General features: G+C 73.4%; 57 protein-coding genes (1 of these 57 only partly in view). 27 read left to right on the top strand and 30 right to left on the bottom strand.

Translation table 11 applies throughout. The features are described 5' to 3' along the window. Both ABFY07_RS15825 and ABFY07_RS15820 read right to left on the bottom strand, forming a co-directional pair. A protein-coding gene (locus tag ABFY07_RS15825) for a serine hydrolase domain-containing protein (protein WP_346175118.1) crosses the window boundary here: on the bottom strand, positions 1 to 1178 show its 5' portion. It extends 199 nt beyond the left edge of the window; only the first 1178 of its 1377 coding nucleotides appear in the window; it begins with the start codon at positions 1176 to 1178; the stop codon falls past the left edge of the window. Then, on the bottom strand, positions 1175 to 1435 hold the full coding sequence (locus ABFY07_RS15820) for a hypothetical protein (protein ID WP_346175117.1): 261 nt from the start codon (positions 1433 to 1435) through the stop codon (positions 1175 to 1177). The genes ABFY07_RS15825 and ABFY07_RS15820 overlap by 4 nt, the downstream gene beginning before the upstream one ends. Positions 1436 to 1615: 180 nt before the next feature. On the opposite strand from ABFY07_RS15820, the gene ABFY07_RS15815 reads away from it, so the two are divergent. From ABFY07_RS15815 to ABFY07_RS15805, 3 genes are all read left to right on the top strand, one after another. Next, entirely contained in the window at positions 1616 to 2545 is a 930-nt protein-coding gene (locus ABFY07_RS15815) for a GbsR/MarR family transcriptional regulator (RefSeq protein WP_346175116.1), read from the top strand. Between the two features lie 103 nt (positions 2546 to 2648). Next, a complete protein-coding gene (locus tag ABFY07_RS15810) occupies positions 2649 to 3308 on the top strand; it encodes a HEAT repeat domain-containing protein (protein ID WP_346175115.1) in 660 nt (219 codons plus the stop codon). Further along, entirely contained in the window at positions 3295 to 4305 is a 1011-nt protein-coding gene (locus tag ABFY07_RS15805; RefSeq protein WP_346175114.1) for a MerR family transcriptional regulator, read from the top strand. Before ABFY07_RS15810 ends, ABFY07_RS15805 begins: the two co-directional genes overlap by 14 nt. Positions 4306 to 4371: 66 nt before the next feature. On the opposite strand, the gene ABFY07_RS15800 is transcribed toward ABFY07_RS15805, so the two are convergent. Beyond that, entirely contained in the window at positions 4372 to 4791 is a 420-nt protein-coding gene (locus tag ABFY07_RS15800; protein WP_346175113.1) for an ATP-binding protein, read from the bottom strand. A gap of 171 nt (positions 4792 to 4962) precedes the next feature. On the opposite strand from ABFY07_RS15800, the gene ABFY07_RS15795 reads away from it, so the two are divergent. The 3 genes from ABFY07_RS15795 (at position 4963) to rox (ending at position 7614) form a co-directional block, all read left to right on the top strand. Then, positions 4963 to 5772 (top strand): helix-turn-helix domain-containing protein, encoded by an 810-nt coding sequence (locus ABFY07_RS15795; protein ID WP_346175112.1) that lies wholly within the window; start codon positions 4963 to 4965, stop codon positions 5770 to 5772. Further along, positions 5769 to 6020, top strand: a complete 252-nt coding sequence (locus ABFY07_RS15790; RefSeq protein WP_346175111.1) for a DUF397 domain-containing protein — start codon at positions 5769 to 5771, stop codon at positions 6018 to 6020. The genes ABFY07_RS15795 and ABFY07_RS15790 overlap by 4 nt, the downstream gene beginning before the upstream one ends. 166 nt (positions 6021 to 6186) lie before the next feature. Continuing rightward, a complete protein-coding gene (rox, locus tag ABFY07_RS15785; RefSeq protein WP_346175110.1) occupies positions 6187 to 7614 on the top strand; it encodes a rifampin monooxygenase in 1428 nt (475 codons plus the stop codon). A 33-nt stretch (positions 7615 to 7647) separates the two neighbouring features. On the opposite strand, the gene ABFY07_RS15780 is transcribed toward rox, so the two are convergent. From ABFY07_RS15780 to ABFY07_RS15770, 3 genes are read right to left on the bottom strand one after another with little or no spacing between them, the layout of a single operon-like run. Continuing rightward, complete coding sequence (locus ABFY07_RS15780; protein WP_346175109.1) at positions 7648 to 8031, bottom strand: hypothetical protein; 384 nt, start codon at positions 8029 to 8031, stop codon at positions 7648 to 7650. Between the two features lie 8 nt (positions 8032 to 8039). Continuing rightward, positions 8040 to 9047, bottom strand: coding sequence for an alpha/beta hydrolase family protein (locus ABFY07_RS15775; protein ID WP_346175108.1), 1008 nt, complete (start codon positions 9045 to 9047; stop codon positions 8040 to 8042). Next, on the bottom strand, positions 9044 to 9982 hold the full coding sequence (locus tag ABFY07_RS15770; protein WP_346175107.1) for a zinc-binding dehydrogenase: 939 nt from the start codon (positions 9980 to 9982) through the stop codon (positions 9044 to 9046). The genes ABFY07_RS15775 and ABFY07_RS15770 overlap by 4 nt, the downstream gene beginning before the upstream one ends. Positions 9983 to 10071: 89 nt before the next feature. On the opposite strand from ABFY07_RS15770, the gene ABFY07_RS15765 reads away from it, so the two are divergent. Continuing rightward, entirely contained in the window at positions 10072 to 11013 is a 942-nt protein-coding gene (locus tag ABFY07_RS15765; RefSeq protein WP_346175106.1) for a LysR family transcriptional regulator, read from the top strand. Between the two features lie 99 nt (positions 11014 to 11112). Here ABFY07_RS15765 and ABFY07_RS15760 read toward each other — a convergent pair whose 3' ends face one another. After that, positions 11113 to 11340: a hypothetical protein gene (locus tag ABFY07_RS15760; RefSeq protein ID WP_346175105.1), complete on the bottom strand. Its 228-nt coding sequence runs from the start codon at positions 11338 to 11340 to the stop codon at positions 11113 to 11115. A gap of 54 nt (positions 11341 to 11394) precedes the next feature. Next, positions 11395 to 12357, bottom strand: a complete 963-nt coding sequence (locus tag ABFY07_RS15755) for a MerR family transcriptional regulator (RefSeq protein WP_346175104.1) — start codon at positions 12355 to 12357, stop codon at positions 11395 to 11397. A gap of 169 nt (positions 12358 to 12526) precedes the next feature. Between ABFY07_RS15755 and ABFY07_RS15750 the strand changes: the two genes are divergently transcribed. Both ABFY07_RS15750 and ABFY07_RS15745 read left to right on the top strand, forming a co-directional pair. Further along, on the top strand, positions 12527 to 13744 hold the full coding sequence (locus tag ABFY07_RS15750) for a glycosyltransferase (protein ID WP_346175103.1): 1218 nt from the start codon (positions 12527 to 12529) through the stop codon (positions 13742 to 13744). A gap of 33 nt (positions 13745 to 13777) precedes the next feature. After that, on the top strand, positions 13778 to 14002 hold the full coding sequence (locus ABFY07_RS15745; protein WP_346175102.1) for a hypothetical protein: 225 nt from the start codon (positions 13778 to 13780) through the stop codon (positions 14000 to 14002). Between the two features lie 21 nt (positions 14003 to 14023). Here the strand turns inward: ABFY07_RS15745 and ABFY07_RS15740 are convergent, their stop codons facing one another. Then, positions 14024 to 14266: a hypothetical protein gene (locus tag ABFY07_RS15740; RefSeq protein ID WP_346175101.1), complete on the bottom strand. Its 243-nt coding sequence runs from the start codon at positions 14264 to 14266 to the stop codon at positions 14024 to 14026. Between the two features lie 50 nt (positions 14267 to 14316). Next, positions 14317 to 15141, bottom strand: a complete 825-nt coding sequence (locus ABFY07_RS15735) for an NAD-dependent epimerase/dehydratase family protein (RefSeq protein ID WP_346175100.1) — start codon at positions 15139 to 15141, stop codon at positions 14317 to 14319. A 268-nt stretch (positions 15142 to 15409) separates the two neighbouring features. Here ABFY07_RS15735 and ABFY07_RS15730 point away from each other — a divergent pair, with 268 nt between their 5' ends. From ABFY07_RS15730 to ABFY07_RS15675, 12 genes are all read left to right on the top strand, one after another. Beyond that, positions 15410 to 16348: a 5-dehydro-4-deoxyglucarate dehydratase gene (locus ABFY07_RS15730; protein WP_346175099.1), complete on the top strand. Its 939-nt coding sequence runs from the start codon at positions 15410 to 15412 to the stop codon at positions 16346 to 16348. 22 nt (positions 16349 to 16370) lie between these two features. Next, positions 16371 to 17690 carry a hypothetical protein gene (locus ABFY07_RS15725; protein WP_346175098.1) on the top strand — a complete coding sequence of 440 codons (1320 nt, stop codon included), beginning with the start codon at positions 16371 to 16373 and terminating at the stop codon, positions 17688 to 17690. A 153-nt stretch (positions 17691 to 17843) separates the two neighbouring features. Continuing rightward, entirely contained in the window at positions 17844 to 18539 is a 696-nt protein-coding gene (locus ABFY07_RS15720) for a GntR family transcriptional regulator (protein WP_346175236.1), read from the top strand. A 213-nt stretch (positions 18540 to 18752) separates the two neighbouring features. Further along, a complete protein-coding gene (locus ABFY07_RS15715) occupies positions 18753 to 19655 on the top strand; it encodes a dihydrodipicolinate synthase family protein (RefSeq protein WP_346175097.1) in 903 nt (300 codons plus the stop codon). Beyond that, complete coding sequence (gene araD / locus ABFY07_RS15710) at positions 19652 to 21448, top strand: L-arabinonate dehydratase (protein WP_346175096.1); 1797 nt, start codon at positions 19652 to 19654, stop codon at positions 21446 to 21448. The genes ABFY07_RS15715 and araD overlap by 4 nt, the downstream gene beginning before the upstream one ends. Before the next feature lie 196 nt (positions 21449 to 21644). Then, positions 21645 to 22571 (top strand): carbohydrate ABC transporter permease, encoded by a 927-nt coding sequence (locus ABFY07_RS15705; RefSeq protein ID WP_346175095.1) that lies wholly within the window; start codon positions 21645 to 21647, stop codon positions 22569 to 22571. Further along, positions 22568 to 23467, top strand: a complete 900-nt coding sequence (locus ABFY07_RS15700; RefSeq protein ID WP_346175094.1) for a carbohydrate ABC transporter permease — start codon at positions 22568 to 22570, stop codon at positions 23465 to 23467. The genes ABFY07_RS15705 and ABFY07_RS15700 overlap by 4 nt, the downstream gene beginning before the upstream one ends. Before the next feature lie 2 nt (positions 23468 to 23469). Further along, positions 23470 to 24645, top strand: a complete 1176-nt coding sequence (locus ABFY07_RS15695; protein ID WP_346175093.1) for a Gfo/Idh/MocA family protein — start codon at positions 23470 to 23472, stop codon at positions 24643 to 24645. Beyond that, on the top strand, positions 24642 to 25523 hold the full coding sequence (locus tag ABFY07_RS15690) for a DUF6807 domain-containing protein (RefSeq protein WP_346175092.1): 882 nt from the start codon (positions 24642 to 24644) through the stop codon (positions 25521 to 25523). Before ABFY07_RS15695 ends, ABFY07_RS15690 begins: the two co-directional genes overlap by 4 nt. Next, on the top strand, positions 25520 to 27058 hold the full coding sequence (locus ABFY07_RS15685) for a glycoside hydrolase family 43 protein (RefSeq protein WP_346175091.1): 1539 nt from the start codon (positions 25520 to 25522) through the stop codon (positions 27056 to 27058). The genes ABFY07_RS15690 and ABFY07_RS15685 overlap by 4 nt, the downstream gene beginning before the upstream one ends. A 36-nt stretch (positions 27059 to 27094) precedes the next feature. Then, the gene (locus tag ABFY07_RS15680; protein ID WP_346175090.1) at positions 27095 to 28432 is read left to right on the top strand and encodes an ABC transporter substrate-binding protein; all 1338 of its coding nucleotides are present in this window, start codon (positions 27095 to 27097) and stop codon (positions 28430 to 28432) included. A gap of 92 nt (positions 28433 to 28524) precedes the next feature. Then, positions 28525 to 29832, top strand: coding sequence for a pectate lyase family protein (locus ABFY07_RS15675; protein ID WP_346175089.1), 1308 nt, complete (start codon positions 28525 to 28527; stop codon positions 29830 to 29832). A gap of 128 nt (positions 29833 to 29960) precedes the next feature. Here ABFY07_RS15675 and ABFY07_RS15670 read toward each other — a convergent pair whose 3' ends face one another. Continuing rightward, a complete protein-coding gene (locus ABFY07_RS15670; RefSeq protein WP_346175088.1) occupies positions 29961 to 30851 on the bottom strand; it encodes a class I SAM-dependent methyltransferase in 891 nt (296 codons plus the stop codon). A 342-nt stretch (positions 30852 to 31193) separates the two neighbouring features. Here ABFY07_RS15670 and ABFY07_RS15665 point away from each other — a divergent pair, with 342 nt between their 5' ends. Continuing rightward, the gene (locus ABFY07_RS15665; RefSeq protein WP_346175087.1) at positions 31194 to 32432 is read left to right on the top strand and encodes a right-handed parallel beta-helix repeat-containing protein; all 1239 of its coding nucleotides are present in this window, start codon (positions 31194 to 31196) and stop codon (positions 32430 to 32432) included. A 46-nt stretch (positions 32433 to 32478) separates the two neighbouring features. Here ABFY07_RS15665 and ABFY07_RS15660 read toward each other — a convergent pair whose 3' ends face one another. The 4 genes from ABFY07_RS15660 to ABFY07_RS15645 all read right to left on the bottom strand — a co-directional run bounded on the left by ABFY07_RS15660 (position 32479) and on the right by ABFY07_RS15645 (position 36405). Then, complete coding sequence (locus tag ABFY07_RS15660) at positions 32479 to 33459, bottom strand: aldo/keto reductase (protein WP_346175086.1); 981 nt, start codon at positions 33457 to 33459, stop codon at positions 32479 to 32481. Positions 33460 to 33512: 53 nt separating this feature from the next. Further along, a complete protein-coding gene (locus ABFY07_RS15655; protein WP_346175085.1) occupies positions 33513 to 34202 on the bottom strand; it encodes a response regulator transcription factor in 690 nt (229 codons plus the stop codon). After that, entirely contained in the window at positions 34199 to 35386 is a 1188-nt protein-coding gene (locus ABFY07_RS15650; protein ID WP_346175235.1) for a sensor histidine kinase, read from the bottom strand. Before ABFY07_RS15650 ends, ABFY07_RS15655 begins: the two co-directional genes overlap by 4 nt. Before the next feature lie 248 nt (positions 35387 to 35634). Then, positions 35635 to 36405, bottom strand: coding sequence for an IclR family transcriptional regulator (locus tag ABFY07_RS15645; RefSeq protein ID WP_065958349.1), 771 nt, complete (start codon positions 36403 to 36405; stop codon positions 35635 to 35637). Positions 36406 to 36536: 131 nt separating this feature from the next. Between ABFY07_RS15645 and ABFY07_RS15640 the strand changes: the two genes are divergently transcribed. Further along, on the top strand, positions 36537 to 38066 hold the full coding sequence (locus ABFY07_RS15640) for an aldehyde dehydrogenase (NADP(+)) (protein WP_346175084.1): 1530 nt from the start codon (positions 36537 to 36539) through the stop codon (positions 38064 to 38066). A gap of 153 nt (positions 38067 to 38219) precedes the next feature. On the opposite strand, the gene ABFY07_RS15635 is transcribed toward ABFY07_RS15640, so the two are convergent. Continuing rightward, complete coding sequence (locus ABFY07_RS15635) at positions 38220 to 38672, bottom strand: fic family toxin-antitoxin system, toxin component (RefSeq protein ID WP_346175083.1); 453 nt, start codon at positions 38670 to 38672, stop codon at positions 38220 to 38222. After that, positions 38669 to 38944, bottom strand: a complete 276-nt coding sequence (locus ABFY07_RS15630; protein ID WP_065958345.1) for a plasmid mobilization protein — start codon at positions 38942 to 38944, stop codon at positions 38669 to 38671. Before ABFY07_RS15630 ends, ABFY07_RS15635 begins: the two co-directional genes overlap by 4 nt. Before the next feature lie 82 nt (positions 38945 to 39026). Between ABFY07_RS15630 and ABFY07_RS15625 the strand changes: the two genes are divergently transcribed. Further along, on the top strand, positions 39027 to 39683 hold the full coding sequence (locus ABFY07_RS15625; protein WP_346175082.1) for a DsbA family oxidoreductase: 657 nt from the start codon (positions 39027 to 39029) through the stop codon (positions 39681 to 39683). Positions 39684 to 39825: 142 nt separating this feature from the next. Next, the gene (locus ABFY07_RS15620; RefSeq protein WP_346175081.1) at positions 39826 to 40896 is read left to right on the top strand and encodes an aminotransferase class V-fold PLP-dependent enzyme; all 1071 of its coding nucleotides are present in this window, start codon (positions 39826 to 39828) and stop codon (positions 40894 to 40896) included. Between the two features lie 96 nt (positions 40897 to 40992). Here the strand turns inward: ABFY07_RS15620 and thpD are convergent, their stop codons facing one another. The 6 genes from thpD to ABFY07_RS15590 form a co-directional block, all read right to left on the bottom strand. After that, positions 40993 to 41883 (bottom strand): ectoine hydroxylase, encoded by an 891-nt coding sequence (gene thpD / locus ABFY07_RS15615; protein WP_346175080.1) that lies wholly within the window; start codon positions 41881 to 41883, stop codon positions 40993 to 40995. Between the two features lie 5 nt (positions 41884 to 41888). Next, positions 41889 to 42293, bottom strand: coding sequence for an ectoine synthase (locus tag ABFY07_RS15610; protein ID WP_065958339.1), 405 nt, complete (start codon positions 42291 to 42293; stop codon positions 41889 to 41891). Between the two features lie 116 nt (positions 42294 to 42409). Beyond that, positions 42410 to 43678: a diaminobutyrate--2-oxoglutarate transaminase gene (ectB, locus tag ABFY07_RS15605; protein WP_065958337.1), complete on the bottom strand. Its 1269-nt coding sequence runs from the start codon at positions 43676 to 43678 to the stop codon at positions 42410 to 42412. Positions 43679 to 43750: 72 nt separating this feature from the next. Beyond that, entirely contained in the window at positions 43751 to 44296 is a 546-nt protein-coding gene (gene ectA / locus ABFY07_RS15600; RefSeq protein WP_346175079.1) for a diaminobutyrate acetyltransferase, read from the bottom strand. A gap of 352 nt (positions 44297 to 44648) precedes the next feature. Then, positions 44649 to 45431 carry a hypothetical protein gene (locus ABFY07_RS15595; RefSeq protein WP_346175078.1) on the bottom strand — a complete coding sequence of 261 codons (783 nt, stop codon included), beginning with the start codon at positions 45429 to 45431 and terminating at the stop codon, positions 44649 to 44651. Beyond that, positions 45428 to 45946, bottom strand: a complete 519-nt coding sequence (locus tag ABFY07_RS15590) for a SigE family RNA polymerase sigma factor (protein ID WP_346175234.1) — start codon at positions 45944 to 45946, stop codon at positions 45428 to 45430. The genes ABFY07_RS15595 and ABFY07_RS15590 overlap by 4 nt, the downstream gene beginning before the upstream one ends. Positions 45947 to 46367: 421 nt before the next feature. Here ABFY07_RS15590 and ABFY07_RS15585 point away from each other — a divergent pair, with 421 nt between their 5' ends. Both ABFY07_RS15585 and ABFY07_RS15580 read left to right on the top strand, forming a co-directional pair. Next, positions 46368 to 47477 carry an amidohydrolase family protein gene (locus ABFY07_RS15585; RefSeq protein ID WP_346175077.1) on the top strand — a complete coding sequence of 370 codons (1110 nt, stop codon included), beginning with the start codon at positions 46368 to 46370 and terminating at the stop codon, positions 47475 to 47477. A 295-nt stretch (positions 47478 to 47772) separates the two neighbouring features. After that, positions 47773 to 48696 (top strand): SCO1860 family LAETG-anchored protein, encoded by a 924-nt coding sequence (locus ABFY07_RS15580; RefSeq protein ID WP_346175233.1) that lies wholly within the window; start codon positions 47773 to 47775, stop codon positions 48694 to 48696. 88 nt (positions 48697 to 48784) lie between these two features. Here the strand turns inward: ABFY07_RS15580 and cobC are convergent, their stop codons facing one another. The 7 genes from cobC to ABFY07_RS15545 all read right to left on the bottom strand — a co-directional run. Beyond that, a complete protein-coding gene (gene cobC / locus ABFY07_RS15575) occupies positions 48785 to 49912 on the bottom strand; it encodes an Rv2231c family histidinol phosphate aminotransferase CobC (RefSeq protein WP_346175076.1) in 1128 nt (375 codons plus the stop codon). After that, complete coding sequence (locus tag ABFY07_RS15570; protein ID WP_346175075.1) at positions 49902 to 50795, bottom strand: sirohydrochlorin chelatase; 894 nt, start codon at positions 50793 to 50795, stop codon at positions 49902 to 49904. The genes cobC and ABFY07_RS15570 overlap by 11 nt, the downstream gene beginning before the upstream one ends. A gap of 100 nt (positions 50796 to 50895) precedes the next feature. After that, complete coding sequence (locus ABFY07_RS15565) at positions 50896 to 51357, bottom strand: cobalamin biosynthesis protein (protein WP_428836934.1); 462 nt, start codon at positions 51355 to 51357, stop codon at positions 50896 to 50898. A gap of 157 nt (positions 51358 to 51514) precedes the next feature. Continuing rightward, complete coding sequence (locus ABFY07_RS15560; RefSeq protein WP_346175074.1) at positions 51515 to 51736, bottom strand: hypothetical protein; 222 nt, start codon at positions 51734 to 51736, stop codon at positions 51515 to 51517. A 43-nt stretch (positions 51737 to 51779) separates the two neighbouring features. Continuing rightward, entirely contained in the window at positions 51780 to 53243 is a 1464-nt protein-coding gene (locus ABFY07_RS15555; protein ID WP_346175073.1) for a cobyrinic acid a,c-diamide synthase CobB, read from the bottom strand. Between the two features lie 7 nt (positions 53244 to 53250). Further along, positions 53251 to 53856 carry a cob(I)yrinic acid a,c-diamide adenosyltransferase gene (gene cobO, locus ABFY07_RS15550; RefSeq protein ID WP_346175072.1) on the bottom strand — a complete coding sequence of 202 codons (606 nt, stop codon included), beginning with the start codon at positions 53854 to 53856 and terminating at the stop codon, positions 53251 to 53253. Further along, on the bottom strand, positions 53856 to 54765 hold a 910-nt coding region (locus tag ABFY07_RS15545), incomplete at its 5' end, for a vWA domain-containing protein (protein ID WP_346175071.1). The genes ABFY07_RS15545 and cobO, both read right to left, overlap by 1 nt.

Raw genomic sequence — 54765 nt, 5'->3', positions numbered from 1 at the left:
ACCAGGGTCAGGTACAGCCTTCCGCCGTCGGCTGACACCTCGTACCGTGCGCCAGGGCGCCCGTAGACGCCTTGGTACCTGGTCGGGTCGAGGTTCAGCGCCGGGTCCGGTGCGGGCAGGTCCGGGACGGTGACCGTGCCGAGGTCGGTCAGGATCTCGTTGAACACCTCCCGGTAGAAGCTGTCCCTCGGCCCGCCGTTGGTCAGCATCGTGATGGCGGTGTTCGAGTCGGGCAGGAGCCGTAGCCGGGCGTTCTGGCCGATCGTGCTGCCGTCGGTCGCGTAGACGGTCTCGCCGTGCCAGTCGCACACGATGAGGCCGAGTGCCCAGGCCGGCCCGAACATATGGGGATCCGGCACGGGCACCCGCGACCGCAGCATTTCCCGCACACTCTCGGCCGAGACGATGCGCTTTCCGCTGGGCGCCGTGCCGTCGTTGAGGAGGAGGTGCGCCATGGCGAGCACTTCCCGGGTGGTCGAGGTGATGTTTCCGCCGGGGCCGAACGCACGGGGCAGGTGACGCACCGGTGTGACGATGGGGCCCTCGTCCAGGGAGCGGAGCAGGTGCCCGGTCGCGGCGCGGGCCTCGTCCACCTGCTCGTGCCAACTGTTCGTGCTGGTCAGGTCCATGGGTTCGAAGAGGCGGCGTCGCATGACGTCGTTCCAGCACGCGCCGTCGCGCACCTCCAGGATCCGCGCGAGAATCGCGTACCCCAGCGCCGCGCTGTACCCGTGGGTGCGGCCCAGCGGAAAGACCTGGGGCGCGTCGGCGATGTTCTCGACCATGCGCGCGTAGACGTCGTCGCCTTCGCCGGGGTCGCCGTAGGCTTCCTCGATGCCGCTGGTGTGGTTCAGCAGGTGGCGAGGGGTGACTTTGGCGCTTGCCTCGGGATCGGCCACCGCGAAGCCGGGCAGATAGGTGCGCACCGGCTCGTCGAGGTCGACTTTCCCCTCGTCGACGAGTTGCATGAAGGCCAGTGCGGTCCATGTCTTGGTCATGGAGCCGCATTGGTAGACGGTGTCCGTCGTCGCGGGTTCCCGCGTCTCCACGTCCTTGACGCCGACCGCGAGTTCGGTCAGCTCTCCGTCGTGGAGCACACCGATCGCGGCGCTCGGGATGGCGTACTCCGCCAGGAGTTCCGCGACCCGGGCCCGGATGCGCGGTACGTCGAGCGTCATCGCGGGAGCCCGACCGCGTTCGCGGCGTCCGCCTCGCGGTACTCCGTCGTGGCGTAGGGGCCGGCGTATGCCTCGAAGAAGTCCCGGACACCGTCGAGGGAGTCGTGGGTGATGACGTTCACCGCCGTGGCCCCGTCCTTGCTCGCGATCGCGAGCTTCCATGTGGCGCCTTTGGGGAGGTTGGCGTGTGCCTTCTTCAGCCCGCTCCAGAACTTGCCGTCGTCCGAGACCGTCGACACGGCCATCACGTAGATCATGGGTCCCTCACTTTCCAGGTGACGAAAAGCTACGTTGCGTTTCAGGTTGCGTCAACAAAATTGAGGACCGAAATCCCCTGTAGAGCAGGATCGTTGCAACAGGCATGCGAACGAATGCAACTACCTCAATCAAGTCGTTGCAATGTACTGTTGTTGAACGCAAGGAGAGGAGCCGCATCGGTGCCCGGAGGCAGGCTGACCCACGAGGACCGTCGGAGAATCGCGGCGTGGCTGGCCGAAGGGCTCGGATACGCCGAGATCGGCCGACGGCTCGGCCGGCCGACCTCCACGATCAGTCGCGAGGTCGCACGCAACAGCGCCTCCGGCGACTATGTCGCCGACCACGCGCAGCGGGTCTCCGACCACCGTGCCCGCAGGCACAAGCCGGCCCGGGCCGCCGGGCCGGTAACCGACGAGCAGCCCCCCGAGGTGGTGCGCGGCTTCCTCGACCAGTTCGCGACGCTGCTGGCCGCGACCGGCCTGCCCCGGATGACCTCCCGGGTGTTCGTCTGCCTGCTCACCGCTGACGCCGACGGCCTGACGGCGGCCGACCTGGTGCGCCGGCTACAGGTCAGCCCCGCGTCGGTGTCCAAGTCCATCGGCACCCTCGAAACCATGGAACTGGTGGTGCGCCGACCGGACCCCGGCGGGCGCCGCGAGCGGTACATCGTCGACAACGACGCCTGGCTTCGGGCATGGGAGGCCGACACCGGCGCACACTCCGAGATCGCGACCGCCGCACAGCGTGGCATCGAGATCTTCGGCGCCGACACGACCGCCGGCACCCGGCTCGGCGCGATGGGCCGGTTCTTCGGCTGGCTCAGCGAGCAGATGAGCGGCAGCACCCTCACCGCGACCGCCGTGTACGACGCGCTGACCGTGCTGGCCGCCCTCATTCACGCCGATCGGCCGCTCACCCTCGCCACGCTGGCCACCGCGCTCGGCTGGCCCGAGGGCCGGGCCACCGCCGCCCTGGACGCCATCCGACGGCAACCGGCCATCGCCGATCCCCTCGCCCTGAGGAGCGTCGGCCCCCGGACGTACACCCTCGTCACGCGACGGGACCGCCTCAGCCCGGCGCAACGCGAAGCCCTCCACCGGGCTCTGTGATCCCGTGGCGCCGCTTGACCTTGACACAGTGGCAAGGGGTTCACTGCGACCAAGGAAGCGGTCCCGGGACCCGAGGACCATGCCGAAAGGGGACAGGAACACGATGCGCGCTCTCCAAGGGCTGGAGAACAGCAGCCCGTCGGTGCGGCTGCAGGCGGCGCTGGCGGTCGGCACGAACCCGGATCCGCAGGCCATCGACAAGCTCATCGAACGATGCGCGATCGAGCCCGAGTTCTACGTGCGCGAAATGCTGACCTGGGCCCTCACCCGCCACGCGCCATCGCTGACGGTCCCCAAGCTCATCGACGAACTCCGCTCGGAGCGTGCGCAGGCACGAAGCCAGGCGCTGCACACCCTGTCCAAGATCGCGGACCGGCAGGCGTGGCCGGCGATCACCCGGACGCTCATGACCGACCCCGACGACGAGGTGGCGCGGGCCGCCTGGCGGGCAGCGGTCGTGCTCGTGCCCGAAGGGGAAGAGGCCGAGCTGGCCGGGGTGTTGGCGACACAGCTCGGGCGCGGCGAGAGGGAAACGCAGTTGAGCCTCAGCCGGGCGCTGATCGCGCTCGGCGAGGTGATCATGCCGACCCTGCGCGCCGCGATGACGGCTCCCGACCCTCGTGTGCGTCAGCATGCGATGGCCACGGAACGGCTGTTGCGCGACCCGGACGCCGGATTCGAGTTCGCGATCGAGGAGGCGAAGCGCGTCGTGGCCCTCGGCGTGAGCGGCCAGGGGGGTGCTGGGCAGGGTGCGGATCGGTGAGGTGGCACAGCGGTCCGGAGTCAGCGCCCGGATGCTCAGACATTACGAGTCGCTCGGCCTGCTGCGGCCGACGGACCGTACCGAGGTCGGCTATCGGGAGTATTCCAGCGACGACATCCGGCGGATCTTCCACATCGAGAGCCTGCGGTCCTTGGGGCTTTCGCTGCGTGAAGTCGGGCGCGCGCTGGAGGACCCCCATTTCACGCCCTCGGAGCTAGTCAACGACCTCATCCGCCAGACCCGGGAGCGCATCGCGGATGAGATGGAGCTGCTCACGCGCCTCGGTCGCATCGATGCCGCCGAACCCGCCGACTGGGAGGGCGTCCTCCGGATCGTCGCACTCCTCCAGGCCTTGCGTTCGGAGAGCGCCGGGACGCGCCAGCGCGCGGCCCTGGCCTCGGCCGGAGAGGTTCCGATGCCGGTGGAAGCCCTGGTCGAGGCGGCGCTGAACGAGGCGGACCCGCATGTCGCCGGAGCCCTTCGATGGGCCCTGGCGCAAGCGGGCGAGGGCGGATTGGCGCTGCTGGCGGAGGGTCTTGGTTCACCGGTGGCCGAGGTGCGGAAGCGTGCCGTCCAGTGCATCGCCGAGATTCCGAACGACGAGGCGACGGCGCTTTTGCGGGCCGCACTCACGCACCCCGACATCGCGGTCCGCAGGTACGCCGCCCTTACGCTGGGGCCGCGCGGAGCGTCCGACGCGGTCCCGACGCTCCTCGACATGATCGTCGAGGAGGCCAACGACGCCGACGCGGCCGACGCGCTGAGCGCGCTGGCGAGCGATCCCGCGCTGGCGGATCGCATCGCCGCCAGGCTCCTCGACTGCCTCGCCTCCAACACGGTCGGAGCGTCCGCACGGCGACGGCTGACCCAGGCGCTCGGGGACATCCCGGGGGCGGTGGCGTCATGTGCGCTCGCGGATCTGTCCCATGACGAGGACCGTGTCGTCGCGCTGACCGCGACATCCATTCTCAAGCGGCGTCAGGCGGATTTGCGGTGAGTATGAGACAGCGACACGCCATGGCGTCGGCGTGTCGTTGTCTCATACTCACCGCAAACCGGACTGTCAGCAGGAGTCCGACGGTTTGGAGCCGGTCGAGACCTCGGCCCACACGGTCTTCCCGGGCGCGCCACCGGGGCGGGGCCCGACGGCCCAGCGCTCGGCGAGCAGGGAGACGAGGTACAGGCCACGGCCGGTTTCGGCGTCCGGCCCCGCCGTGGTGAGGGTGGGCAGCTTCTCGGCGCGAGTGTCCGACACCTCGATGCGGATCACGGCGCCGGAGGCGGCGGGGGGTGCGATCAGGCGTACGTGGAAGTCCCGCCCGGGCACGCGGCCGTGGCGTACGGCGTTGGCGGCCAGCTCGCTCGCGATGAGCGTGGTGGTCTCGTTGGGGCCGGAATCGTACGGGTAGCCCCACGCGGCCAGCCGGTGCGACACGAGCCGCCGAGCGAGGCGCGCGCCGCGCGGGGTGGAGGTGAAACGCATGGCGAACTCACGGGGCGATGGAGGGAACTCTTCCGGGCGTGTCGCTCGTGAGGGGGCATTTTCGGTCGTCATGGGCGTCAGCCTGGCGGGACCTGCCTAGCCTGGCCACGAAGCGTGCGTGTACGGACAGTGCCTGTACGAACACGCGAAGTGCGATGGGAGGGGCGTGACATGGCAGGTACGGAGCGGTCCGCGTTTCTGAGGGGGTTCGGCAAGCAGCTCAAGCTGTTCCGGGAACGGGCCGGGCTCACGCGGGCGGAATTGGGCGCGCTGGTCGGTTACAGCGTGGACCAGGTGGCGTCGGTCGAGTGCGGGCGGCGCATTCCCAAGCCGGAGTTGGTCGACAAGGCGGACGAGGTGCTGGACGCCGGTGGCGTCCTGTCAGCGATGAAGGAGGAGTTGGCGCAGGCGCGGTATCCGGCGTTCTTCCGCGATGCGGCGCGGTTGGAGGCGGTGGCTGCTGAGGTGCAGGCGTACGACACGCATGTGATCAAGGGGCTGCTGCAGACGGAGGACTACGCACGGGCCGTACTCGGGATGCGGCGTCCACTGCTGGATGAAGAGATCGTCGAACAGCGGGTGGCCGCGCGGATGGAGCGTCAGGCGATTTTCGGCGCGCGCCCCGCGCCCCTCTTGGGCTTCGTCATCGAGGAGTGGGTGCTGCGGCGGCCGATTGGCGGGGTGCAGGTACAGCGTGGGCAGTTGGAGCACCTGCTCCTGGTCGGAGAGAAGCGCAATGTGGAGATCCAGGTGATGCCCATGGGGCGGGAGGACAGTGCTGGCCTGGACGGGCCGTTCACCCTGATGACTCCCAAAGGGGGCGAGCAACTCGCGTATCTCGAAGGTCAGGGGCGCAGCGCCCTGCTCACTGACCGGGAAGAAGTCCACATCATTGCCGCCCGCTATGGGATCATCCGGGCCCAGGCTCTCAATCCACGAGAGTCGTCCATCTTCATCGAGAAGTTGCTGGGGGAGCTATGAGCAGGGACATACGCGAGCTGGTGTGGTTCAAGAGCAGCTACAGCGGCAGTGAAGGCGGCGATTGCGTCGAGGTCGCGCTGGACTGGCGTAAGAGCAGCTACAGCGGCGGGGAGGGCGGCCAGTGCGTCGAGGTCGCCACCCGTCCCGACACCGTCCACGTCCGGGACAGCAAGAACACCACCGGCCCGATCCTCACCGTCGCCCCCGACGCATGGGCCGAGTTCGTCGTGTTCGCCGCGCGCCGCTGAAAACCGGCCATACAGAAGGCGCTGAGCGCCGGGACGACAAAGGCGGGGAGAACACTCTCCCCGCCACTATCAACCTATAGCGCAACGGGGGCCTTGCGGCAAGGCCCCCGTCGTGGCGCAGAATCCTCGGCCGAGACCAGAACTTGGGTGACATGGGGGGATTCTCGTGATTGACGTGATCATCGCCGGTGGCGGGCCGACCGGCTTGATGTTGGCCTGTGAGCTGCGGCTGCACGGCGTGCGCGTGCTCGTGCTGGAGAAGGAGGCGGAGCCGGTCACGTATGTCCGTTCGCTCGGACTGCACGTGCGCAGCATCGAGGTGATGGACCAGCGTGGGCTGCTGGAGCGGTTCCTGGCGCACGGCAAGCAGCACCCGCTCGGGGGTTTCTTCGCCGGTATCACCAAGCCGTCGCCCAGCCGACTGGACACCACGCATCCGTACGTCCTCGGCATCCGGCAGCCCGTGACCGAGCGCCTGCTGGCCGAGCGTGCCACCGAGCTGGGGGCCGAGATCCGGCGGGGATGTGAGGTGGTGGGGCTGAGCCAGGACGAGCAGGGGGTGACGGTCGAACTGGCCGATGGCGCGTCGCTGAGTTCGCGCTATCTCGTCGGGTGTGACGGTGGCCGCAGCGCGGTGCGGAGGCTGCTTGGCGTCGGCTTTCCCGGGGAGCCCTCCAGGGCGGACACGCTGGTGGGTGAGATGCAGGTGGCAGTGCCGCAGGAGACGGTGGCCGCCGTGGTGGCCGAAGTCCGCAAGACCCATCTGAGGTTCGGGGTCGGGCCGTTCGGGGACGATGTGTACCGCGTCGTCGTGCCCGCCGAGAAGGTGGCCGAGGACCGCTCGGTCCCGCCGACGCTTGAGGAGTTCAAGCGACAGTTGCGGGCGTACGCGGGCACCGATTTCGGTGTGCACTCACCGCGCTGGCTGTCCCGTTTCGGCGATGGCACCCGGCTGGCCGAGCGCTACCGGACCGGCCGGGTGCTGCTGGCCGGGGACGCGGCGCACATCCATCCGCCGATGGGCGGGCAGGGGCTCAATGTCGGCATTCAGGACGCGTTCAACCTCGGCTGGAAGCTGGCCGCCGAGGTGGGCGGCTGGGCGCCGGAGGGGCTGCTGGACAGCTACCACAGCGAGCGGCACCCGGTGGCCGCCGAGGTGCTGGACAACACCCGTGCGCAGGCGGAGCTGATGTCCACGGAGCCGGGGGCGCAGGCGGTACGGCGGCTGCTGGCCGAGCTGATGGACTTCGAGGAGGTGAACCGCCACCTGATCGAGAAGATCATCGCGATCGGGGTCCGCTACGACTTCGGTGAAGGGCATGAGCTGCTCGGCCGCCGGATGCGGGACGTGGCGCTGAAAGGCGGTCGCCTCTACGAGCTGATGCACGGCGGCCGTGGACTGCTGCTCGACCAGACCGGCAGGCTGTCGGTGGCGGGCTGGGCGGACCGGGTCGACCACGTCGTGGATGTCAGCGAGGAACTGGACGTGCCCGCCGTCCTGCTGCGGCCGGACGGCCACGTGGCGTGGGCGGGCGACGACCAGAAGGATCTGCTCGGCCACCTGCCCACGTGGTTCGGCGCCGCCGCCGGCTGAGCCACCGGCTCACCGCGAAGGCGCCCCGGGGCGCTATGTCTCCGTGGGTTCCTGCGGCTTCGACGTCTCGGACGGCAGGGTCCACACGGCGGCCCAGCAGCAGGCCCGCACCACGAACGCCCCGGCCACCGCCCACCACAGGCTGTCCACGCGGACGTCGGACAGCCAGGCGATCAGATACCACACCAGCGTGTCCTGGATCAGGCCGATGATCGCCAGGATGGGCAGCAGGATGCCCTGGTGCGGGTCCTTGGGGGTGGCCCAGATCGCGGTGCTGATGCCCGCGAAGAGGACGAACGCGAACATGTAGCCGAACAGCGAGGAGGTGCCGGTCTCGTCGAGGGTGATCCCGGGCAGCGTGGCGGCCAGCGCGACTCCGGGAAGCAGCCCCACCTGCTGTCTTCGTATGTCTTTCATGATCCGGACTATGACAGACGGCGTCCCGCCTGGGAATCGGCCAGCGCGGCCGAAAGCCAGTCGGCGGTCGCGGGCAGCCAGTCCGCGAGGGCGTTGCCGAGAAGGTGTTCGCCGTGCGGGACGAACAGGCAGTCGCCGCGCGGGGCCAGGCGGGCCAGCGGCTCGCCGTTGGTGACTCCCGGGATGACGTCCCGGCCGCCGTCGACCACCAGGAGCGGGCAGGCGATACGGGGTGCCAGGTCGGTCAGGTCGACGCGGGCGGTGAAGTCGCGGGCCGCTTCGGTCCCTCCGGCGCGCCGGGCGAGGAGGTCCTGGAGCGGGGGCGGGAAGGCCTGCCAGTCGAGGCGGAAGGGGCCGCTCACGGTGGCGACGGCGGCCACGCGGGGGTCGTGGGCGGCGCTTTCCGCGACGTAATAACCGCCCAGGCTCAGGCCGATCAGCCCGACCCGGTCGGCCCCGAGGGCGTCCACGACCTGGCCGATCACCTCGTGGTAGTCGGGCCGGATCGTGGTGGTGGCCGCGAGGGTGCCCTGGCCGGGGCCGTCCATGGTGAAGACGGCCAGGCCCCGGCGCAGCAGCGCCGAGGTGACCAGATGGAACTCCTCCTTGCTGGAGTCCAGGCCCGGCACGACGAGGACGGTGGCCGGGGCGTCGGCGGGCCCACGGAGCCAGCCGGCGAAGGCGGGCCCCTCCAGCCGGCGGGCGTCGGGCTCCAGGAGTTCCAAGGCACGGCCCATGGCGGCGTCGGCCTCGGCGGCGGCCGAGGCCTGGTCCGGGTGCGGGGCCAAGGTGGCGAAGTGGAACCAGCGCGCCGCCGTTTCGTAGTGCTCGCCCGCCGAGACCGGGGAGGCGGCCTGTTCCGCGCGGGCGAGGTGCTGCCGGGCGGCCCGCGTGAACGCCGGTCCCCAGTCGTCCACCGAGGTCAATCCGTCGGTGACCCGCTGGTATTCGTGGAGGTCGAGACCGGCGCCGGCGGCGCGGGTCAGGTTCTCCGCAGAGAAGGCGGCGATGGTCATGACAGCACCCCCGTGGTGACAGCCCCCGTGGTGAGGACGGCCTTGCCCCGGATCCGGCGCTCCCGCAGGTCGACCAGGGTCTCGGCGGTCTTCGCCCAGTCCTCCGTACGGTCGATCTCGGGATGGAGCCGCCCGTCGCGCACCAGCCGCACCAGGGTGGCCAGGTCGCGGTCGTACGGCGCCCCGGCGTAGTGGAAGTGGCGGATCGAGGCGCCTTCCGGGCCGCTGAAGAAGTCGAAGAAGTCGAGCGTCGCCGGGGTGCGGCTGGCCTGGCCGAACCAGATCAGCGTCCCGCCGGCGGTCAGGTGGGACAGCGCGGCCAGCAGCCCGGCGCCGCCGGTGGACTCCAGCACCACGTCGAACGGGCCTTCCGCCTTCGCCACGTCGTGCACGGCCGCCGCCGCGCCCAGGGCGAGCAGCCGCTCGGCGCGCTGCGGGGTCGCGGTCACGACGGTGACCTCCGCGCCCGCGCCGGCGGCCAGCTCGGTGAGGTAGTGGCCGACGCCGCCGGAGGCGCCGGTCAGCAGCACGCGTCTGCCCGCGACGCCGCCCGCGGTGCGCAGCAGCCGGAGGGCGGTGATGCCGGCCAGGGGCAGGGCCGCGGCGACGACGGAGCTGACGGCGTCGGGCAGTTCGGCGAGCGAGTGGGTGGGCACGGCCGCGTATTCGGCCCAGCCGCCCTTGGGCGGGTGTCCCACGACGCGGGTGCCGGCCTGAGGGCCCGAGCCGTCGGCGGCCGCCTGCACCACCAGGCCGGCGATGTCCTTGCCGGGTATCAGGCCCGGCTTCGGCCGCTCCAGGAGGAACGTCTCGCCTCGGTTCGGCGCGAACGCCTCGACGCGGATCAGCGCCTCGTCGGGGGCCGGGACGGGCGGGGCGTCCTCGGTGAACTCGACCGGGCGCGCCGGATCTCCCGTGGGGATGAGTCTCTTCATGCGGCTCATGCAACCGGCGGGGGCGCGGGACGATCCAACAACCGACCGGCCGAGCCGACAACCGATGGTTGTCTCCTATGGTGAGGGGCATGGATCTCGATCTGGCGCAGGTCCGCGCCTTTGTGCTGGCCGCCGAGGAGTCGCACTTCGGGCGGGCGGCCGAGGCGCTGTCCATCTCGCAGCAGGCGCTGTCCAAGCGGATCGCGCGCCTGGAGGCCGGGCTGGGCACCGCGCTGTTCCGGCGCACCGGGCACGGGGTCGAGCCGACCGGTGCCGGGCGCCGCTTCCTGGAGCCGGCGCGGCGGGCGCTGGCCGCCGCGGACCGGGCGGTGGCCGCGGTCCTGGACGAGCGCCGGCCGCCGCGGGTCGATGTGTGGGGGCACCTCTACGCGCCGATGCGGACGCTGGCGCAGGTGGCGGCGGGCAGCGGGGCACCGCCGCTGGAGCTGGGACACGGGCGTGACCTGCCGTCGGTGGCGGCGGCGCTGCTGCGCGGCGACATCGATGCCGCGTTCGGCCGCGTCCATCCGCCCCTGCCCGCGGGGCTGACCCACCGGCTGGTGCGGCTGGAGCCGGTGGACGCCGTCCTGAGCGCGGGCCATCCGCTCGCGGACGAGCCCGCGCTGCGGCCCGAGCGGCTGCGGGACAGCGTGCTGTGGACCCCGGCGGCGCTGCACCGGCTGGACTTCCTGCACCGCTTCGCCGAGCGGTTCGGCATCCGTCAGCATGCCGAGGGCACCAACCTGGGGCTGGACGGTTTCCTCGCCGACCTTGCCGCCGACCCGCGCCGCTTCTCGCTGATGCCGGCCGATGTGCCGCTGCCCGACGACCCCGGGATCCGGTCCGTGCCGCTGGTCGAGCCCACGCCGCTGTACGCCTGGTCGCTGCTGTGGTGCGGCGGCAACCCCCGGGTGGACGCGCTGCTGGGCGCCCTCGCGGCGGAGGCGGGGCGTAGCCGCTGGCTGGAGTACGACCCGGCCGAGGACTGGCTGCCCGAGCCCGACGGCGAGCCTGGCGGTGAGCCCGCCTGACACCCCCTGGTGCCGGGCCCGGCGCCGACCCTGCCTGACGGCGAGCCATGCGCCTTGCCCGGGGCTCAGCGCCGGTCGCGCGGGTGCCGGGCCCGGCGCTCAGCGCCGGTTGCGCGGGTGGTCGCGGGCCGTGCGCTCGTTGCCCCTGCGGTAGTTGCCGGTCCAGCGGGCCATGACCTCCTGCGGGTCGGCCGCCTCGGCCTCGGTCTCGGCGAGGAAGCGCGCCGCGCGGGTGCCGCGCAGGGTGGCCGCCGCGCGGCCGTGGTGGGTGATGACCACGCTGCCGTCGCCGCGCTGTCGGTAGGCGAAGCCGGACGGTGCGGGCATCGGCGCTCCCTTCGGCCGTTGGAGAGGGGCCCGACCGTACCGGCCCAGCGGCGCTCAGGGCGAGGGGATTTGGTCCCCGGCCAGGTTCAGGCCGGAGACCCGCTGGTGGAGCGCGGCCAGCGGGGCGGCGAGGTGGCCCGGGCCGGTGGCGGTGGAGCGCGGCGGGGTCGCGCCGGTGACGGTGAGGGCGTGGCGCCAATAGCGCGGCGCGAACGCGTCGGGACGCGTGCCGTGGCGGAACCGGGCGCGCAGGTGGGCGCGGAAGGCCGGGGTGTCGTCGTGGTCGCCGACGCGGGCGTAGGCGCGTACGAAGTGGTCGAGCGCCTCGGCGTGGCGGGCCGGGCAGCCGGTGGCCAGGGCCTCGGCGGCCAGGGCGCAGGCGTCCACGACGCCGGCGTAGAACGAGGCGACGTCGCCGACCTGGTGGCGCTGCGGTTGTCTGCGCCGGCCGTCCCCGGTGGCCAGGGCGTGGAGTTCGGCGTAGCCGAGGACGGTGGCGGCCGTGGGGGTGTCAGGCGGGGCGGGCACCGCGCCCTCGACGACGGCTCGGGCCAGCCGGGGCGGCAGGTCGGCCGGGAGCGCCCAGTGCCAGTAGCGCACCAGGCGGTCGTGGGCCTCCTCGGGCCTGCCCACCCCGGCGAGCAGGGCGAGGCGGCGCAGCCGCTCCGGGCCGGGACAGTCGTCCAGGGCCCGCAGCATTCCCTGACGCCATGTCGCCTCGCGCAGCCGCGCCTGGACGGCGTCCAGTTCGTGGGTGACGAGTTCGTCGAGCGAGCGTTCGCCGGTCATCACGGCGGCGATGGCGGCGATGGGGGTGTCCAGCGCGCGGAGGCGCTGGATCAGCCGGAGCCGGGACAGCGCATCGGCGGTGTAGCGGCGGTGGCCGCCGGGGCTGCGGCCGCTCTCGGGCAGCAGCCCGATGTCCGAGTAGTAGCGGATGGTCTTCACCGGCAGCCCGGTGCGCGCGGCCAGCTCGCCGATGCCCACCGTGTCCCCGCCTCGTGTGCCGTGTGTCACAGCTGGTTGAACCTCCACCGCGCGGGAGCCGTTAGCGTCCGCGGCGACCGCCGTTCCCGGGGTGTGCCCGGGGCCCGTGCCCGGGATGTGCCCGGGGCGTGTCCGGGGTGCGCCCGGGGCCCGTGTCCGGGGTGCGCCCGGGGCGGCACTCGCCGAGGAGGATCATCACATGCGGGTTCTGATCGTCACCGCAGGTTCGCGAGGGGATGTCGCGCCGTTCACGGGGTTGGGGCGGCGCCTTCTGGACGCCGGGCACCAGGTCGCCGTGGCGGCCCACCCGCCCTTCGCCGGGCTCGTCGCCGGCTGCGGTCTCGACCACCGGCCGCTGCCGGGTGACCCCCGGGAGCTGATCCGCGCCAGGGCCGGGGCGGCGTCGCCGGAGGAGGCGCGGGAGGTGACCCGGGCGTTCCTGGAGCGGCTCGCGGACGGGGTGGTGGCGGCCGTGGGGCGCGGCACCGATCTGGTGCTCACCGCGTTCGGCCCGGCGGCCTTCAGCCGGGCGGCCGGTGAGGCGTTCGAGGTGCCCGTGGTCGGCGCCTATCTCGCACCGGCCTTCCCGACGAGGGAGTTTCCGCTGCCCGGGGCGCCGGACGCCGGCGCCCCGGGGCCGGACGGCAACCTGGCGGCGGGGCGGGCGCTGCTGGCGGCTGCCGGGGCGCTCCAGGAGGGGGCCGTGGCCCGGCTGCGCGCCCGGCTGGGGCTGCCCGCCGCCCCGTCGGCGGCGCCGGGCGGGGACATCCGGCCGGTGTTCCACGGCTTCAGCCCGCTGGTGGTGCCGCGCCCGGCGGACTGGCCGGACCAGGTGGAGGTGGCGGGGTACTGGTGGCCCGCCCGGCCGCACGGATGGCGGCCCCCGGCCGAGCTGACCGACTTCCTGCGGGCCGGTCCGCCGCCGGTGTTCATCGGGTTCGGCAGCATGGCGCCGGGGGAGGGGGAGCGGCTGGGCGAGCTGGTGGTGGCGGCGGTGGCCCGCGCGGGGGTGCGCGCGGTGGTGCAGGCGGGGTGGGCGGGGCTGTGCGCGGCCGGCGACGACGTGCTGGCGATCGGGAATGTGCCGCACGACTGGCTGTTCCCCCGCACGGCCGCCGTGGTCCACCACGCGGGAGCGGGCACCACCGCCGCCGGGCTGCGCGCGGGGGTGCCCGCGGTGCCGGTGCCCGTCATGGCCGACCAGCCGTTCTGGGCGGCCCGGCTGCACCGGCTCGGGGCCGCTCCCGCCCCGCTGCCCTTCCAGACGCTCACCGCCGGGTCCCTCGCCGCGGCGATCACGGCCTGCGTGGCCGAGCCGGCCCACCGGCGGCGGGCGGCCGCCCTCGCGCGCCGTATCGCCGCGGAGGACGGTGCCGCGGCGGTGCTCGCGCGCGTCGGCGTGGCGCGCGAGGGGTGACGGCCGCGCGCGGGCGGCCGCCGTCCTGCGGTGGTGCTCTCCCCGTACGCCGCCCCCGCTCGCTTCCACGGGCTCATCGCCGGGCCCCTCGCCGCGGCGATCACGGCCTGCGTGGCCGAGCCCGCGCACCGGCGGCGGGCGGCCGCCTTCGCGCGTCGCCTGGCCGCGGAGGACGGCGCCGCGGCGGTGCCGGCGTGCCTCGGCGTGGCGTCCGGGTCGGCGCAGCGCCCGCCCAGGCTTAGCGCGCGCGACGGGTGACGGGGCCTCTCCCCGTACGCGTCAGTCGGGAAGTGGCGACGAGGTCGTGCGGCCGGGTTTCACGCCCTCCGGCGGGTAGTCGCAGTCGATGCTGGTCACCTCGCGGTCGCCGTCCTCCGAGTCCACGACCACCACTCCGGTGCAAGCCCTGCCGTGTTCATCGGTCCAGGTGAAGATCTCGCTCTTGTCCGGGTCGGCACATCCCGTGAGCACGGCGAGGGCCACCAGCGACCCGATGACCCCTGCCGACCAACGCACGCTCATACGTCCCCCTGTCGCCCATTCGTGGCCACCGGTCCCGAGGGTATGACACGTCAGTGCGGCCAGATGGGCGGATTGGTGCAGAAGTGGCCGCCGAGGTAGGCGTGGTCGGGGTTGCCGGGGTCGAGCTCGCCCTGTTCGGCGATGAGCTTCGCGGCGTACGGCTCCGAGTCGTCCTGCGGTTCGTAGCCCAGGGCGCGGGCGGAGCCGAGGTCCCACCACAGGCGGGTGTTGGCCGAGCTGCCGTACACCACCGTGCAGCCGACGTCCTCGGCGGTGAGGGCGGCGTGGAGGAGCCGGGCGCCGTCGGCCGGGCTCATCCAGACCGAGAGCATGCGCACCGACGTGGGCTCGGGGAAGCAGGAGCCGATGCGGATGGCGACGGTCTCGATGCCGTGCTTGTCCCAGTAGAGGGACGCCAGGTCCTCGCCGAAGGACTTGGACAGGCCGTAGAAGGTGTCCGGGCGGCGCGGGGTGTCGATGGGGATGAGCGCTTCGGCGGGCACCGGGGTGGTGGCCGGGCGCGGGGTGAAGCCGACGGCGTGGTTGCTGGAGGCGAAGACGATCCGGCGGACCCCCGCCTCGCGGGCCGCCTCGTAGAGGTTGTAGGTGCCCTCGATGTTGGCCCGCAGGATCTTCTCGAACGGGGCTTCCAGGGAGATGCCCGCGAGGTGGATGATCGCGTCGACGCCCCGCACGGCCTCCCGCAGCGCCTCCTTGTCGGCGAGGTCCGCGGTGATGGCGTCCGGCTCCCCGTCGATGGGCAGGAGGTCGAGGAGGCGCAGCCGGTAGCCGTAGGTCGCGGGCAGCAGCTCCCGCATCAGGGTGCCCATGCCGCCGGCGGCGCCGGTGAGGAGAACGGTGCGGGGAGCGGGCATGTGGGGATCTCCTCCGTCAAGGATGGAAATTCATGCGGAGACGCTGTTCATAAACATGGACACGCTAGGGAGGGGGCGGGGGTGAGTCAAGGGGTGCGTGAGGCGGTGTCGGGCGGGTGTCCGACACGTCTAGACGGCGGTGCGCGCGCCTTGACCGGCGCGGCCGGGCTGCCCTACCGTGGCAGCGTTCAAGAATATGGATGACGATCAGAAACGTGTACGCGCCGGTGAGTTGACGGCACGTCGGCACACAGGACAGGGAGAGCCCGTGACCTCAGCCTCACTCGCCGAGCGCCTTGACGGCCTGCTGTTCTTCCCCGTGACCGCCTACGGGCCCGACGGCGCCCTGGACCTCGACACCTACCGCGCGCATGTGCGCGGCGGGATCGAGGCGGGGGCGGCCGCCGTGTTCGCGTGCTGCGGCACCGGTGAGTTCCACGCGCTCACCCCCGAGGAGTTCCGCGCCGCCGTCGCCGCCGCCGTGGAGGAGGCCGCCGGGCGCGTACCGGTGGTCGCCGGGGCGGGCTACGGCACCGCGCTCGCCATCCGGTACGCGCGGCTCGCCGAGGAGGCCGGGGCCGACGGGCTGCTCGCCATGCCCCCGTACCTGGTCGTCGCCTCCCAGGAGGGGCTGCTGCGGCACTACACCGCGCTCGCGGGCGCGACGGATCTCGACGTCATCGTCTACCAGCGCGACAACGTCGTCCTCACCCCGCCGACTGTGGTCGAACTCGCCAAGGTGCCCGGCATCATCGGGCTCAAGGACGGCCTCGGCGACCTGGACCTGCTCCAGCGCATCGTCAGCGCGGTGCGCGCCGAGGACCCCGAGGGGAAGTTCCTCTACTTCAACGGGCTGCCCACCGCCGAGCTGACCGGCCTCGCCTACCGCGGCATCGGCGTGCTGCTGTACTCCTCCGCGGTCTTCTGCTTCGCCCCCGAGATCGCCCTCGCCTTCCACAAGGCCCTCACCACCGGCGACGACGCGACGTGCAACGCGCTGCTCGACGGCTTCTACCGGCCGCTGGTGGAGCTGCGCAACCAAGGGCGCGGCTATGCCGTCTCGCTGGTCAAGGCGGGGGTGCGGCTGCGCGGCCTGGACGTCGGCGAGGTGCGCCCGCCGCTGTCCGAGCCCAGCCCCGCCCACCTCAAGGAACTGGCCGAGCTGATCGAGCGCGGGCTGGCCCTGGTCCCCACCTCCGAAGCCTGACCACCCCGAGGGGGAAACCGCGTTGAAAGCCTCCGCCTTCGTCTACCCCTGGGACGTCGTCGGCGACCCGGACGCCGCCCGCCGCATCGCCGACCTCGGCGTCCAGCAGGTCACCCTCGCCTCCGCCTACCACTCCACCCGCGCGCTGACGCCGCGCCACCCGCGCCACCGCATCGTCACCGCCCGGCACGCCGCCGTCCTCTACCCGCCGGACCCCGAGCGCTGGGCGGACCGCCCGCTGCGCCCGTACCGGCAGTCCTGGGTGGAGGGCGCCGACCCGTACGGCGAGGCGGCCCGCGCGCTGGCCGACGCCGGGCTCGAGGTGCACTCCTGGGTGGTCCTCGCGCACAACTCCCGCCTGGGCGACGAGCATCCGCGCACCTCCGTGCGCAACGCCTACGGCGACCACTACCCCTGGGCGCCGTGCGTCGCCCGCCCCGAGGTGCGCTCGTACGTGGTCGACCTGGCCGCCGAGGCGGCGGCGCGGCCCGGCACCCGCGGCACCGAGCTGGAGTCCTGCGGCTGGTACGGGGTCGCCCACCTGCACGCGCACGACAAGATCGGCGGGGTTCCGCTCGGCGGCGCGGCCCAGTACCTGATGTCGCTGTGCTTCTGCGACAGCTGCCACGCCGGCTACGCCTCGCTCGGCGCCGACCCGGAGGAGCTGCGGCGGGCCGTGCTGCGGGCCCTGAGGCCGGTCTGGGCGGGCCAAAGGGGCGCGCCGCTGTCGAAAGGGAGAGCGCGCGGAGGCCCTGAGGAACGAAGGGCCGAGCACGGTCGACCGTCGACAGGGGCTGAGGCGCCCCGGAGGCCAAAAGAGCAGCAAGCGGAGACGGTCCAGGGCGGCGGGGGCCGGGCCGCCGAGTGGGCCGAGGTGGAGAAGCTGCTCGGCGGCGACCACGCGGCCACCTTCGCGGCCTGGCGCGACCGGGTCGCGGCCGAGCTGCAGCGGGACGCCGTCGCGGCCGTACGGGAGGCGGCAGGCGGCCCGTTCCAGGTGCTGCTGCACGCCGACCCGGCGCCCCACCGCCTCGGGGCCAACGTCGGGGTGGACCCGGCGGGCATCCTCCGCCACGCCGACGGGGTGGTGCTGCCCTGCACCGGGAGCGACGCGGCGCGGACCGATGTGCTCACCCCCTTCGTGCCGCACAGGACCGAACGCACCACCCTGGCCGCGAACTTCACGGTCGTGGCCGGCATGGGCGGCAGCCCCGCCACCCTGGAGGCCGACGCCACGCACGCGGCCGGGCTCGGCGCGGACGAGATCCGCCTCTACCACGCGGGACTGGCCTCCGACGCGGACCTCGCGGCGGTGCGCACCGCGCTCGAACGCCTGTCCTGACACGCCCTCAACTCGCCAGGGCCGCCCGGGGACCGAATCGCAGCAAGCGTTTTCTGTCAGAACCGTTGACGAACCCCCCGGGCGGCCCTAATTTCATCGCGTCGTACTTCGTACGTCATATATGAGACGCGATATGTGAGATCTGAGAGCCCCATGGACATGACGCCGAGCCCGGTCCCCTCCCGTACGCAGTATGTACTGGAGGCGGTCAAGCACGCGATCCTCACCGGACGGCTGCGGCCCGGCCAGCCCCTCGTCGAGACCGAGCTCGCCGCCCAGTTCGGCGTCTCCAAGACCCCGGTCCGGGAGGCCCTCAAGACCCTCGCCGGCCGGGGGCTCGTCGTGATGAGCGAGTACAAGGGCGCGACCGTGCGCACCGTCGACACCGCCATGGCGCAGGCCGTCTACGACGTCCGGCTGCTGCTGGAGCCCGAGGCGCTGCGCCGCACCGTCACCACGCGCGCCGACCTGGCCGGCGCGAGCGCCGCGCTGGAGCGCTCCGACGCCGCCGCCGACCCGGCCGGGCGCTCGCTGGCCAACCGCGACTTCCACCGCGCGCTCTACCTGCCCTGCGGCAACCCGCTGCTGACCGGGATCCTCGACGAGCTGCGCGACCAGGCCGCCCTGGTCTCCGCCGTCGCCTGGCAGGCGGTCCCGTCCTGGGAGCGGGAGGCGCGCGAGCACCGCGAGATCCTGGCCCGCGCGCTCGACGGCGACGCGGACGGCGCCGCCGAGGCGCTGCGGGACCACATCGCCTCCTTCGTCCGGCGCGCCTTCCCCGAGGCCGAGGCCGCGGGCGAGGGCCCGGTCGCGGGTGCCGGAAGCCGGGCCGCCGAGGCGGCTACCTAGACCGCGTGGGCGCGTGCGTCGAGGGGACGGTCCCGCACGCGCCCACGCGCCCCACCCCCGCACTGCCCCCGTTCCACCCCGCACCGCCCCCGTACCGGCCCCGCTCCACCGACGACCGTCACCGGCCAGAAAAGTCCCACCGGCCAGACCAGCCCCACCAGCCCGACCGGCCAGGCCGGCCCGGCCGGCTCGACCAGAAGGGAAAGGCTCCGTATGGACTACTCGCCACTGAGGGCGGCGCTCGCGGATGTCGTGGCGATCCCGGTGACTCCGTACGATGCCGAGGGCGCCGTGGACCAGGACACCTACCGGGCCCTGCTGCGCCGGCTCCTGGACAGCGGCGTCAAGGCCGTCACGCCCAACGGCAACACCGGCGAGTTCTACGCCCTCACCCTCGCCGAGCGCCGCCTGGTCACCGAGCTGACCGTGGCGGAGGCCGGCGACCGGGCCGCCGTCCTCGTCGGCGTGGGGCACGACGTGGCCACTGCCGTCGAGGCCGCGCGCCACGCCCGCGAGGCGGGCGCCGGGATGGTGATGGTGCACCAGCCGGTCCATCCGTACGTCTCCCAGGACGGCTGGGTCGACTACCACCGCGCCATCGCCGAGGCCGTGCCCGAGCTGGGGGTGGTGCCGTATCTGCGCAACCCGCTGATCGAGGGGTCCGCGATCGCCCGGCTCGGCGAGGCCTGCCCCAATGTGATCGGGGTCAAGTACGCGGTGCCCGACGCCGCGCGCTTCGCCGCCGTCGCCCGCGACGCGGGGCTCGACCGCTTCGTGTGGGTGGCCGGTCTTGCCGAGCTGTACGCGCCCTCGTACTGGGCCGTCGGCGCCATCGGATTCACCTCCGGCCTGGTCAACGTCGCCCCGAAGGTCTCGCTCGACATGCTGGGCGCGCTGCGCGCCGGGGACTACCCGGCCGCCATGAAGGTGTGGGAGCAGATCCGGCGGTTCGAGGACCTGCGCGCCGCACAGCAGTCGGCCCACAACGTCAGCGTCGTGAAGGAAGCGCTTGCCGCGCTCGGCCTGTGCCGCCGCGACATCCGCCCGCCCAGCAGCGCGCTGCCCGAGCCGCAGCGCGCCGAAGTCGCCGCGCTGATCCAGGGGTGGGCGATATGACGCCCCCAGCGACCCCCGAGTCCTCCGCGGCCCCTGAGACCTCCGTGACCCCCGAGCCCCCCGCGACCCCCCGGAGAAAGAAGCCGGAGGAGCTGCGCAGCCACCAGTGGTACGGCACCGAGGGGCTGCGCTCCTTCAGCCACCGGGCCCGCACCCGCCAGCTCGGCTACCTCCCCGAGGAGCACCTCGGCAAGCCGGTCATCGCGATCCTCAACACCTGGAGCGACATCAACCCCTGCCACGCGCACCTGCGGGACCGCGCCCAGGCGGTCAAGCGCGGGGTGTGGCAGGCCGGCGGATTCCCGCTGGAATTCCCGGTGTCGACGCTCTCGGAGACGTTCCAGAAGCCGACGCCCATGCTCTACCGCAATCTGCTGGCCATGGAGACCGAGGAGTTGCTGCGCTCCTACCCGGTGGACGGCGCGGTCCTCATGGGCGGCTGCGACAAGAGCACCCCCGCGCTGCTGATGGGGGCCGCCACCGCCGACCTGCCGACGGTCTTCGTGCCGGCCGGGCCGATGCTGCCGGGCCACTGGCGCGACGAGGTCCTGGGCTCGGGTACCGACATGTGGAAGTACTGGGACGACAAGCGGGCCGGGCTGATCGGCGACTGCGAGATGTCCGAGCTGGAGAGCGGCCTGGCCCGCTCGCCCGGCCACTGCATGACCATGGGCACCGCCTCGACGCTGACGGCCGCCGCGGAGACGCTGGGGGTCACGGTCCCCGGCGCCTCCTCCATCCCGGCCGTCGACTCCGGGCACGACCGGATGGCCGCGGCCTCCGGGCTGCGCGTCGTCGAACTGGTCTGGCAGGACCTCAAGTTATCCGAGATCCTCACCCGGGAGGCGTACGAGGACGCGGTCGCCACCGTGCTGGCGCTCGGCGGTTCCACCAACGCCGTGATCCACCTGATCGCCATGGCCGGACGGTCCGGGGTGCGGCTCACCCTCGACGACTTCGACCGGATCGCCCGCACCGTGCCCGTGCTGGCCGACCTGCGCCCCGGCGGCCGCTACCTCATGGAGGACTTCTACTTCGCGGGCGGCCTGCCCGGCTTCCTGGCCCGGCTGGGGGACACCCTGCACCTGGACCGCCCGACCGTCGCCCACGCGTCCCTGCGCGAACAGCTCGACGGCGCCCTGGTCCACAACCCGGAGGTCATCCGCACGCTCGACAACCCGCTGGCGAGCGAGGGGGGAGTGGCGGTGCTGCGCGGCAACCTGTGCCCCGACGGCGCGGTGATCAAGCACATCGCCTGCGAGCGCCACCTGCTCAGGCACACCGGCCCCGCCGTCGTCTTCGACGACTACAAGTCGATGCAGGCCACCATCAACGACCCCGCGCTCGGCATCACCGAGGACAGCGTGCTGGTGCTGCGCAACGCCGGCCCGCTCGGCGGCCCCGGGATGCCCGAGTACGGCATGCTGCCGATCCCCGACCACCTCCTCAAGAAGGGGGTGCGGGACATGGTGCGGATCTCCGACGCGCGGATGAGCGGCACCAGCTACGGCGCCTGTGTGCTGCACATCGCGCCCGAGTCGTACGTCGGCGGCCCGCTCGCCCTGGTCCGCACCGGCGACCTGATCACCCTCGACGTCGAGGCGCGCACGCTGCGCCTGGAGGTCGACGACGCCGAGCTGGAGCGGCGCCGGGCGGCCTGGACCCCGCCCCCGCCCCGGTACACCCGCGGCTACGGCGCCCTGTACCAGGAACAGATGACCCAGGCCGACACCGGCTGCGACTTCCGCTTCCTCGCCGCCCCCGGTGCGGACCCCGAGCCCTACGCGGGCTGACCACCTGTCGGCTCACCTTTTGCACGAGATGCCGAACGGCATTCGGTAAGCGCTTCACCCGCCCGACCGCGCACTTCTCGCACCTCCGCCCGACCGCGCACTTCTCGCACCTCCGCCCGACCGTGCACCCCTCGCACCTCCGCCCGACCGCGCACCCCGCGCACCCCCGCGCCCCCCTGAGAACGGAGAAGCAGTCATGGCCGACGCCGTGGCGAAACAACCCCGGGTCCCCCGGCGCCGTACGGGAGGCTCCACCCGCCGCCTCCCGTATCTGCTGATCGCCCCCGCCGGGCTGCTGATGCTGGGCTTCATCGCCTATCCGATGCTCAGCGTCCTCTACTACAGCCTGCAGAACTACAACGTCACCAAGCCCTGGCGGAACGGCTTCGCGGGCCTGGACAACTTCACCCGGATCTTCACCGACGACCCGCAGTTCTGGGACACCCTCGCCTTCAGCGGCAAGTGGGTCGTCACCGAGGTGCTGCTGCAACTGGTCCTCGGCCTGGTCCTCGCCCTGCTGGTCAACCAGACCTTCATCGGCCGCGGCATCGCCCGCGCCCTGGTCTTCTCGCCGTGGGCCGTCTCCGGGGTGCTGACCACCACCATCTGGATGCTGCTCTACAACCCCTCCACCGGCATCAGCCGCTACCTGGCGGACGCGGGCATCGGCAGCTACGGCACCTCGGTGCTCTCCGACCCCGACACCGTCTTCTGGGCGGCCGTCCTCGCCGAACTGTGGCGCGGTGTCCCGTTCTTCGCCATCCTCATCCTCGCCGATCTGCAGTCCATCCCGAAGGACCTGTACGAGGCGGCCTCGGTCGACGGCGCGGGGCGGGCCCGGCAGTTCTTCCACATCACCCTGCCGCACCTGAAGGACGCGATCATCCTCTCCACGCTGCTGCGCGGGGTGTGGGAGTTCAACAACGTCGACCTGCTCTACACCCTCACCGGCGGCGGCCCGGCCGGACAGACCACCACCCTCCCGCTGTACGTCGCCAACACCGGCATCGACGGCCACGACTTCGGCTACGCGTCCGCGCTCACCACCGTCGCCTTCGTGATCCTTCTCTTCTGCTCGATCCTCTATCTGCGCCTGAGCAAGTTCGGAGGCGACAACAAGTGACCACCGCACTCGCGGAGAAGGGCCTCGCGCCCGCCCCCGCCGCCGCCCCCGCCGCCGACCGGCGCGGAAAGCGCGGGCGCGGGCTCGACGACGGCGTGCCGCGCCGGCAGATCTACCTCCCGCTGGCCCTGTACCTGCTGTTCACCCTGATCCCGTTCTACTGGATGCTGCTGTTCGCGCTGCGCCCGGCCGGCTCCACCTCGCTGGTGCCCTGGCCGATGACCGGCGAGCACTTCGCCAAGGTCTGGAATGAGCGAAGCTTCGGCACGTTCTTCCAGAACAGCATGATCGTCGGGGTCTCGTCGCTGGTGATGACCACGGTGGTCGCCCTGGCCGGCGGCTACGCCCTGGCGCGCTTCGACTTCCGGATCAAAAAGGGCTTCATGCTCGCGCTGCTGGCCTCGCAGTTCATCCCCGGCGCGCTGATGCTGGTCCCGCTCTTCGAGATCTTCAAGAACCTCCAGATGATCAACTCGCTGGGGAGCGTGGTCATCGCGGAGACGGTCTTCCAGCTCCCGCTGTCCATGATCCTCATCAGCGGGTTCATCAGGAATGTGCCGGTGTCCCTGGAGGAACAGGCCTGGGTGGACGGCTGCGGACGCTTCCGCGCCTTCCGCGCCGTGGTGCTGCCGCTGCTGCGGCCCGGGCTGATCGCGGTGGGCTCCTTCGCCTTCGTCCACAGCTGGAACCACTTCCTGTTCGCCCTGATGTTCCTCAGCTCCCAGGACAAGCAGACCATCCCGGTCGGCCTCAACACGCTCATCGGGGCCGACAGCGTCGACCTGGGAGCCCTCGCGGCGGGCGGCGTGATCGCCGCCGTGCCGGTCGTCATCGTGTTCGCCTTCATCCAGAAGTGGCTGATCACCGGCTTCAGCGCGGGCGCGGTCAAGGGCTAGCCATGGAACCCACACCCACACCCCTCGTCCTCGCCGGCGCCCGCGGCCACGGCCGCTGGCACCTGGAGAACATCCGGCGGCTCACCGCCCAGGGCCTGGTCCGGCTCGCCGGGGTCTGCGAACTGTCCCCGCTGAGCGCCGAAGAGCTGGGCGACGGCCTCGGCACGCCCGAGCAGTCCACCGACCTCGCCGACCTCATCACCCGCACCGGCGCGCGGATCGCCATCGTCTGCACCCCCATCCACACCCACGCCGACCTCGCCCTCGCCGCCGCCGGGCGCGGCGCCCACCTGCTGCTGGAGAAGCCGCCCGCCCCCTCCTACGCCGAGTTCACCCGCATGGCCGAGGGCCTGCGGGCGCGCGGCACCGCCTGCCAGATCGGCTTCCAGTCGCTCGGCTCCCACGCCCTCACCGCGATCGGGAAGCTCGTCTCCGAGGGCGCCATCGGGCAGGTCACGGGCATCGGCGCGGCCGGGGCCTGGGCGCGCGACGAGGCGTACTACACCCGCGCCGCCTGGGCCGGGCACCGCAGGCTCGACGGCCGCGACGTCATCGACGGGGTACTCACCAACCCCCTCGCCCATGCCGTCGCCACCGCCCTGCGCATCGACGGCGCCGACCGCGCCGAGGACATCGCGTCCATCGAGCCGGAGCTGTTCCGGGCCAACGACATCGAGGCAGACGACACCTCCTGCGTACGGATCCGCACCACCCGCGCCACCACCGTCACCGTCGCCGCCACCCTGTGCGCCGAGCGGCCCGGCGAGCCGTACGTCCTGGTCCACGGCGACCGGGGCCGGATCACCTTCTGGTACAAGCAGGACCGGGTGCTCCTGGAGCGCCCGGGACACGAACCCGAGGCCACCGACCACCCCCGCACCGACCTCCTGGAGAACCTGGTCGCGCATCTGCGCGACGGCACCGAGCTGCTCGTCCCCCCACCCCGCACCGGCGCGTTCATGCGCGTCGTCGAAGCCATCCGCACCGCCCCCGACCCGGTCCGGCTCCCCGCGGACGCCTGGCGCACCGAGCCGGGCGTCGGCGCGGCGCCCTCGGCGAAGCGCCGCGTCGTGCCGGGCATCGACCGCCTGGTCGCCGCCGGCGCGGAACGCCTCGCCCTCTACTCCGAACTGCGCGCCCCCTGGGCCGCACCCCCCGCGGAGGTCCCCCACCCATGAACGGTTCCCTGACCAACCGGCCCCCCTGCACCGTGCTGCGCTGCGCCGGACGGCCCGTCGGCACCTACACCCACCGCCCGCAGCTGCCCCGCACCCTCTCCCCCCGCCCTCACCTGCACCCCGTACGCACCCTGGCGGGCATCACCGTCACCGAGTCACGCCCCGCCGACCACCCGCACCACCTGGGCGTCGGCGTGGCCGTCCCCGACGTGGCCGGGCGCAACTTCTGGGGCGGCCGCACCTACGTACGCGGCCAGGGCCCCACCGAGCTGGACAACCACGGCTCCCAGCGCCACCTGGGCTGGCTGCTGCGCGACCCGGACGGCTTCGTGGAGGAGCTGTCCTGGGTCGCGGGCGGCCGGCAGATCCTGCTGGAGCGGCGCACGGTCGCGGTGCGCACCGTCTCCCACGGCGCCGACGGCTGCTGGGCGCTCGACTTCACCACCGCGCTCACCAATGTGACGGGGGAGACCGTCACCCTCGGCAGCCCGGCCACGGGCGGCCGCCCCGGCGCGGGCTACGGCGGCTTCTTCTGGCGCGCGCCGCGCTGCCCCGAGCCGCCGCGGGTCTTCAGCGCCGACGGCGAGGGCGAGGCCGCCGTGCACGGCCGGGCCGCCGACTGGCTGGCGCTCGCGGCCGAGGACTGGACGCTGGTGTTCGCCGGCGCCACGGGCGAGACCCGGGCCGACCCCTGGTTCGTCCGCACCGGCGACTACCCCGGCGTCGGCTCGGCCCTCGCCTGGGACCGGCGGCTGGCCATCGCCCCCGCCGACACCGTCACCCGGCGCATCGTCACCGCGGTCGCCGACGGCCGCCTCGACCGCGAGGCGGCGGCCCGTATCGGGGCGCAGCTGTCCGACAAGGGGGCGACCGTATGAGCCCGGCCGCGAGCGGGCCGGTGTGGCGGGCCGACCGGGGCGACGGCACCTACCGCAACCCCGTGCTGAACGCCGACTGGTCCGACCCCGACGTGATCCGGGTCGGCGACGACTACTACCTCACCGCCTCCAGCTTCGGCCGCGCCCCCGGGCTGCCCCTCCTCCACTCCCGCGACCTGGTCAACTGGCGGCTGATCGGGCACGCCCTGGAACGCCTCGAACCCGAGGAGGCCTTCGCCGCCCCCCGCCACGACTGCGGGGTGTGGGCGCCCAGCATCCGCCACCACGACGGCCGCTTCTGGATCTTCTGGGGCGACCCCGACACCGGCGTGTACCAGGTCAACGCCGCCGACCCGCGCGGCCCGTGGACCAGGCCGCACCTGCTCAAGGCGGGCAAGGGCCTGATCGACCCCTGCCCGCTGTGGGACGAGGACGGCTCGGCCTACCTGGTCCACGCCTGGGCCAAGTCCCGCGCCGGGGTCAAGAACCGGCTCACCGGCCACCGGATGAGCCCCGACGGCACGGCCCTGCTGGACGAGGGCCGGCTGATCGTCGACGCGGACACCATCCCCGGCTGGTTCACCCTGGAGGGGCCCAAGCTCTACCGGCGGGACGGCTGGTACTGGATCCTCGCCCCGGCCGGGGGAGTGGAGACCGGCTGGCAGGGGGCGCTGCGCTCGCGGGACTTCTTCGGCCCGTACGAACACCGGATCGTGCTGGCTCAGGGCGGTACCGACGTCAACGGCCCGCACCAGGGCGGGTGGGTGGACACCCCGGCGGGCGAGGACTGGTTCCTCCACTTCCAGCAGCGGGGCGCGTACGGGCGCGTGGTGCATCTGCAACCCATGGAGTGGGCCGAGGACGGCTGGCCCGTCCTGGGCGACCGGGGCGAGCCCGTCGCCTCGTACCGCAAGCCCAAGGCGGAGCCGCAGCCCCCCGAGGCCCCGGCGACGGACGACGGCTTCCCCGGCGGGCGGTTCGGCCGCCAGTGGTCGTGGGCCGCCAACCCCGCCCCGGGCTGGACCACCACCCACGGGGGCGACGGGCTGCGGCTGACCTGCCGCCGCACCGCCGACGCCCACGACCTGCGGCGGTTGCCCAATGTGCTGGTGCAGCGGCTGCCCGCCGAGGAGTTCACGGTGACGGTCGGGCTGTCCCTGCACAGCGAGGTGCCGGGCGCCAAGGCCGGACTGGCCGTCCTCGGCGACGCGTTCGGCTGGATCGGCCTGGAGCGGACGGCGGACGGCACCCGCCTCGTCCACCGCTTCGCCGACGTCGCCACCGAACGGGAGCGCGACGCCGAGCACCCGCGCGAGGCACCCGGCGGGCGGGCCCGGCTCCGGATCGAGGTCGCCCGGGGCGCCCGCTGCCGCTTCCTCGCCGACACCGGCGACGGCCGGCAGCCCTCGGGCCCCGTCTTCGCCGCCGCGCCATGGCGCTGGGTCGGCGCGCTCCTGGGCCTCTTCGCCACGGCCCCCGAGGGGCAGGGCCCGCCCGGGCACGCCGAGTTGACGGATTTCCGCACGGTTCACTAGGAGATGCGCACGATGAGAACACATGCGATACCAGCGATGTCCCGCAAGGGCGGCAAGGCCGTACGCGGCGCCGCGGCCGTGGCCGTGACGCTCGCCCTCGCCCTGTCCGCCACCGCGTGCGGGGACGACGGGTCGAACTCCGGGTCGGAAGGGTCCGGCAAGGGCAAGATCGTCTTCTGGGACAACAACGGCGGCCCGCGCACCGCGATCTGGAAGCAGATCATCGCCAAGTTCGAGAAGAAGCACCCGGACATCGAGGTCGAGTACGTGCCGATCCCGATCGCCGACGTCCAGTCGAAGTACGACACGGCCATCCAGGCCGGTGGCGACAGCCTGCCCGACGTGGGCGGCGTGGGCACCGCGTACCTGGCCAACCTCGTCGCCCAGGACGCCCTGGAGCCGGTCACCGACCGCATCCAGGACAGCCCCCTCAAGGGCAAGCTGGTCAAGAACATGGTGGACAGCGTCCGGTCGGCCGGCGGCGACGACAAGGAGATGTTCTCCGTCCCGACCTCCGCCAACCAGGGAACCCTGTGGTACCGCACCGACCTGTTCCAGGCCAAGGGCCTGGACGCGCCGACCAGCTGGGACAACTTCTACCAGGCCGCCGAGGAGCTGACCGACAAGGGCGGGAACGAGTTCGGCTTCACCCTGCGCGGCGGGGCCGGGTCCATCGCCCAGGCGATGGAGATGATGTACGCCCAGTCCGGCATCACCACCTTCTGGGACGGCGACAGGACCACCCTCAACGACCCCAGGAACGTGGCCGCGCTCGAGAAGTACGTCGGCCTCTACAAGAAGGTCACCCCGGCCGCCGACCTGAACAACGACTTCACCAAGATGGTGGCCCAGTTCGACCAGGGCGACATCGGGATGCTCCAGCACAACCTGGGCAGCTACACCGACCATCTGAAGGCGTTCGGCAAGGACAAGATCGCGGGCGTGCCGATGCCGCCGTCCGCCGACGGACAGCCGCGCACCATCGTCTCCAACCCGGTCGACGGCCTCGGCCTGTTCAAGGCGAGCGAGAACAAGGCGGCGGCCTGGACGTTCATCGAGTTCGCCGCCTCCGCGGAGATGAACAGCCTCTGGAACCAGGACGTCGGCGCCATCCCGGCCAACGTGGACGCCGCGGACGACGCCTGGATCAAGCAGGCCCCGCCGACCAAGGCGGCGCTGGAGTCGCTCAGCGACCCGCGGACCAAGGTGGTGCAGCTGCCGTACTACCTGCCGGACTGGAACACCATCAGCAAGGCGGACAACGAGCCCAACTTCCAGAAGGTGCTGCTCGGCAAGATGACCGCCAAGGAGTTCTGCGACAAGGTCGCGGACGAGCTCAACAAGGCCCAGGCGGACTGGAAGAAGCACAACTGACGCGCGATCGCGCCGTGGGGCGGCCGCCGCGCCGGCGGCCGCCCCACGCCCCAGCCCCACCCGTCCCTCCCACGTCCGCAAGGAGCCGGAACATGCGCACACTCGGATGTCATGCCCGCGTCGCCTCGCTCGTCTCGGTGCTCTGCTGCGCCTCCCTGGCGCTCGCCGCCGCCCCCGCCACCGCGGCCCCCTCCGCGCACCTACGGGGCACCCTCCCGGCGGGCGACGGCTGGGCCTCCGCCGACGGCGGCACCACCGGCGGCGCCGGGGCCGACAGGGCCCACACCTTCACCGTCACCAACCGGGCCCAGCTCGCCAAGGCCCTGGACGGCGCCGACGGCAGCCCCAGGACCATCTACGTCAAGGGCACCATCGACGCCAACACCGACGACTCCGGCAAGCCCCTGTCCTGCGCCGACTACGCCACCGACGGCTACACCCTGGACGCCTACCTCGCCGCCTACGACCCGGCCACCTGGGGCGACGCCCAGCCGTCGGGGCCGCTGGAGGACGCCCGCGCCGCCTCGGCCGCGAAGCAGGCGAAGCGCGTCAAGCTGGCCGTGCCCTCCCGCACCACCATCGTCGGCGTCGGCCGGGACGCCCGGCTGCTGGGCGCGAGCCTCCAGGTCACCGGCGCGGACAACGTCATCGTCCGCAACCTCACCTTCGAGGACGCCTTCGACTGCTTCCCGGCGTGGGACCCGACCGACGGCGTGGACGGCGCCTGGAACTCCGAGTACGACAACCTCGTCGTGTACGGCTCCACCCACGTCTGGGTCGACCACAACACCTTCACCGACGGCCGCCGCCCCGACAGCGCGCAGCCCCGCTACTACGGGCAGCTCTACCAGCAGCACGACGGCGAACTGGACGTGGTGCGCGGCGCCGACCTCGTCACCGCCTCCTGGAACGTCTTCGCCGACCACGACAAGACGCTGATGATCGGCAACAGCGACAGCGCGGGCGCCACCGACCGGGGCAAGCTCCGCGTCACCCTCCACCACAACGTCTTCGAGAACATCGTCGAGCGCGCCCCGCGCGTCCGCTTCGGCAAGGTCGACGTCTACGACAACCACTACATCGCCCCCGCCGACGGCTACTCCTACAGCTGGGGCGTCGGCGTCGAGTCCCAGCTGTACGCCGAGGCCAACGCCTTCACCCTGCCCGGCTCGGCCGACCCGGCCAAGGTCATCAAGAAGTGGAAGGGCACGGCGCTGACCGAGAAGAACAACTACGTCGGCGGCAAGCCGCTCGACCTCCTCGCCGCCCACAACGCGGGCGTCCCCGGCGAGCAGCTGGGCGACGACGCGGGCTGGACGCCCACGCTGCGCACCCGCGTCGACGCGCCGGGCGCGGTGCCCGGCGTCGTGGACCGGCGCGCGGGCGCGGGCCGCCTCTGAGGAACCGCCACCCCCCAAGCGGGGAGGCCGGCCTCGTCAGAGTGAGTGCAGTCCACCGCTCCAGACCGCCACCCCCCAAGCGGGGAGGCCGGGCGTCACCTGGCCCCGCCCGGCCTCCCCTCCTCGCGTCACCGGGATCGGGGGCGGGTCGCGGCGCGCAGGACGTGGGCCGTCGAGCGGCGTGGGCGCCCGTCCGGGGCGCCGCCGGTGTGCTCGTCGGCGCGCTCGCCGGTGTAACGGGCCAGCAGCCGGAGCGCGTCCACGTCCTCCAGCGCGGCGAAGCCCACCCGCCGCAGGTCCGCCGCCAGTTCCTCGGGCGCGAAGTAGCTCAGGAAGGGCTCGCCGACCGCGGCAACGCGCGCCGCGCGGGCGCGGTGGGCGGCGCGGGCGCGCGGCGTCATGGCGCTCGGCGGCTCGCTGTAGTCGAAGACCGCCTCCGCGCCGCCGGGCAGGCCGGCGAGGTATCCGAGCGTGCCGAACACCGCGTCGCGGGTCAGATACGGCACCACGCCCAGCCAGCTGAAGAACGCCGGTCGCGCGGGGTCGAATCCGGCCGCCGCCAGGCCGTCGCCCAGGCTCTCCCGTTCGAAGTCGACCGGCGCGAAGGTCAGCGACGGGGGCAGCGGGATGCCGGCGCGGGACAGGCGTTCGCGCTTCCACTGCTGGGTGGCCGGGTGGTCCACCTCGAAGACCGCGAGACCGGCCGCCTCGTGCGGATTGCGGTAGGCGAAGGTGTCCAGCCCGGCGCCCAGCACCACGAGTTGGCGCACACCGCGCGCCACGGCGGCGGCCAGATGGTCCTCGGCGAAGCGCGAGCGGGCGGCGATGAACAGCCGGAAGGCCCGACGCTCGGGCGCGGTGGGGCCATGGTCCGGTTCGCCGAGCAGTTCCTCGGCGTCCGCGTCGAGCAGGCGGACGGCCAGCGGATCACGGAACAGGCGGCCGTGGTCCAGTGTCTGGTGGGCCGCGCGGAGCGCGGCGACCCGCCGGGCGGTGCGGCTGGGGCTGCGCGGCTGCATCTCGGGCCTCCCGTGGCCTCGATCGGAGAACTAGTTGCCTGAGGCTATCGCATCCGGATTCTGTCCGTGCCGCCCTACGGTCCGGCGTGAGCCGTCCCATGCGCAGTCTGGCCGCGTGAGCCGTCCCATGCGCAGTCTGACCGCCTTCGACCGGTGAGGAGGCCTCTCCGGCCACGAAATGATCAAGGTTTGACCCGGGCCCTCCTGCGGCCATCCCGATTTCGTAATCTAAGAATTCGCGAGTGCGCGGCAACCTAAGCTGAGGTTGGCGGCAACTACGGCTTGGAATGGGTCGGACCAGGATCCCCCGGCCCATTCCCTGGACGCGGAACAGGAGTTGCCATGGGGCTGAGGCGCAAGCGCGGTCGCCACCGCCGCCGTAAGGACCGCACGCTGCCGCTGGGCAGCGCCGTCATCGTGGCGTCGGCGGTGGCAGGGGTCTATCTGACGGCCGCGCCCGAGGGCGCGAGCGCGGTGGCGTCGAGCGTGTACGTCTCGCCCCGGGGCGACGACCGGGACGCGGGCACCCTCGAATCCCCCTTCCGCACGCTGGAGAAGGCCTTCTCGGTCGCGAAGGCGGGCACGGTCATCGAGGTGCGCGGCGGCACCTACTACCCCGCCCGGACCCTCCACAGCTCGGTGGACGGCACCGCCCGCGACCGCGTCGAGCTGCGGCCGTACCGCGCCGAGCAGGTCCGGGTCGACGGCTCGCGGCTCAGGCCCGGCTCCGCGCTGCTCGCGCTCAGCGCCGACAACTGGACCGTCACCGGCATCGAGTTCCGCAACGCCCCCGGCGGCGGCCTGGTCTGCACCTCCTGCGCGGGCACCGTCTTCACCAACCTCTCCACCCACGGCAACGGCGACACCGGACTCACCCTGCGCGGCAGCGGCAGCGACCACAACGTGATCCGCAACCTGGACTCGTACGACAACCACGACGACGCCACCGGCGGCAAGCAGGCGGACGGCATAGCCATCACCCACGGCTCCGGCCGGGGCAACCTGATCACCGGGGTCCGGGCGTTCAACAACAGCGACGACGGCGTGGACCTGTGGAGATGGGCCGGCCCGGTCACCATCGAGCACACCTGGTCCTTCGGGAACGGCGAGAACCGCTGGCACATCCCCCACTTCCGGGGCGACGGCAGCGGATTCCAGCTCGGCGGCGACGCCCCGACCCCGTCGCCCGCCCATGTCGTACGGAACTCCGCCGCCTGGGGCAACACCCAGTACGGCTTCGCGGCGCTGGGCAACACCGGCGCGATCCGGGTCCGGCGCACCACGGCGTACGGCAACCAGGCCGCGGGCTACTCCTTCCCCGGCGCCCGCGCCCGGCTGGAGCGCAACCTCGCCGTCTCCAACGGCCGGGCCAAGGCCGACGCGGGGGCCACGGCCGTCTCCCGGGGCAGCCACTGGACCCCGGGCCGGAGCAGCGGCTGGAACCCCGGCGCGGCCACCCCGCCCTTCGTCACCACCGACCCCGTCACGGCCCGCGGCGCCCGGCGGCAGGACGGCTCACTGCCCGTGACCAGCTTCCTGGTCGTGGCCGACGGCTCCGAGGTCGGCTCGACGATGGAGTGACGCCGGGCCCGTCCTCCGGGCGCGCACCGCGCGTGCCAGCGTCCCGTCAGTGGTGACCCATGATGGGGCGCGGGCGGTAGGGCGCCTCCAGGCGGGCCACTTCCTCCTCGTCGAGGGCCACCTCGACCGCGGCGACCGCGTCCTCCACATGGCCGACCTTGGTCGCGCCCACGATCGGCGCGGTCACCGCGGGCTTGCCGAGCAGCCACGCGAGCGCGATCCGCGCGGGGGGCAGCCCGCGCTCCTCGGCCACGGCGCGGGTGGCGTCCACGATGTCGAACTCGGCCTCGCCGTACCAGGTCTCCACCAGCGGGTCGTCGCTCGCCCTGGCCGTCCGCCCGGTGCGGTTGCGGTCGCGGGTGCCGGTCAGCAGCCCGCGGGCCAGCGGGCTCCAGGGGATCACCCCCACCCCCTGGTCCAGGCAGAACGGGTTCATCTCCCGCTCCTCCTCCCGGTACAGCAGGTTGTAGTGGTTCTGCATCGACACGAACCGGGTCCAGCCCGCCGCCGCGGCCGTGTACTGCGCCTTGGCCAACTGCCAGGCGAACATGGACGACGCGCCGATGTAGCGGGCCTTGCCCGCCCGCACCACGTCGTGCAACGCCTCCATGGTCTCCTCGACGGGCGTCTCCGGGTCCCACCGGTGGATCTGGTAGAGGTCCACGTGGTCGGTGCCCAGCCGCCGCAGCGAGGCGTCGATGCCCGCCATGATGTGCTTCCGGGACAGCCCGCGGTCGTTGGGGCCCGGCCCCATCGGCGAGTACACCTTGGTGGCCAGGACGTAGTCGTCACGGCTGGGGAAGAACTCCCGCAGCAGCTCGCCCGTGATCTCCTCGCTCCGGCCCTTGGAGTACATGTCGGCGGTGTCGAAGAACGTCACGCCGCCTTCGACCGCCCGCCGCACGATGGGCCGGGCGGCGTCGATGTCCAACTGCCACTTCCGGTGCTCGGGGTCGCCGTAGCTCATCATCCCCAGGCAGATCCGCGAGACCTTGATGCCGGACCGCCCCAGGCGCGCGTACTCCATGCGTCCCACCTTTCACTCGACCGCTCACAGCAGACCACCGACGCGCCCGTGTGTCAGCCCGGCGTGACGAAACCGCACTCGTATGCCGCGATGACCGCCTGGGTGCGGTCGCGCACGCCGAGCTTGGCGAGCACCGCGGCCACATGGGTCTTGACCGTGGCGGCGCCCACCGTGAGCCGCCCGGCGATCTCCGCGTTGGACAGCCCCGCGGCCATCAGCCGCAGCACCTCCGCCTCACGCTCCGAGAGCCGGCCGCGCAGCGCCCGCGCCGAGGCGGCCTGTCGCCTCCCGTCCGCGTGGGCCGCGGCGAGCGCCCGTACCGCGGCGGGGAACAGCAGCGAGTCGCTGCGCGCCACCAGCCGCACCGCCTGCACCAGTTCGTCCGCCCCGGCCCGCTTGAGCAGGAAGCCGCTGGCCCCCGCGCGCAGCGCGTCGTACACATGGCTGTCGTTCTCGAAGGTCGTCACGACGATCACGCGCGGCGGCTGGGGCAGGGTGGCCAGGATCTGCTCGGTGGCGCGGATGCCGTCGATCTCGGGCATGCGGACGTCCATCAGCACGATGTCCGGGCGCAGCTCGCGCACCAGCGGGACGGCCTCGGCTCCGGTGCCCGCCTCGCCGACGACCTCCAGGTCCGGCTCGGCGGTCAGGATGGCGCGCAGCGCGGTGCGCACCATCCGCTCGTCGTCGGCGATCACCACGCGCAGGGGAGGCGACGCCGGGACGGGAGCCGGCGCGCTCACCGGGCCGTCCCCAGGGGGAGCCGGACCGTCAGCCGCCACCGGTCACCGGCCGGGCCCCAGGCGCAGCTTCCGCGCAGCAGCGCCGCGCGCTCGGCGATCCCGCGCAGGCCGCGGCCGCCGCCGGTGCGACGCCACCGCGCGGCCCCGCTCACCGGGTTGTCCATCACGATCTCCAACTCGTCTTCTCCGTCGATGCGTTCGGTGATCAGCAGATGTACCGGCACCCGGCCCGCGTGGCGCAGCACGTTGCTGAGCCCCTCCTGCACGATGCGGTACGCCTCGCGGGACACCACGGGCGGCAGCCGGTCCAGCGGGCCCGAGGCCGTCAGGTGGACGGCGACGCCCGCCGCCCGGGTCCGGGCCAGCAGCCCGTCCAGATCGGCGAGGGTGGGGGCCGGGGCGGGGCGGCCCCCGCCGGCCGCCGCTTCCTCGCCCTCCCGCAACAGGCCGAGCACGCTGTCGAGTTCCCCGACCGCCCCGCGCGTGGCCTCCTCGATGGCGGCCAGCGCCTGCCGGGCGAACTCCGGATCCGTGTCCAGGACCTTGCGCGCCGCGCTCGCCTGCAAGGTCACCGCGCTCAGCGCGTGCCCGACCGAGTCGTGCAGCTCGCGGGCCAGCCGGTTGCGGGAGGCGAGGCGGGCGGCCCGCTCCTCCGCGGCCGCGAGCCGGTCGGCGGGTGTGGGTCCGAGCAGCGCGGGCGCGCAGCGGGCCAGCAGCGCCCCGGCGCCCGCGGCCACCGCTGCCAGGGCCGCCAGCAGCAGGACGCCGGCGGCGGGGGCGAGCGCGCGGGCGCCGTCGAAGAGGGCCGGCCAGCCCAGGCCCCTGGCGTACGAACCGTCGGTGAACGGCAGCGCGACCAGCAGCGCCGCGGCGGGCGGCAGGGCGAGAGTCATCCCGCTGACCAGGCCGCCGAGCGCCAGGTGCAGCCCGTACCACACGGCCGTGCGGCTGCGCGCGTCCCAGGAGGTGGCGGGTCCGGGCCCGAGTTCGGCGGAGGCGGGGAGCCCGCACAGCGAGCGGGCCGCGGTGGCCTCCAGGGGGCGTACGAGCGGGAAGAGCGCGGTCGGCACGGCCAGCGGCACGGCCACGGCGTACGTGGCGAGCTGCCACCACAGCGACTCGAGGGGCCGGGCGCCCGGCACGACCGCCACCAGGACGGCGCCGGTCAGCAGGTAGTACGGCATCAGCAGCGCCCCGCCGAGCACCAGGTGCACCCAGCGCAGTCGGGCCCGCCGCCACCGCACCGGGATCACATCACCCGGCACGGCGCGGCGCGCTCGCCGAAGAAGCAGGCACCGGCCACCAGAACGAGCAACCCGACGATCACCTGGACAGAGTAAGTCACGTTCATCAGCCCGGTGGTGGCCCGCGCCGCGCGGGGGAGCCGCTCCGGCCGGTGAAGGGGGCAGGGGCGCGGGAGCAAGGGCGCGGGTCAGAGACGGCGGGTCGCGAGGGTGAGGCGGTCGCGGGCGTCGAAGAGGGCGTCCTTGATCATCTGCTCATGGGTGGGGGTGAGCCGGGCCACCGGCACCGAGCAGCTGATCGCGTCCCGCGAGGGCGTGCGGTAGGGGATCGCGACGCCGAAGCAGCGCAGCCCCAGCGTGTTCTCCTCGCGGTCCACCGCGTAGCCCTGCTCGCGGATGACGTGCAGCTCCTCGATGAGCTTCTCGCGGTCGGTGATGGTGTGCTCGGTGAGCGCGCCGAGGGTCTCCGGCAGCATCTTGCGCACCTGCTCGTCGGGGTAGGTGGCCAGCAGGGCCTTGCCCAGCGAGGTGGAGTGGGCCGGCAGCCTGCGGCCGACGCGGGTGAAGGGGCGCAGATAGTGCTGGGACTGCCGGGTGGCGAGGTAGACCACGTTGGTGCCGTCGAGGCGGGCGAGGTGGATGGTCTCGGTGGTGTCGTCCGAGAGCCGGTCCAGGGTGGGCCGGGCGGCGGCCACGACCTCGTCGCCGTCGATGTAGGAGGTGCCCACCAGCAGGGCGCGCACCCCGATGCCGTAGCGGGTGCCGGTCGCGTCGGTCTCCACCCAGCCGAGCTCCACCAGGGTGCGCAGCAGCATGTAGAGAGAGGACTTGGGATAGCCCACGGCCTCCTGGACGGCGGCCAGGCTGTGCATGCCGGGCCGGCCGGCGAAGAATTCCAGCAGCTCGACCGTGCGGACCGCCGATTTGACCTGGGCCCCACCCGTCTCGGCAGTTGACATCGCCTTGACCCCTTTGTTCGAACAGCCATAGAGTCCCGACAGAATTCACCATCAGGGACAGCGTTCAGCATATCGAACAACAGCCGAGGTGCGGGACGCAAGCAGCGCCAACTCAGCAGGAGGAATCCCCGGTGTCAGCACCAGTGTGGAGCGTCGACCCCCGAACCGGGAAGCAGCGCGAGCAGGTCGCGGTCGAAGCCACCGCCGAGGAGATCGACCGCGTGGTGCGGGCGGCCCACGCGGCGCGCGAATCCCTGGCCGACCGGACGGTGCGCGCCGCCTTCCTGCGCACCGCCGCCGACCGGCTCGACGAGGCGAAGGACCGGATCGTCGAGGCGGCCGACGCCGAGACCGCCCTGGGCCCCGTCCGGCTCACCGGCGAGCTCGCCCGCACCACCTACCAGCTGCGGGCCTTCGCCGACATCGTGGACGAGGGCGCCTTCCTCGACGTACGCGTGGACCACGCCGACGCCACCCAGACCCCGCCCTGGCCCGACCTGCGCCGCTACAAGGTGCCGCTCGGCGTCGTCGCCGTCTACTCCGCGAGCAACTTCCCGCTCGCCTTCTCCGTGCCCGGCGGCGACACCGCCAGCGCGCTCGCCGCCGGCTGCCCGGTCGTCGTCAAGGCGCACCCCGACCACCCCGCCACCTCCGAGGTGGCCGCCTCCGTGCTGCGCCGCGCCGCCGAGGAGTCCGGGCTGCCCGCCGACGTGATCTCGGTGGTCCACGGCTTCCAGGCCGGCGTCGAGCTGGTCAAGCACCCGCTGGTGGCCGCCGCCGGCTTCACCGGCTCGATCCGGGGCGGCCGCGCCCTGTTCGACGCCGCGGCCGCCCGGCCGGTGCCGATCCCCTTCCACGGCGAGCTGGGCAGCCTCAACCCGGTCGTGGTCACCGAGGCCGCGGCCGCCGAGCGCGCCGAGCAGATCGGCTCGGGTCTCGGCGGGTCGATGACCCTGGGCATGGGCCAGTTCTGCACCAAGCCCGGCTTCGTCCTGGCGCCCGCGGGCGAGGCGGGCGACCGCCTGGTGAAGTCCCTCACCGAGGCGGTCAGCAACAGCGAGGCCGGCGTGCTGCTCGACCACCGCATGCGCGACAACTTCGTCGCCGGTGTCAAGGAGCGGGCCGAACTCCCCGAGGTGGACGCCCCGGTCACCCCCGGCTCCGGCGGCGAGCACACCGTCAGTGCCGGCTTCCTCACCGTCCCCGCCCGGCTGCTCGCCGAGGAGGGGCCGCACGACGTGCTGCTCGAGGAGTGCTTCGGCCCGGTGACCGTGCTCGCCCGCTACGAGAGCGACGAGGACATCAAGTCCGTGCTCGGGCGGCTGCCGGGCAACCTCACCGCCACCGTCCACCTCTCCGAGGCCGAGGGCGCGGGCACCGAGGGCCGGGCCGGCGAGCTGCTCGCCGAGCTCACCCCGCTCGCGGGCCGCGTCCTGGTCAACGGCTGGCCGACCGGCGTCGCCGTCGCCCCGGCCCAGCACCACGGCGGCCCCTACCCGGCGACCACCTCCACCTCCACCTCGGTCGGCGGCACCGCCATCGAGCGCTGGCTGCGGCCGGTCACCTACCAGGACGCCCCGGCCGCGCTGCTGCCGCCGGAGCTGCGCGACGAGAACCCGCTGGGGCTGCCCCGCCGGGTGAACGGGCGCCGCGAGGCCTGAGCCCCGGAGCCTGTCGTACGACGCGCGCCGTACGACAGGGTCCGTACGACACGCGCCGCGGCACACCGTGGGGCGGGACCGGCCGGTCCCGCCCCACGGTCGGTGCCCCACAGGTCGGCCCCCCGGGGCGTACGCGCCCGGCGAGCGCGGCGCTCAGCCGGCCGCCGTCCCGTCCGCCGGCCCCTCCGCAGCGCCTTCCGCCGTTCCGTCCGCCGTCCCCTCCGTGGTCCAGGCGCGCAGCGCGCGGGCGATGTCGCGCAGCGGGATCCCCGGGCCCGCGATGTCGCGCATCAGCGCCAGGACCTCCGAGCCCTTGACGTCCCGGGCGAGGGTCAGGCCGTTTATCGTCAGCACCGCCCGGGTCGCGGCCCACGCCGCGTCGGCCTGGGAGTGCTCCAGCCAGGGATGGCGCAGCAGCGTGTCCAGGACCGCGGCCGCCTTCAGGTGGGCGCCCCAGTACACGTCCTGGTTCAGCATGTGCGCGCCGTGCCGGTGGACGGCCGCCAGCGGCACGCCGTAGTCGTCTATGGCGGGCGAGCCGGGGATGTCCGCGGTCGCCTGGAGCAGGGTGGGGAAGTCGATCGGATGCCCCGGCGACGGGGTCAACACGCGTCCTTCAGGCACGTGGCCGGGTCGAACCCCATCTCCTTGCTGGTGCTGCGGGGCCGGGCCGCCAGCTCCTCGTTGAGCTCGTCGAACTCGCCCCTCCAGCGGTGCAGCGAATCCCGGAACGCGGCCAGGAAGGCCTCCCGCGTCTCGTCCCGGTCCAGCGCGAGCCGCGCCCGCCCGTACGCCTGCGGCGTCATGCCGACGGCCGCCGCACGGCGCCGGATCTCCTCGTGTTCTTCTTCGGTGAGCCGGAGGATGAGGTTGGCCATGCTGGGGAGACAATCACCCCGAATCAGGTGATCGCAATCCCCGGGGGGAATGAACCGGGGCCCTCAGTGGTTGACCCGCTCCATGCGCGTAGAGATCTGGTCCGACATCGTCTGCCCCTGGTGTTACATCGGGAAGGCCCGTTTCGAGGAGGGCCTGGCCGCCTTCGACCACCGCGACCGGGTCGAGGTGGTCCACCGCTCCTTCGAACTCGACCCCGACCGCCCCAAGGGCGACACCGTGCCGGTGCTCGACATGCTGACGGCCAAGTACCGGGTCCCGCGCGAGCAGGCCCAGGCCATGGAGGCCCGGGTCGCCGAGGCCGCGGCCGACGCCGGCCTCGGCTACCGCGCGGACCGCGACCACGGCAACACCTTCGACCTCCACCGGCTGCTGCACCTCGCCAAGGCCCGCGGCCGCCAGGGCGAGCTGCTCGACCTGCTCTACGCCGCGAACTTCGCCGAGGAACGATCCGTCTTCGACCCCGCGACGCTGCTCTCCCTCGCCGCCGAGGCCGGGCTCGACCCCGACGAGGCCCGCGCGGTGCTCGACGACGACAGCGCCTACGCCGACGCCGTACGCGCCGACGAGCGCGAGGCCGCCGAGCTGGGCGCCACCGCCGTGCCCTTCTTCGTCCTCGACCGCCGCTTCGGCGTCTCGGGCGGCCAACCGGCTGAGATCTTCACCCAGGCGCTGCGCCAGGCCTGGGAGGCCTCGCAGGTCAGCGAGGGTGCAAAATAACTCGATTGCGCACTGCGTGATCGATCTGCAACACTCGGTATGCGCCGTGAGGCGCCGGTCAGGGCTTGGCCGTCATGAAGTCGCCACGGCGGCTGAGTGAGAAGCCCCTCTTTCGGGAGGGGAGGAGTCACAGTGGGTGGGCATGGAGACCAGAAACCACCCAGGAGGCGCGGAATTCGCGCCGCAGGCGACGTACCTCAACACCTCCTCCACCGGTCTGACCCCCGCCCGGGCCGTGGCCGCGATGAAGGAAGCCCTCGACGCCACGGCCGGCGGAGCACCCGCCGCCGACCTGGCCTGGGAGGCGGTGGAGGAGGCGCGCGCCGCCTTCGCCCGGCTGACCGGGGTGCCGGCGCGGCGGGTCGCCGCGGGCGCCTCGGTCGCCGTGTACGCCGCGCTGGTGGCGGCCTCGCTGCCCGCCGGGGCCGAAGTCCTGTGCGCCGAGCGCGACTTCAGCTCCCTGGTGAACCCCTTCACCATGCGCCGCGACCTCAAGCCGCGCGCCGTGCCGCTGGAGGAGCTGGCGGACGCGGTGCGCCCCGGCACCGCCCTGGTCGCCGTCAGCGCCGTGCAGTCGGCGGACGGCCGGATCGCCGACCTGGACGCCATCCGCGCGGCCGCCCGCGCCCACGGCGCGCGGCTCCTGGTGGACGGCAGCCAGGGCGCCGGGTGGCTGCCGATGGACGCCGACGAGGCCGACTACACCGTGTGCGTCGGCTACAAGTGGCTCCTGTGCCCGCGCGGCGTCGCGTTCCTGACCGTCCCCGAGGACCTCGGCGGGCTCACCCCGGTCTTCGCCGGCTGGGCGGCCGGCGAGAAACCCTGGGACAGCTGCTACGGGCCGGTCGAGGAACTCGCCCACTCCGCCCGCCGCTTCGACCAGAGCCCCAGCCTGCTGTCGTACGTGGGCGCCGCGCCCGCCCTCGCGCTCGTCGAGGAGCTGGGCGTCGAGGCCATCGGCGCCCACGACCGCGCCCTCGCCGACCGCTTCCGGGCCGGGCTCGCCCAGCTGGGACACCGGTGGGTGGACGCCCCGGGCTCGGCCATCGTGTCCGTGCCGGGGCTCGGCCACGCCGCGCCCCGCCTCGCCGAGGCCAACGTCGTCGTCTCGGCCCGCGCGGGGAATCTGCGCGCCTCGTTCCACCTCTACAACTCCGCGGCCGATGTGGACCGGCTGCTCGACGTGGTCTCCGTCCTGTCGGCCACGGCGTAGGGGGAGACACCCTCTGACCACCCCTGGCCGGGGGCGGGCCCGGTGGTCCGGGCCCGCCCCCGGCCAGGGGGCCGGGTCACCGTACGGCAGGCCGGGTCACCGTACGGGGGTGAAGTCCCGCGCCCCGATGAACTCCGGCCGCCGGACCGGCGCCGCGAAGGGCTCGACCGCCGTGTTCTCCACGCTGTTGAAGACGATGAAGACATTGCTGCGCGGGTACGGCGTGATGTTGTCGCCCGACCCGTGCATGCAGTTGCAGTCGAACCAGGTCGCCGACCCCGCCTTGCCGGTGAACAGCTTGATGCCGTGCGCGTCGGCGAGCTTGGTCAGCGCCTCGTCCGAGGGGGTGCCCGCGTCCTGCATCTGCAGCGACTTCTTGTAGTTGTCCTTGGGCGTCGCGCCCGCGCAGCCCAGGAACGTGCGGTGCGACCCCGGCATGATCATCAGGCCGCCGTTGGTGTCGTAGTTCTCGGTCAGCGCGATCGAGACGGACACCGTCCGCATGTTCGGCAGCCCGTCCTCGGCGTGCCAGGTCTCGAAGTCCGAGTGCCAGTAGAAGCCGGAGGCGCCGAAGCCCGGCTTCACGTTGATCCGGCTCTGGTGGACGTACACGTCGGAACCGAGGATCTGACGGGCCCGGCCCACCACCCGCGGGTCGCGGACCAGGTTCGCGAAGACCTCGCTGATCCGGTGCACCTCGAACACCGACCGCACGTCCTGCGACTTCGGCTCGATGATCGAGCGCTCGTCGGCCCGCACCTCGGGATCGGAGATCAGCCGGTCCAGTTCGGCGCGGTAGACCGCGACCTCGTCCGGGGTGATCAGCTCCTCGATCGCCAGGAAGCCGTCGCGGTCGAAGTCGCTCAGCTCGGACGGCCGCATCGGGCCGGGCGCCCCGGGCTCCGACCACACCACCGGGTCCACCCGCGGGGTGACCGTCTCGGAGCTGCCTCGCGTCGGGTACAGGTCTGCGACCGTGGTGGTCATCCGGATCAAACCTCCTCCGGCTCGGTGATCAGGGGGTACACGCCGTTCTCGTCGTGGTCCTCCCGCCCGGTGATCGGCGGGTTGAAGACGCAGACGCAACGGAAGTCGGTCTTCGGGCGCATCGTGTGCTTCTCGTGCCCGTCCAGCAGATACATGGTGCCGGGGGTGATCCAGTGCTTCTCGCCGGTCTCGTCGTTGGTGAGCTCGGCCTCACCCTCCACGCACAGCACGGCCTCGATGTGGTTGGCGTACCACATCGACGTCTCGGTGCCCGCGTAGAGCGTGGTCTCGTGCAGCGAGAAGCCCACCCGCTCCCTCGCGAGGACGATGCGCTTGCTCTCCCAGGTGCCCGATTTGGCCTTCACATGCCGCTCGGTGCCCTCGATGTCCTTGAAGGATCGGACGATCACGGTGGATGGTCGCCTTTCTGTTCGTGATCCGGTGGGGGATCCGGTGTGGGATGAGATGGATGGGATGTGGGGGTGCCGGGTGTGACGGGGGTGACGCGGGCGCCCCGGGGAACGCCTCAGGCGGTCTCGCGCACCGCGCGGGCGAGGGTCCGCAGCCCCTCGTCCAGTTCCTCGGGGGAGACGGTCAGCGGCGGCAGCAGCTTGACGACCTCGCTCTCCGGGCCCGAGGTCTCCACCAGCAGGCCGAGCTCGAAGGCGCGGGCGCACACCGCCGAGGCGCGCGAGCGGTCGGTGAACTCCAGGCCCCAGACCAGCCCGCGGCCGCGGTACTCGGCGCCCAGCCGGACGTGCTCCTCGCAGATCGCGCGCAGCGCCTGCTCGACCTGCTCGCCGCGGGCCAGCGTCTGCTTCTCCATCTGGCCGTCCGCCCAGTACGTGTTCAGGGCGGCGGCGGCGGTGACAAAGGCCGGGTTGTTGCCGCGGAAGGTGCCGTTGTGCTCGCCCGGCTCCCAGACGTCCAGCTCGGGGCGGAACAGCGCCAGCGACATGGGCAGCCCGTAGCCGCCGATGGACTTGGAGAGGGTGACGATGTCCGGGGTGATGCCCGCCTCCTCGAAGGAGAAGAACGGGCCGGTGCGGCCGCAGCCCATCTGGATGTCGTCGACGATCAGCAGCATGTCGCGGCGCTTGCACAGCTCGGCCAGGCCGCGCAGCCACTCGGCGCGCGCCACGTTGATGCCGCCCTCGCCCTGCACCGTCTCGACGATGACGGCGGCGGGCTGGTTGAGGCCGGAGCCCTGGTCCTCCAGCAGCCGCTCGAACCACAGGAAGTCGGGCACCCGCCCGTCCAGGTAGTTGTCGAACGGCATCGGGGTGCCGTGGACCAGCGGGATGCCCGCGCCGGCCCGTTTGAAGGCGTTGCCGGTCACGGCGAGCGCGCCCAGCGACATCCCGTGGAAGGCGTTGGTGAAGGACACGATGGACTCGCGCCCCTTGACCTTGCGGGCCAGCTTCAGGGCCGCCTCCACGGCGTTGGTGCCCGTCGGCCCCGGGAACATGACCTTGTACGGCAGGTCGCGCGGGCGCAGCACGTTGTTCTGGAAGGACTCCAGGAAGGCGCGCTTGGCGGTGGTGCCCATGTCCAGACCGTGGGTGACGCCGTCGCGCTCGATGTAGTCCAGCAGCGCGCGTTTGAGGACCGGATTGTTGTGGCCGTAGTTGAGTGCTCCGGCCCCGGCGAAGAAGTCGAGGTAGGTGTGGCCGTCCTCGTCGTACATGTAGCTGCCCTGGGCGCGGTCGAAGACGGCGGGCCAGCCGCGGCAGTAGCTGCGCACCTCCGACTCCAGGGCCTCGAAGACGCTCAGGGCGGGCGGGGTGATGGTCACAGCGATCTCCTGGGAGAGGGGTGTGAGGGGTGAGGAAGTCTTGGGCGGGGGCTCGGGACGAGGGGTGGGGCCTCAGGTGCCGGCGGCGAGCGGGCCGATGCGGTACAGCACCTCCGGCTCGTGGCCGCCGTCGGGGAACAGCCCGCCGTCGAACAGCACCTCATGCTCGACGGGCGCGCCGTGCCGTTCGGCGAAGGAGGTGAACAGCCGGTTGGAGGCGGTGTTGTCCGGGGTGATCGTGGTCTCGACGCCGTGGATGTCCGACTGCTCGGCGACGCGCGCGGTCAGCCCGTCCAGCAGGGCGGCGGCCAGCCCCCGGCCACGCCACGCCCGGTCCACGGCGACCTGCCAGACCACCAGGGTCCGGGGGCGCTGCGGGCGGAGGTAACCGGTGACGAAGCCGACCGGTTTCCCCTGCGCGTTCCGGGCCACCACGGAGGTGGCGGCGAAGTCGCGACACCACAGCAGATAGCTGTAGGAGGAGTTCAGGTCCAACGTCCCCGAGTCGCGGGCGATGCGCCAGATAGCGGCTCCGTCCTCGATGCGGGGGGCCTCGAGTGTCAGTCCTTCCGGCATTTCTCTTCGGGCACCTGCAAGGTCTGCTTGTGCGGCGGTCATGCGGATTGAATTTACCCAGCACAATCTGAAATTGCATCGAGGTGAGGGGTTACCCGAAGAGGGGTGGGTGTGATATCGCGCGGGGACGCGCGTGCGCACGAGGGGGTTGTTGAAAAGTATTGTTTTGTCAGGGAGTTACCGGGGCGAAACGGTCGGCGTGTGGAGTGTGTCACATTCGCGTAACGGCCGGGTGACGCCCTCGAATTGCAGCGCTTCCGGGTTACGAAATCTCGGCGTTTAGGAGTCCGGAAAGCGGGCAAACGAAGATGGGAACCTGTATTCAAAAAGGTGCTCTCTTTATATCCCGACGAGCCATCGGGAATTCACCTGGGTTCCCCCGGATTCCCTCGCCTCACCTGGTTGGGCGGGCTTTGTGGAATCCGCCCCGGACGGCGAAGGCGCCCGAGGGGCCGTAGCCGCTGGCCGAGTAGCGGTCCCCTGTGATCTCCCGGTCGCCCTCGGCGTGGTTGTACTGCCCGGCGAAGACATGCCGCCCCGCGGGCACCGTGGCCCCGTCCTTCAGCGCCCAGCGGTACACCAGCGCGCCGCCCTCGTCGCGCACCGAGACCTCGAGGTCGCCCTTGGGCAGCGTGCTCCAGGAGCCGGTGGTGAGCACCCCTCCGGTGTGCGCGACCCGCAGCTCGACCGTCAGCGAGGTCAGCGGCTTGCCGTTCGTCACGATCACATCGCTCTGCGCCCAGTACGGATTGGACCCCGGATCGATCTCGCCGCTCGACCGCACCACGGGGTCGGCGAGGTGGTTTGGACCGACCGCGGTGGGGGAGGCGGTCGGAGTGTGGCGCTGTGACCCGTCCTCCGTCTCCTGCCCCGTCCCGCCCCGCCCCGCGTGGGCCGGCGGCGCGGCGGGCTCGCTCGACGTCCGCACGGTCTGCGGCCGCTGCGCCGGCTCCGTGGCCAGCATCACGATCCCGGCGGCCGCGACGGCCGCCGCGAGCCCGGCGACCGGGCCCGCCACACGCGTCCACCCGCGCCCGGGGCGCCCCCGGCCACCCGGCGCCATCCCCGCGCTCACCCGGGCCAGCATGCGCGCCCGGTCCGGCCGGTGCGACCGGGCGGCGGCGCGCAGTTCGGCGGCGACATCGATCCGGCCGTGCCGCTCGCGGTGGTCGATCATCGACCGTTCCCTCCCGCATGACCAGGGTGGAGTTTCCGTACGGTCTCCTGCGGACCCGGGGCGGGCGGCCGCTCGCCGCCGTGCGCCGAGCCCAGCAGCCGCTCCAGCTCCGCGATGCCCCGGGAGGTCTGGCTCTTGACCGTGCCCACCGAGATGCCGAGCGTACGCGCGGTCTCCCGCTCCGACAGGTCGAAGGCGTGCCGCAGCACCACGCAGGCGCGCTTGCGGAACGGCAGCCGCACCAGCGCCGCCTGCACGTCCACCACGGCGGAGACGTCCGGGTCGTCGACGTGGTCGGCGCGCTGGGAGGAGAAGAGTGCCACCCGGCGGCGCTCGCGGACCAGGCTGCGGATCCTGGAGCGCGCCAGATTGGTCACCACGCCCCGGGCGTACGCGGCCGGGTGCTCGGCGGCCCGCACCCGGTCCCACTGGTGCCACACCGCGACCAGCGCGTCGGCGGCGAGGTCGTCCGCGCCGTCCGAGCTGCCGAGCAGCAGATGCGCGAGGCGGGCCAGTTCGGCGTGGTGCCGTTCGAAGAACTCCCGGAACTCCGCCTGTGCGTCCTGTGCGTCCTGGGCATCCGCCGGCGCGACGGGGGCCGATCCGGGCGGGGGGCCGGCCGCGGGCGGGAGATCGGCAGCGGAAGGGGGGCCGGCCGGGGGCGGGGGTTCCGGATCGGGCGCCGGTAAGTCCGGCGGGGGGCGGCTCCCAGCGGCAGCCGGGGGCGGGTTCTCCGTCGACTCGGGCAGGGCCGCCGGTGCAGGGCGTACGGCGGCCGGGTCATCGGTGGGAGCGCTCACACGGGCCTCCTCACTTCCCCTCGTCCGGTGGGTTGCGTGAGCGTAGCAGCGCTCTTCGTGTTGTACGAGTGGCGCCGTTTTCGCCCTGGGGAACTGGCCGGTCAGGGCGTCGGCGAAGTCTCGTACAGTGCGAGGCATGAGGGATAGCGCGGTGCTGCACATCAAGGGCAGGGTGCTCGTCGGGCCGGACGCCGGGGGCCTCGCCGAGGACATCCGGGACGAGTTGTGGGTCGTGGACGGGAGGATCACCTACGAGCGGCCGGTCGCCGCCCGGGACGTCAGGACCATCGAGGGGTGGGTGCTGCCCGGGCTCGTGGACGCGCACTGCCACGTGGGGCTCGACACCCATGGCGCCGTCGACGACTCGACCAGCGAGAAGCAGGCGCTGACCGAGCGGGAGGCCGGTGCGCTGCTGCTGCGGGACGCCGGCTCGCCCGCCGACACGCGCTGGATAGACGACCGCGAGGACCTGCCCCGGATCATCCGGGCGGGCCGCCACATCGCCCGGACCAAGCGCTACATCCGCAACTACGCCCACGAGATCGAGCCCGAGGAGCTGGTGGCGTACGTGGCGCGGGAGGCGCGGCGCGGGGACGGCTGGGTCAAGCTGGTCGGCGACTGGATCGACCGGGAGGTCGGGGACCTGGCGGCCTGCTGGCCGCGCGCGCAGGCCGAGGCGGCCATCGCCGAGGCCCACCGTCTCGGCGCGCGGGTCACCGCGCACTGCTTCGCGGAGGAGACCCTGGCCCCGCTGGTGGAGGCGGGGATCGACTGCGTCGAGCACGCCACGGGACTGACCGAGGAGACCATCCCGCTCTTCGCGGAGCGCGGCGTCGCGATCGTCCCGACCCTGGTCAACATCGCCACCTTCCCCGACCTGGCGAAGGGCGGGGAGAAGAAGTTCCCGCGCTGGGCGGACCACATGCGGCGGCTGCACGAGCGCCGCTACGACACCGTGCGCGCGGCCTACGACGCGGGCGTGCCCATCTACACCGGCACGGACGCGGGCGGTTCGCTCCCGCACGGCCTGGTCGGCCTCGAGGTCGCCGAGCTGGTCAAGGCCGGCATCCCGGCGACGGCCGCGCTGTCGGCGGCGACCTGGGGCGCGCGGGCCTGGCTCGGGCGGCCCGGGCTCACCGAGGGCGCGCCCGCGGACCTGGTCGTGTACGAGTCCGACCCGCGGGCGGATGTGCGTGTGCTGACGGCGCCGCGGCGGGTGGTGCTGCGCGGGCGGGTGGTCGGCTGAGCGGGGGTCTGCGGGGGTCTGCTGAGCGGGGGCCTGCCGCGCGGGTCGTCTGCTGCGCGGGTGGTCTGCCGCGTGGTGGGACCCCGGGAAGACACGGGACCGAACACACCGGCGAATTGCACTCGTTGGGATGAACTGATCCCGCAAACCTGCGAGTTGGCCTTGCATGCCGCAAATATTGCGGGGTCGATGCCGTCGGCGCCCGTGATGTCCCCCCGTGGCGAGTCGCCGGCGGCTCCATGTTCTCCTGTGGGGGTCAACTCACGTGTCCTGTTCCACCAACAACTACTCCGGCATGCCCGCCCGCCGTCTGGCGGCCGCCACGGCCGCTGCCGCCGTCACCGTCCTCGGCCTGCTGCCCGCGAGCGCGGCGCACGCCACCGACGGCGACGGCAAGGCGGGCGAGGCAGCCAAGACGAGCACGCACCAGACGGGCGGAGCCGGCGCGGCCGTGCTCCGCGCCGATCTGACCGTCTCGACGCTCAACAAGACGGTCAAGGCGCCGCTGGCGCTCACCCTCAACGAGGTGCGCGCGCCGGCCTCCGCCAACAAGACCGCGCTCAGCGCGACACTGGACGGCGTCGAGGGGGGCAAGCCGTTCAACGTCCTGCGCGCGGACGTGGCCACCGCGCGTGGCACCGTCGACAAGTCCCGCGCCGAGGGATACGCCAACCTCGCGCACGCCAAGGTGCACCTCCCCGGGCTGCCGGCCGTGCCGCTGATCGAGGTCCAGCAGGTCACCTCGAAGGCGGTCTGCAAGGCCGGCAAGCGGCCCACCGCCCAGTCCAACGTGCTGGGTGACGTGGTCGTGCTCGGCAAGAAGGCCACCCTCTCCTCCAGCGGCACCACCACGGTGGACGTGCCCGCGGTCGGCACCGTCCGGCTGGACCTGTCGCGCACCGCGACCACGTCCCGCACCGCCGCGGCCACGGCACTCGAGCTGAACGTCTCGGTGAACCCGCTCAAGCTGAACGTCTCCGAGGTCGAGGGGAAGGTCACCCTGGCCAAGGCGACCTGTGAGGCCCCGGGTGCCCCGGGCTCCGGGATCGGCTCCCAGGCCGCCCCCGGCCCGAAGAAGCCGGAACACCTCGCCGAGACCGGCGGCAGCTCGGCCACGCCGTACCTGGTGGCCGGCGGCGCGGCCCTGCTGGCCCTGGGCGGCGGCGCCGTCGTCCTGGGCCGCCGCCGTCGCGGCGCCGGGGCGGGCGACGGGGTCTGACCCGGCGCGGCCCAGCCGTACCGGCACCGGCCCTGACCGGTGCACGGTCGGCCCTGGCCGGTCCTGACCGGCCTTGACCGGCCGCGCGTCACCGCTCGGCGAGAGCCTTCGCCAGGGCGGTGACGAAGCGGTCGGTCGTGGCCGGGTCGCGGACCGCGAGCCGCAGCCACTCCGGGCCGAGACCCGGAAACGTGTCACCGCGCCGCACCGCGAAACCGAACTCGCGCAGGCGGGCGCGGACCGCGGTGGCCTCCGGCAGCCGGACCAGCAGGAAGGGTCCGGCCGCCGGGGCACACACCCGGACCTCCTCGAACTCCGCCAGCCGGGCGGCCAGATGGGCCCGGTCGGCGGCGATGGCGTCCGCCGCCCGCTCCGCCTCGGCGAGCGCCGCGGGCTCACAGCATGCCTCCGCCGCCACCAGCGCCGGGGAGGACACCGGCCACAGCGGCTGCGCCCGCTCGAGCGCCGCGACCGTCTCCGGCCCGGCCAGCACATAGCCGATCCGCAGCCCCGCCAACCCCCAGGTCTTGGTGAGGCTGCGCAGCACGACGAGACCCGGCACATCGGTGCGGGCGGCGAGCGACTCCCGCTCGCCGGGCACGGCGTCCATGAACGCCTCGTCCACCACCAGCGTCCGCCCGGGCCGGGCCAGGGCGGCCACCGCGTCCGCCGGGTGCAGCACGGACGTCGGGTTGGTGGGATTGCCGACCACCACCAGATCCGCCTCGTCCGGCACCGCGCCCGGATCCAGCCGGAAGCCGTCCCGCTCGTCGAGCACCACCCGCTCCACCCGGTGCCCGGCGTCCCGCAGCGCGGCCTCCGGCTCGGTGAACTGCGGGTGCACCACGACCGGGCGCCGCATCGGAAGGGCGCGCGCCAGCAGGACGAACGCCTCCGCCGCCCCCGCGGTCAGCAGCACCCGTGCCTCCGGCACGCCATGCCGCGCGGCGACCGCGCGCCGCGCCGGACCGCCGTCCGGGTAGGCGGCCAGGGTGTCGAGCGCGGCGGCCAGCCGGGCCTTGAGCCAGCCGGGAGGCGTGTCGGCCCGGACATTGACCGCCAGATCCGTCAGCCCCGCGCCCGGGCCCCGCACCTCGGCGTCACCGTGGTGACGCAGATGGCGCGGGTCGAACCCGGCGGCCGGACCGGCGGACGTGTCGCCGGACGTGTCGCGGGCCGGCCCGGCGGTCGCCTCGGCGGGCCGTTCAGCCGACATGCGCGGGCGAGCCGGGGTGTCCGGACACCACCGGGGAGACGGCGACCGGATCGCCCGCCCCGCTGCCGGCCTCACCACTGCCGGTCTTACCGGTGTCAGCCCTACCGTTGTCGGCCCCGCCCCCGGCCGCCTCCCGGTAGCGCTCCAGGACCAGCTCCAGCAACTCCTCCGCCGGACCCGGCACCTCGGCGGTCAGCACCTCGACCTCCGGGCGGGCCAGCGCCCACCCCTCCGCCTGCTGCAGTGCCCGGTCCAGCGCCGCCCCCGCGAAGAGGAAGTACGGCAGCACCACGATCCGCCGCGCCCCCAGCAGCGCGCAGCGGTCAAGACCGGAGGCCACGTCGGGCGCGGCCACCGAGACGAAGGCCGTCTCCACCCCGGCGAAGCCGCGGCCCTCCCACAGCAGCCGGGCGGCCCGGTGCACCTCCGCGTTGGCGTCCGGGCCGGTCGAGCCCGGGCCCACCAGCAGGACGGTGGTCTCGGCCCGGTCGTAGGGGGAGCGCGGGCGGCCGCCCAGGGCCTCGTCCAGGCGGCGCTCCAGCACGGTCAGCAGCCGCGGGTGCGGGCCCAGCGGGCGGGCGCGGAGGAACGACGCCCCGGGGCGCAGCTCCAGCTCCCGGTCCAGCGCGGCGGTGAGGTCCCGCTCCGCGCGCTCGGAAGGGATCAGCGTCAGCGGTACGACGGCGAAGCGGGTCACGCCCTCGTCGGCGAGTCGGGCCACCGCGTCGGCCAGCGGAAGAGGGCTCGGGCCGGTGAAGCCGCCCGCGACGGGCAGGCCGGGGTTGCGGGCGCCCAACTCCCGTACGAAGTCGCGGAAGGCGTCGGCGCGCTTTTCGTCTCGGGTGCCGATGCCTGCGATGAGCAGCGCGGGCGGGGTCGTCACGGGGTCTCCTTGGTGCTGGTGGTGCGGGTGCACGGTGCGATGCGGGGTCGGGTCCCGCCCCGAGACGTTACTGAGGGCGGTCGGGCGGCGTGCAGGCAGGTCATCCCTGCCCGACCTGCCCGCCTTTGGCGGGTGCCGGGCGGCGCGCGACGGCGCAGGTGGCCCGCGCGGGACGGCCGGGCGGCGCCGACTTCCGTTTGCCCACGAGCAGTTCGCCCCCCGGCCCGGCGGCCAGCAGGGCGGCCGCCTCGGCGACACTGGGCGTCCCCACGGCGGCCAGCGCGGCGCCGCCGGACGGGCACGGCACCGCGACGCGGGCCAGCACCGCCGCCCCGTAGCCCCGCAGCGGCACACCGAACCGGGCCGCCGCCGCCACCAGCCCCGGCTCGGCGGCCTTCGCCTCGACCGTGGCCAACTCCACGACCCCGCCCGCCGAAAGCCCCGCGGCGGCCAGCGTCCGCCCGATGAGCCCGGCGACCTCCTCCATGTCCACCCCGTGCCTGGCCCCGACGCCGACGACGAGCCCCGGAGGCGCAGCGGACGGTATTTCCGCGGCAGGCATCGGCGCCGACGGCACCGGGGTACCCGCCGCCGCCGGCACCGCCGCCGTCGGCCCCGGCACCGCCCACACCGGCGCTGGCGGCACCGGCGTGCCCGGCGCCGTCGACACCGGCGCTGGCGGCACCGGCGTGCCCGGCGCCGTCGACACCGACACCGGTCTAGCCGGCGCCGCCGACACCGACACCGACGGGCCCGTCGCGCAGCGCACCGCCGCTGGCGGCACAGGCGCCCACGACACCGGCGCATCCGCCCCCGCCGACACCACCGCCGCCGACACCGACGGCACCGACGCCCCCGGCGCCGTCGGCACCGACACCGACGGGCCCGTCGCGCAGCGCACCGCCGCCGCTGATGCCCGCGCCGATGGCACGGGCGCCCACCGCGCCGACAGCTCGGGACGCGCCGGAAGCTCTCCCGGCGTCTTCACCGCCCGCCGCCCCCTGAACCGCTCCGCGGAGGGGCGCAGGCCCCGACGAACCGGACCGCCGCCTCCGGCATCGCCGCCCAGTGCACATGCAGATACGAGGCATGCACCCTGCCCCGCACGAACCCCTCCGCGCGGCGCTCGGGCCGCACCAGCCCCCACGCGGGCTCCGGGCCCGCGCCCGGTTCCACGGCGGTGCGGTGGAACTCATGCCCGCGCACCCGGGTGCCCGCGGCGGCGAGCGGGCTGTCGCCGACCGCCACCGCCTCCCGGTAGCCCAGTGTCAGCCGCTCCGACATCCGCGCCTCGGCGGGCAGCACCCCGCACATCGGCTCGCCGTCCAGCGAGCGCGCCAAATACAGCAGCCCCGCGCACTCGGCGGCGATCGGCGCGCCGGCCGCCGCGAGGCCGGCCACCTCCGCGCGCAGCGGGCCGTTCGCCGACAGCTCCGGCGCGTAGACCTCCGGGAAGCCGCCGCCGATCACCAGCCCGGCGGTGCCGGGCGGCAGACGCTCCTCCCGCAGCGGGTCGAAGGGCACCACCTCGGCCCCCGCGGCGGTGAGCAACTCGGCCTGCTCCGCGTACGAGAAGGTGAAGGCCGCCCCGCCGGCCAGCGCCACGACCGGCCGCGCTCCACCTGGCGCCACGACCGGCCGCGCGCCGCCCGGCGCCGGCCCGGCCCCGCCGCGCGCGGCCGCGGTCTCCCGCTCCGGGCACCAGGGCTGGTCCGGCAGCGGCGGCGCGCTGCGCGCCAGGGCGAGCAGGCCCTCCAGGTCGCAGCCCGCGCGCACCCGCTCGGCCAGCGCGGCCACGGACTCGACCGCCTCCGCCCGCCGCTCGGCCACCGGCACCAGGCCGAGGTGGCGGCTCGGCGCGCGCACCGCGCGCACCCGGCGCAGCGCCCCGAACACCGGCACCCCCGACCCGTCCAGCGCCTCGCGGAGCAGCTCTTCATGCCGGTCCGAGCCGACCTTGTTGAGGATCACCCCGGCCACCCGCACCTCCGGGTCCCACGACGCGAAGCCGTGGACCAGTGCCGCCACCGAGCGGGACTGCGAGGAGGCGTCCACGACCAGCACCACCGGCGCGCGCAGCAGCTTCGCCACATGCGCCGTGGACGCCAGCTCGCCCTGCCCGGCCGCCCCGTCGTACAGCCCCATCACGCCCTCGACCACCGCCAGGTCGGAGCCGTCCGCACCGTGCAGGAACAGCGGGGCGATCCGCTCCGGCCCGCACAGAAAGGCGTCCAGATTCCGGCCCGGGCGCGGCGCCCGCCCGGAGCGGGCCGGGGAGGAGGACACGGCCAGCGCGTGATAGCCCGGGTCGATGTAGTCGGGGCCGACCTTGTGCGGAGACACGTCGAGACCGCGCTCCGCGAAGGCGGCCATCAGGCCCGTGGCGACCGTGGTCTTGCCGCTGCCGGACGCGGGCGCGGCGATGACCAGGCGCGGCACGCTCACCACTGCTGACTCACCACTCGATGCCCCGCTGCCCCTTCTGACCGGCGTCCATCGGGTGCTTGACCTTGGACATGTCGGTGACCAGGTCCGCGAAGTCCAGCAAGCCCTGCGGCGCGTTACGCCCCGTGATGACCACGTGCTGGGTCCCGGGGCGGTCGCGCAGCACCGAGACCACCTCCTCGGTGTCCACCCAGCCCCAGTGCAGCGGATACGCGAACTCGTCCAGCACATACAGCCGGTATGTCTCCGCCGCGAGATCGCGCTTGACCTGCTCCCAGCCCTCGCGCGCCGCCTCCTCGCTGGAGATGGCGTCCTGGCGGGAGCGCTGGAGCCACGACCAGCCCTCGCCCATCTTGTGCCATGCGACGGTCCCCCCTTCCCCCGAGTCGCCGAGGACGCGCAGCGCCCGCTCCTCGCCGACCCGCCATTTCGCGGACTTCACAAACTGGAATACACCGACCGGCCAGTTCTGGTTCCACGCCCGCAGCGCCAGCCCGAACGCGGCGGTCGACTTGCCCTTGCCGACGCCCGTGTGCACGAGCACCAGCGGCCGGTTGCGGCGCTGCCGGGTGGTCAGCCCGTCGTCGGGTACGACGGTCGGTTGTCCTTGCGGCATCAGGCGGCCCTCCGTGTCTTCCGTACGATCCGTGGGGTGCTTGTCGCGCGCGCGTCGCGCACCAGCGCGGTCACGCTGTCCGCGCGCAGTTCGTCGAGGGTCACCGGGGTGCCCCGCAAGTCCTGGGCCAGCGCGCCCGCCAGGCCGAGCCGGACGGGCCCCGACTCGCAGTCCACCACCACCGAGGCGACCTTGTCGTCCGCCAGCAGCCGGGCCGCGCGCCCCGCCCGGCCCACCGGGTCCACTCCGCCCGTGGCCCGCCCGTCCGTCACCACGACCAGCAGCGGACGGCGCGACGGGTCCCGGAGCCGCTCGATCCGCAGCACCTCACGAGCCTTCAGCAGTCCGGCGGCCAGCGGGGTGCGCCCCCCGGTGGGCAGCCTCTCCAGCCGGGCGGCGCCCGCGTCCACCGACGAGGTGGGCGGCAGCGCCACGGCGGCCTCCGACCCCCGGAACGTGATCAGACCGACCTTGTCCCGCCGCTGGTAGGCGTCCAGCAGCAGCGACAGCACGGCGCCCTTGACGGCGCTCATGCGCTTGCGCGCGGCCATCGACCCCGACGCGTCCACCACGAACAGCACCAGATTGCCCTCACGGCCCTCGCGCACCGCCTCGCGCAGGTCGTCACGGCGCACCACGAGCCCGGGGCCCCGGCGGCCGCGGTCGCGCTGGTGCGGGGCGGCCGCCCGTACGGTCGCCGCCAGATGCAGCTTGGTGAGGGCCCCTTGGGGGCGGCGGGCGCCGGTGGTACGGCCGTGGGCCGTGCGGGCGCGCGGCCGCCGCCCCGCCGCGCCCCCGCCGTGCCCCGGCACATCGAGCCGCCGGGCCCGGAACGGCTCGGCCACGCCCACCGCGCCGCGCTCGCCTCCGGCCCCGCCCGCCGGGGCCCCGTCGCCGGGGGCGGCCTCG

Origin of the sequence: Streptomyces sparsogenes subsp. cuspidosporus, from assembly GCF_039532705.1 — a bacterium.
In the GTDB taxonomy this organism is placed as follows: Bacteria; Actinomycetota; Actinomycetes; order Streptomycetales; family Streptomycetaceae; genus Streptomyces; species Streptomyces sparsogenes.
The sequence above is the reverse complement of the archived record's forward strand: the minus strand, read 5'-3'. Positions and strand labels throughout refer to the sequence as shown.

What these genes read in the sequence shown, in the direction of transcription:
- ABFY07_RS15820 (WP_346175117.1), bottom strand. Translation starts at nt 1,435, where the DNA reads ATGATCTACGTGATGGCCGTGTCGACGGTCTCGGACGACGGCAAGTTC.
- ABFY07_RS15810 (WP_346175115.1), top strand. Translation starts at nt 2,649, where the DNA reads ATGCGCGCTCTCCAAGGGCTGGAGAACAGCAGCCCGTCGGTGCGGCTG.
- ABFY07_RS15800 (WP_346175113.1), bottom strand. Translation starts at nt 4,791, where the DNA reads ATGCGTTTCACCTCCACCCCGCGCGGCGCGCGCCTCGCTCGGCGGCTC.
- ABFY07_RS15795 (WP_346175112.1), top strand. Translation starts at nt 4,963, where the DNA reads ATGGCAGGTACGGAGCGGTCCGCGTTTCTGAGGGGGTTCGGCAAGCAG.
- ABFY07_RS15790 (WP_346175111.1), top strand. Translation starts at nt 5,769, where the DNA reads ATGAGCAGGGACATACGCGAGCTGGTGTGGTTCAAGAGCAGCTACAGC.
- ABFY07_RS15780 (WP_346175109.1), bottom strand. Translation starts at nt 8,031, where the DNA reads ATGAAAGACATACGAAGACAGCAGGTGGGGCTGCTTCCCGGAGTCGCG.
- ABFY07_RS15775 (WP_346175108.1), bottom strand. Translation starts at nt 9,047, where the DNA reads ATGACCATCGCCGCCTTCTCTGCGGAGAACCTGACCCGCGCCGCCGGC.
- ABFY07_RS15770 (WP_346175107.1), bottom strand. Translation starts at nt 9,982, where the DNA reads ATGAAGAGACTCATCCCCACGGGAGATCCGGCGCGCCCGGTCGAGTTC.
- ABFY07_RS15765 (WP_346175106.1), top strand. Translation starts at nt 10,072, where the DNA reads ATGGATCTCGATCTGGCGCAGGTCCGCGCCTTTGTGCTGGCCGCCGAG.
- ABFY07_RS15760 (WP_346175105.1), bottom strand. Translation starts at nt 11,340, where the DNA reads ATGCCCGCACCGTCCGGCTTCGCCTACCGACAGCGCGGCGACGGCAGC.
- ABFY07_RS15750 (WP_346175103.1), top strand. Translation starts at nt 12,527, where the DNA reads ATGCGGGTTCTGATCGTCACCGCAGGTTCGCGAGGGGATGTCGCGCCG.
- ABFY07_RS15740 (WP_346175101.1), bottom strand. Translation starts at nt 14,266, where the DNA reads ATGAGCGTGCGTTGGTCGGCAGGGGTCATCGGGTCGCTGGTGGCCCTC.
- ABFY07_RS15735 (WP_346175100.1), bottom strand. Translation starts at nt 15,141, where the DNA reads ATGCCCGCTCCCCGCACCGTTCTCCTCACCGGCGCCGCCGGCGGCATG.
- ABFY07_RS15720 (WP_346175236.1), top strand. Translation starts at nt 17,844, where the DNA reads ATGGACATGACGCCGAGCCCGGTCCCCTCCCGTACGCAGTATGTACTG.
- ABFY07_RS15715 (WP_346175097.1), top strand. Translation starts at nt 18,753, where the DNA reads ATGGACTACTCGCCACTGAGGGCGGCGCTCGCGGATGTCGTGGCGATC.
- araD (WP_346175096.1), top strand. Translation starts at nt 19,652, where the DNA reads ATGACGCCCCCAGCGACCCCCGAGTCCTCCGCGGCCCCTGAGACCTCC.
- ABFY07_RS15705 (WP_346175095.1), top strand. Translation starts at nt 21,645, where the DNA reads ATGGCCGACGCCGTGGCGAAACAACCCCGGGTCCCCCGGCGCCGTACG.
- ABFY07_RS15695 (WP_346175093.1), top strand. Translation starts at nt 23,470, where the DNA reads ATGGAACCCACACCCACACCCCTCGTCCTCGCCGGCGCCCGCGGCCAC.
- ABFY07_RS15690 (WP_346175092.1), top strand. Translation starts at nt 24,642, where the DNA reads ATGAACGGTTCCCTGACCAACCGGCCCCCCTGCACCGTGCTGCGCTGC.
- ABFY07_RS15685 (WP_346175091.1), top strand. Translation starts at nt 25,520, where the DNA reads ATGAGCCCGGCCGCGAGCGGGCCGGTGTGGCGGGCCGACCGGGGCGAC.
- ABFY07_RS15680 (WP_346175090.1), top strand. Translation starts at nt 27,095, where the DNA reads ATGTCCCGCAAGGGCGGCAAGGCCGTACGCGGCGCCGCGGCCGTGGCC.
- ABFY07_RS15675 (WP_346175089.1), top strand. Translation starts at nt 28,525, where the DNA reads ATGCGCACACTCGGATGTCATGCCCGCGTCGCCTCGCTCGTCTCGGTG.
- ABFY07_RS15670 (WP_346175088.1), bottom strand. Translation starts at nt 30,851, where the DNA reads ATGCAGCCGCGCAGCCCCAGCCGCACCGCCCGGCGGGTCGCCGCGCTC.
- ABFY07_RS15665 (WP_346175087.1), top strand. Translation starts at nt 31,194, where the DNA reads ATGGGGCTGAGGCGCAAGCGCGGTCGCCACCGCCGCCGTAAGGACCGC.
- ABFY07_RS15660 (WP_346175086.1), bottom strand. Translation starts at nt 33,459, where the DNA reads ATGGAGTACGCGCGCCTGGGGCGGTCCGGCATCAAGGTCTCGCGGATC.
- ABFY07_RS15650 (WP_346175235.1), bottom strand. Translation starts at nt 35,386, where the DNA reads ATGCCGTACTACCTGCTGACCGGCGCCGTCCTGGTGGCGGTCGTGCCG.
- ABFY07_RS15645 (WP_065958349.1), bottom strand. Translation starts at nt 36,405, where the DNA reads ATGTCAACTGCCGAGACGGGTGGGGCCCAGGTCAAATCGGCGGTCCGC.
- ABFY07_RS15630 (WP_065958345.1), bottom strand. Translation starts at nt 38,944, where the DNA reads ATGGCCAACCTCATCCTCCGGCTCACCGAAGAAGAACACGAGGAGATC.
- ABFY07_RS15625 (WP_346175082.1), top strand. Translation starts at nt 39,027, where the DNA reads ATGCGCGTAGAGATCTGGTCCGACATCGTCTGCCCCTGGTGTTACATC.
- ABFY07_RS15620 (WP_346175081.1), top strand. Translation starts at nt 39,826, where the DNA reads ATGGAGACCAGAAACCACCCAGGAGGCGCGGAATTCGCGCCGCAGGCG.
- thpD (WP_346175080.1), bottom strand. Translation starts at nt 41,883, where the DNA reads ATGACCACCACGGTCGCAGACCTGTACCCGACGCGAGGCAGCTCCGAG.
- ectA (WP_346175079.1), bottom strand. Translation starts at nt 44,296, where the DNA reads ATGACCGCCGCACAAGCAGACCTTGCAGGTGCCCGAAGAGAAATGCCG.
- ABFY07_RS15595 (WP_346175078.1), bottom strand. Translation starts at nt 45,431, where the DNA reads ATGATCGACCACCGCGAGCGGCACGGCCGGATCGATGTCGCCGCCGAA.
- ABFY07_RS15585 (WP_346175077.1), top strand. Translation starts at nt 46,368, where the DNA reads ATGAGGGATAGCGCGGTGCTGCACATCAAGGGCAGGGTGCTCGTCGGG.
- ABFY07_RS15580 (WP_346175233.1), top strand. Translation starts at nt 47,773, where the DNA reads ATGCCCGCCCGCCGTCTGGCGGCCGCCACGGCCGCTGCCGCCGTCACC.
- cobC (WP_346175076.1), bottom strand. Translation starts at nt 49,912, where the DNA reads ATGTCGGCTGAACGGCCCGCCGAGGCGACCGCCGGGCCGGCCCGCGAC.
- ABFY07_RS15565 (WP_428836934.1), bottom strand. Translation starts at nt 51,357, where the DNA reads ATGCCTGCCGCGGAAATACCGTCCGCTGCGCCTCCGGGGCTCGTCGTC.
- cobO (WP_346175072.1), bottom strand. Translation starts at nt 53,856, where the DNA reads ATGCCGCAAGGACAACCGACCGTCGTACCCGACGACGGGCTGACCACC.